Genomic DNA, 57,671 nt, shown 5'->3' on the forward strand with positions numbered 1-57,671 from the left:
CCGCATTCATATTTTTAGGGAAAAATGGGTATATGTAGATGATGATGCTATAGAGCATCACGTAAACCGTCATGATTTTTCCATAATGATCCATGGCCAAACTATCCGTTTCGATTGCGTTTTCAATGCCATTCATGGCACTCCTGGGGAAGATGGGCTCATGCAGGCCTATTTTGAACTTTTGGGCCTTCCGCAGACCTCTTGTGATTATTATCAAGCAGCATTGACTTTCAACAAAAGGGATTTACTAAGTGTCTTGAGGCCTTACGGTATTAAAGCCGCTAAATCATATTATCTGAATTTGGGAGACCCCATCGATAAGGATAAAATCATAGCCACGGTCGGTTTGCCATGTTTTGTGAAGGCCAACCGGGCGGGCAGTAGTTTCGGTATTTCAAAAGTGTACAAGAAGGAAGCATTGGAAACTGCAATCGAACTTGCTTTTAAGGAGGACAGCGAAATACTCATCGAAGCTTTTCTCGAAGGCACCGAGGTATCGGTCGGAGTAATCACCTATAAAGGCGAAACTAAAGTATTGCCGATTACCGAAATCGTCACGGAAAACGATTTTTTTGATTACGAGGCAAAGTATGAGGGCAAATCACAAGAAATTACGCCCGCACGAATTACAAAGGTTCAAGAAGAGAAGGTTTCCGAAATTGCTAAACGTGCCTACGAAATTTTGAAAATGAAAGGCTATACAAGAAGTGAGTTCATTTTTGTTGACGAAGTACCCTATATGCTCGAAATGAACACTACGCCTGGCCTTACCACAGAAAGTATTTTGCCCCAACAGGCCCAAAAAGGGGGCATAGGGCTTTCCGAACTTTTCGAAAGTGCCGTTGAAGAGGCTTTGAAATAAACTACCTCAGGGCCTTCGTTCGCCGAAATGGCTACGTGAAGGCGTGACAAGCCCACGAGACATTGAAAGGAAATTCATATTTGATTTCGACGCAAGCGTCGGAGCATTTACATCTTGATTATCGAGTAAAATGAGTACCTTAGATTTATGAAACGTGCTATTTTTCCGGGTTCTTTTGACCCATTGACATTAGGCCATTTTGATATTATTCAAAGAGGAATTACCCTTTTTGATGAATTGATCATCGCCATAGGTATCAATGCCGAAAAAAAATATATGTTCACCTTGGAACAGCGTATGAGTTTCATCGAGAAAGCATTTTCCTCGGAATCAAAAATCAAAGTAATGACCTATCAAGGGCTTACGGTCGATTTCTGTAAAAAAGTGGATGCCGGTTTCATCTTAAGGGGCCTTCGCAACCCTGGTGATTTTGAATTTGAGAAAGCCATTGCCCATACCAATCGAAAACTTTCCGAAATCGAGACCGTTTTTCTATTGACCTCTTCGGGAAAGTCTTATATAAGCTCTTCGATAGTACGTGACGTTATTCGTAACGGGGGTGATTATACCGGTCTAGTGCCAGACTCGGTCCGCTTTGACCAAAAGTAAAACCCACAAATCAATGCTCTTGACAAATGGTATTTATAACCACTGTCCGAGATTGAATCTTATATCATAGTAAGAAACATCTTTCAATAGTATTTTTCATCTCCTCTCATTGATTATAATGATCAACACAACGCATTATGCCCGGTTCACAACATTTATTGATGAATATTGTAAAAACCTTATTAATTTAGTAAGAAATTACAACATTAATTGAAGGTTCGTAACATACATACAAACAATTATCTGATCAAACAGCTGCCTAAGGCCACGGCATTTGTCAATACAAAATATGAAATTGTATATGCTTCGGACCGATGGATCGCTGATTTCGAATTGGATGGTTCAACTGTTTTCGGAACGTCTATTTTTTCAAGATTCGATATCAATTGTGAGGATTGGAAAAATAGTTTGAAGAAATGTGTTAAGGGAACTCCTGGAAAAGTCATTGTAAATTATCCTATTGAAGAAAAATGGCTCGAATGGTTAAACACGCCTTGGTACGACGAAAATGAAAATGTAATCGGTGCTATCATCCAGGTCGAAGATGTTACAAGCCGAAATTCGAATAACGTAAGACTCGAAAAGCTTGAGGAGCTCATAAACGATAAATCGGAAGGAACCAAAATAGGAACCTGGGAATTTGACCATACTACCAAAAAACTACGCTGGTGCCCAATCGTAAGGGACATTCACGAAGTTTCGGATACTTTCGTTCCTACATTAGAGAACGCTATTGAATTCTATAGTCAGGGCTACAGTAGAAATGCCATCTCCATTGCTGTCGATAACGCCATTGCAAACCGAGAGCCCTGGAATGAAAAACTTGAAATTATTACGGCCAAAGGCAACCACAGATGGGTAATAGCGGCAGGAAAACCTATTTATGATCATGACGAATTCATAGGCTTGATCGGATCTTTTCAAGATATCACACATCAGGTTCTGAGCGAGGAACGTTCCTCTGAGAACCATGGACTGCTTCAAACCCTAATAGACAGTCTTCCCCTTAATGTTTATATTAAGGATAGGGAGTCTAGAAAAATTTTAGTGAACAAATCCGAATCTGATTATGCAGGGTTGGGCGGACCTGAAAAACTGCTTGGGAAAGATGATTTTGATGTTTATGACAAGAAGACAGCGGAAATGTCAAGAAAAGAAGATTTGATGGTTATGAATTCAGGTATCCCGATGTTGGACAAAGAGGATATTTGTGTTAAAAAAGATGGAAGTTCGACCGTATTTTTGGTTTCCAAAATTCCATTTTTAGACAAAAACAATGAAATAGCCGGTATCATCGGTATGTCCATCGATGTTACCGATCAAAAACGTAAAGAAGAAGAGCTGAGGAAGCTGATCAATGTGACCTCATTGCAAAACAAAAAACTAATCGATTTTGCGCATATCGTTTCGCATAACCTAAGGTCACACACAGCAAATTTTTCAATGCTACTCGATTTCTTGGTCCATGAAACGAACGAGGATGAGCGAAGTAAAATTCTAAAAATGTTAAGCGATTCTTCCGATAGTCTTTTAGAAACATTGAACAATCTCAACGAAGTGGTCGCTATCAATACCAATGTAAACCAAGAGAAAAAGCGGGTCGACCTGAAGAAAAAAGTATCTCGAATAGAAAAAGACCTACAAGGCTTTTTAGTAAACCACAATGCCAAGATCATAAATAATATTACTGAAGACCTCAAAATCAAGGTTATTCCATCGTATTTGGACAGTATTTTAATGAATTTCATTACCAATGCAGTCAAATACAGTCTTCCTGAGAGAAGACCCATCGTTCACCTCAGTACACGTCGCAAAAATGGATACACAGTACTCAGTATCGATGACAATGGCTCGGGCATCGATTTAAAGAAATACGGTGAGAAACTCTTCGGCATGTACAAAACGTTCCACAATCACCAAGACTCACGTGGTATAGGCCTTTACATATCGAAAAATCAAATAGAAGCAATGAAAGGTAAAGTCGAGGTCGAAAGCACAGTTGGCGTAGGAACTACCTTCAAGATATATTTTAATGAAAAAGATTAATGCGATTTACGTCATTGACGACGACCCAATTTTAGTATTCGGAATAAAGAAAATGTTAGGCTTGGTAGTTCATTGCGATTCCATTACCGATTTTAAAAACGGAAAACTGGCATTGGACAATATAAGCCATCATTTCAAAGTGAGCGGCCATATACCTGAAGTCATATTTCTGGATATTAATATGCCCGTCATGGATGGATGGCAATTTTTAGAGCAATTCATTAAACTGCCAATAAAAGAAAAAAAATACGCGTCAACATCCTAACATCGTCCATTGATGCCATAGATAAGGAAAACTGGATGAAATACAAAAAACTCACCCACCATACAATAACCTATAACAAGAAACCCATTCAGAAAAATGAACTGGAGGTGATTACTAAGGTCGCCGAGTGAAATCTTGACCTAATTTGTCTAATTTTACCTTGTTTTTTAATCTACAAAGGTTTTCAAGGTGAAAAAATATTACATCAGTTTATTTCTGGTCATTCTATTTTGGGCTTGTGAGACCAAGACAGAAGACAAGGTTGCCGACTTTCAAACCTATTTTGAGATCAAGAAGGGCAATGAGACACCTACCTATTTACAGGTGATTGATTTCTATATTCAATTGGCAAAGGAATTTCCTGAGGTAAACATACAGACCATCGGGGAAACGGATAGTGGTTATCCACTTCACATTGTGACCTATAATCCCGAAGGGAATTTCAATTTTACAAAGCTAGCGGAGAAAAAGACCATCATATTGATCAACAACGGAATCCATCCGGGGGAAAGTGATGGCATCGATGCCACCATGTTATTGTACAGAGACTTGGCTACCGGTAAATTACCCCCTCCTGAAAATACGGTTTTGGCGACTATTCCAGTATACAATATAGGAGGTTCCCTAAATCGAAACAGCACGACACGCGCAAATCAAAATGGTCCGGAAGCCTATGGTTTTAGGGGGAATTCACAGAACTATGACCTAAATAGGGATTTTATCAAAGCGGATACTAAGAACGCCAAGACATTCTCCAAAATTTTTCATCTTGTCGATTCTGATATTTTTATCGACAACCATGTGAGCAATGGTGCGGATTATCAATATACCCTGACGCATCTTTTCACCCAACATAATAAACTTGGTGGTGAACTTGGAGACTATCTGCATACCGAAATGATGCCCCAACTTGAAAATTCTCTGGCTGAGGCCGAATGGGATATTACGCCGTATGTCAACGTTTTCAACCAAGTGCCGGAAACAGGTTTTTCGCAGTTCATGGATCATCCACGGTATTCTACGGGCTACACAACTCTCTGGAACACTTTGGGAATGATGGTAGAAACACATATGCTAAAACCCTATAAACAACGAGTGGAGGGCACCTATATACTTATGGTCAAGATGCTGGAAATCGCCGAAAAGGATGGGAAAAAAATCAAGCAACTACGAAATAATGCACGAACAAGACATCAAAATTGGAAATACTATCCGGTGCAATGGGCGGTTGACACCACTCGATCGTCGGTATTGAATTTCAAAGGTTTCGAGGCAGATACCTTAACGAGCGAAGTTACCGGCTTGCCCCGACTGAAATATGACCGAAATAGGCCGTTTACCAAAACGGTAGCGTATTCTAATTACATGAATCCGTCAGATTCTGTGTTGGTGCCTCAAGCCTATCTCATTAAAAAAGGATGGCATAGGGCAATCGAATTACTTGAATTGAATGGCATCGAATTCAACACGTTGGAAAAAGATTCTATCATCGAGGTCGAATCGTATAAAATCGAGGATTATAAAACTAGGCGGAACGCCTATGAAGGCCATTACCCGCATTACGATACCAGAGTAGCAGCGAACAAACAGGAAATGTCGTTTTCGAAAGGCGATGTTTTAGTCCCTACCGACCAACCCGGCATTCGATATATTCTGGAAACTTTAGAACCGACTGCCGTGGATTCTTTTTTTAATTGGAATTTCTTCGATACTATTTTACAGCAGAAAGAGGGGTTTTCTCCCTATGTTTTTGAGGATGTTGCCCTCGAAATGTTACAAAATGACCCGAAGCTTCGAGAAGAATTCAATGCCAAGAAACAAACCGATGAAGAATTCGGCCAGAACTGGTACGCCCAATTGGATTGGCTATTCTCCAAATCAAAATATTATGAGACCGCCCATCTGCAATATCCCGTATATCGTATTTTAAAACCGAATTGAGTGCTACTTGGACGCTGAAAGATTATTCGAAAAGAATTTTTATGTTGGCGTATGAGTTTTGTAACGCTTTTTGAATTTTATTGGGGCCTTTCCATTTGACCTTAACGATTCCTTCTTTTTTTTCACCCTTTAGTTTGCCCTCATATTCCGTCTTCATGGCAAACCAATGTACTTGTTTTAGGGTGGGTACGCCGTTATTATTGAAAATGTGATAAGTCGTTTTGAGAAAATTCTCAATGCGAAGTCCCTGTACGCCAGTTTCCTCCATGACCTCTCTGATGGCACAGTCTTCGATGGCCTCTCCTTTGTCCAGTTTACCTTTGGGTAAATCCCATTTATCATTTCTATAAATAAAAAGGACTTTCCCCTTATTGTTGGTCACCACGCCCCCGGCCGCAACGATCAAGGGAATTTTTTTAGTGAATTTCTTTAATATTTCCTCGTGATTGGGATGGTAGATATACGCCTCGGCAATCTTCTTTTTACGCAAAGCTTTTATAGCCTGTTGTATGGAATCTTCATTCAGCAGGAAGTATTCCCCATTAGCCGTTTCCGAGAGTTTATTTGTCAATATGAGGGGCAATTCATTAACAAAAACTTTATACATTTGCGCAATGATTTTAGACAAAAACACGGCCAAGAAAACAGCAGAGCTTTTGCTGCAAATTAATGCAATAAAATTGAAACCCGAAAATCCGTTTACATGGGCCTCGGGTTGGAAATCGCCCATCTATTGTGACAATCGAATTATTCTTTCGTATCCTGAGATCCGCAATTATGTGCGGGAAGAGATGGCGAAGCAAGTAGAACAGCTTTATGGAAAGCCGGATATTATTGCCGGAGTAGCCACTGGGGCCATCGGTATCGGTATACTGGTCGCCGATTATTTGAAGCTTCCTTTCATCTATGTTCGGCCTGAAGCCAAATCACACGGAAGACAGAACCAAATAGAAGGTCATTTAAATACCGATCAGACCGTTGTGGTCATCGAAGATCTCATCAGCACGGGCAAAAGTAGTTTAAATGCCGTTAACGCCCTAAAAACGGCGGGAGCCAATATTAAAGGAATGTTGGCCATATTCACGTATGGTTTTGACACCTCGACCGAAAATTTCAAAAAATACGATATTGACCTTCATACCCTGAGCGATTACGGACATTTGGTCGACCAAGCATCGGAAACCGGCCATATACAAGAAGATCAATTAAATACGTTGATGGAATGGCGACAGCATCCATCAACATGGAAACAGTAAAATTATGTTTATAGAATCTCCGAAGAAAATCATCGGCAAGAGCGATAAAGAGGTTTACGACTTTTTGACCGATTTGAAGAATTTTGAAATATTGATGCCTGATACGATTGATAAATTCGAGGTACTCAACGAAGATCGTTTTCTGTTCGCGCTAAAAGGTATGCCCGAAATTGTTTTACAACGTAAAGAACAAACCCCGAACAGTCAAATTGTATTGGGTGCCGCCAGTGATAAATTGCCTTTTACGCTTACCGCGGATATTCTGGCCTTAGATTCAAATGAAAGTGAGGTTGCCCTAAGTTTCAAAGGTGAGTTCAATGCCATGATGGCCATGATGATTAAAAATCCGATTACGAATTTCATGGGAACACTTTCCGAAAACCTGACCAAAATTCAATAAAGAAGTTTTACTTCTTTTAAATCGAATTCTTTCAATATGTCATCTTCAAGGGTGACCTGTAATTTTCCATTTTTAGAGACGCCTCTAATGAATCCCATGAAAATAGAACCCTCATTATCATTGAAGGTAGAAGGTTTGTCTTTTCTGAAAAGCAGGTTTTCATAAGATTTCCAAAAAGAGGATTCCGTATGCGATTCAAGATTCTGAAACTCCTTTTTCAAGTGGGTCAGAATTTGATTCAAAAGCTCGTCCAAATTAAGATTTCGTCCCAACAACAATTTTAAGGAACTTACGTTTTCAAGGGTATCGAAGGTATATTGGTTAACATTGAGACCGATGCCGATAATGGAGTGCCGTATTTTATCGCCGGAAAGGGTATTTTCAATAAGAATGCCACAGATTTTAGAAGTGCCTGACAGAATGTCGTTAGGCCATTTGATGGCTATATCGGGTACTTGCAGTTCATTCAGTGCAGCCACAAGGGCAAGGGATATACAAATATTCAATCGAAATCGATCAATAGCGTTGAAGTCGTCAAAATGCTTCAAAACACTAAAGGTTAGGTTTTTACCTGTCTCGGATTGCCAATATGTACCCATTTGACCACGGCCCATATATTGTTGGTCGGCCACTACGGTAGTGAGATCGTCAATGTGCCCTGATTGTACCAAAGACTTTAAGTACGAATTCGTAGAGTCCGTGGCATTAAGTTTGATTACATGCATGTGTCGCCCTGTTCTTGAAACGGCAATCTATTGTTAAAAACTAGGGCTAAAAGAACAAAAAAATAATAACTTTGCATAAACTAAAATTTTTGAATGCAAAAAGGAAAAGCTAGCACAGACGAGTTAATTGCATTAGTATTACAGGGCATTGAAGAAGTAAAGGGACAACATATAAGTTTACTCGACCTGAGGGCAATAGAAAATACCGTTTGTGACTACTTTATCATTTGCAATGGTACTTCCAACACGCACGTTAACGCAATAGTGGGATCCATCCAAAAAACGGTCAGCAAAGCTATTAAAGACAAACCTTGGCATGTCGAAGGTCAAGAAAATGCCGAATGGATCCTGATGGACTACGTAAATGTAGTAGTTCATGTGTTTCAAAAGCATATCAGGGATTATTACGATATAGAAGGTCTTTGGGGCGACGCCAAAGTGACCGAAGTTGAAAGTAGCATAAACCAAACCCAATAGTAATCCCGATAACTAATTTAGGGACAGGGTAAAAAAGAAATAATGGCAAAAGATAATAATACAAATACCAAGAAACCGAAATTCAGTTCATGGTGGATTTATGGACTAATCGCAATTTTACTGATCGCTTTCCAAATTTTCGGCAGTGCGAATTTGTCCAACACAAAGACAACGACCACCTCTGAACTTCAAGAGTACCTTCGAAACGGCGATATCAGCAAAATATTGATTATCACCAATACGAATCAGGCCAAAGTCTTTCTATCTGACGAGGCACTTCAAAAAGATGTTCACAAAGAGGTGGCGGAAAAGCCCTTGATTCCTTCAACGGGCTTGGTACCGCAATATGTATTGGATTATGGTGACCTACAGATTTTCCAGAACGAGATTACCGAGATCAAGAAGGAAAACAATTTGGATACCATCGTTGAGTTCGACAAAGAATCAAATCTATTTATGGAGATGCTTCTGAGTATCCTTCCATTTATACTGATTATAGGTATTTGGATCTATCTCATGCGCAGAATGTCTGGCGGTGGCGGCGGTGGTGCAGGAGGCCAAATCTTCAATATCGGAAAATCGAAGGCAAAACTCTTTGACGAAAAAACCGATACGAGAACTTCGTTCAAGGATGTCGCCGGTTTGGAAGGTGCCAAAGAAGAGGTGGAAGAGATCGTTGAATTCCTTAAATTTCCTGATAAGTATACCTCTCTAGGGGGAAAATTCCTAAGGGTGCACTTTTGGTAGGCCCTCCGGGCACAGGTAAAACATTATTGGCCAAAGCCGTTGCAGGGGAAGCCAAAGTACCTTTCTTTTCTCTTTCAGGTTCTGATTTTGTAGAAATGTTCGTAGGTGTCGGCGCATCCAGGGTTCGAGATTTATTCAAACAAGCGAAAGATAAATCTCCCGCCATTATTTTTATCGATGAAATCGATGCCATTGGTAGGGCGAGAGGAAAGAACAATTTTACGGGATCAAACGATGAACGTGAAAATACGCTCAACCAGTTACTTACCGAAATGGATGGTTTTGGAACCAATACCAACGTAATTGTCTTGGCCGCGACAAACCGTGCCGATGTGTTGGACAAAGCATTGATGCGTGCCGGTCGTTTTGACAGGCAGATTTATGTAGACCTTCCCGATATTCGTGAACGAAAGGAAATTTTCGAAGTGCATTTAAGACCTATCAAGACTTCCGAGAAGTTGGATCTTGACTTTTTGGCAAGACAGACACCCGGTTTTTCAGGAGCTGACATTGCCAATGTCTGTAACGAGGCGGCATTGATCGCGGCACGTAAGGAGAAAAAAGCCGTGAACAAACAAGATTTCCTTGATGCGGTTGACCGAATCGTAGGCGGACTCGAAAAGAAAAATAAAATTATCACGCCCGGTGAGAAAAAGACCATTGCCTATCACGAGGCAGGCCACGCCACGGTAAGTTGGATGCTGGAACATGCCGCTCCTTTGGTCAAAGTAACCATAGTACCTCGTGGACAGTCATTAGGTGCAGCTTGGTATTTGCCGGAAGAACGATTAATCGTACGCCCTGAGCAAATGAAAGATGAGATGTGCGCAACTTTGGGCGGCAGAGCAGCTGAAAAAGTAATTTTCGATAAAATTTCGACCGGGGCATTGAGCGATCTCGAAAAAGTCACGAAACAAGCCCGTGCTATGGTTACCGTTTACGGCCTTAATGATGAGATAGGCAACTTGACCTATTATGATTCTTCGGGCCAGAGCGATTATGGCTTCTCTAAACCCTATAGTGAAGATACAGCGAGAAAAATTGATTTTGAAATATCAAAATTGATTGAAGAGCAATATGTAAGAGCTATCGATGTTCTCAAAAAGAATAAGGACAAGCTCACTATTCTTGCGGAACGTCTGCTGGAAAAAGAGGTTATTTTTAAAGAAGACCTTGAAAAGATTTTCGGAAGAAGACCTTTTGATAAAGATTTCGATGAAAAGGGACAAGAAATTCCTAAAGATTCGATACAAGTGGAGGTTGTTCCGGAAGATACTGCTGTCGAACGGCCGAAAGAGCAAGAAAATAAATAGCTATATTTAGCGTTGTCCTGTAATAACAGGTCGCTACAGAAGTAATTACACAGTCGTCAATGGGGCTATTTGACAAACTTTTTGGAGGAGGTAAAAAAGTTTCGAAAGAAACCAAGGAAACCCGGGGTATGCATATGCCCGACTTGAATATTCCTGTAGACGAAAAATTTACTATCCACTTTAAAAAGAACGGGGGCAAGTTTCTATATTGTGACTCCTTTGAAGAAGTATCGACTGCCATAAAGAATATTCTTGATGAGAACGGGTGGCAAGACTATCCATTTTTTGCTATGAATCCGCGTTTAGAGGAAAAATTCGCCAAAGAGCATATTAAGTTTACCGGTAATGCCGATGAAAGTGAGGTTTTTTTTACAACATGCGAACACCTCATTGCCCAAAACGGCTCTATTTTGGTCTGTTCCAATCAATTGATGGAAAAGAAACTCAACGAACTTCCCGACAACGTAATCGTCTATGCGACCACCTCGCAATTGGTGGAATCTATAGGTGAGGGATTAAAAATTATCAAGAAAAAATACGGGCACAACATACCCGCAAATATTACTACGTTAAAACACTTTTTACCTACGACGGAGAACTCCGATGATTTTTTGACCTACGGTAGCAGCTCAAAAAATCTTTATCTTTTACTTCAGGAGGACTTATAACATGAGGGAAGTTTTAAGGAGAGCGTTAACAGGAGCTGTTTATATTATTTTATTACTCTCTGCCGTCTTCTTAAATTCCGATGCTTTTGACTTTTTATTCATGACCTTTGGGCTTGCCTGTCTCTATGAATACAAAAGATTGGTACAATTAAAAGGATACCATATTTTCATTGCCTATCTGGCCTTATGGTGGGTCTTTATCTATTTGACCAATGATAAGTGGTTGGTCAATATTCTTATGTTCATTACCATTGCGATTGACATCGTATTGTTATTTTACTTATTCAACAAAAAAGAAAAGCACTTCAATACCTTTCAAAAATTTGTCATCGGACTCTTTTACATCGGGGGAGGGTGTATTTTTCTCACCATGATTCCTTATAAAGATGATGCCTTTGCCCAACTATTAATAATGGGTATCTTTATCTTGATTTGGGTAAATGATTCTTTTGCCTACATCGTCGGAAAAAGTATAGGTCGAACAAAATTATATCCATCGATTTCTCCCAAAAAAACAGTTGAGGGTACTTTAGGAGGTTTTATATTTGCGATGGTGGCGGCTTATGTCATGGGCCTGTACGAACCTTTAATCAGTCCTGTACAATGGATGATTTTAGCTGGGGTAATCGTAATCGCAGGAAGTCTTGGAGACTTACTCGAATCTAAACTAAAAAGATCTGCCGGCGTAAAAGACAGTGGCGCTATTTTACCGGGCCATGGTGGTATGTTCGACCGATTGGACAGTCTGGTCTTTGCTGCACCGTTTGCCTACTTAACATTAATTATTTTTACTTATGTTTCATAGAGAAGGCCAAAGAATTATCCTCACGACTTTTTTTCTTGTTTGTGCGGCCGTATTGATTTCACAATTCTATGTCGATATACCTTGGGTACGATGGGCGGTTCAAATATCCGCTATAGTATTTCTGGTTCTGATCTTGCAATTTTTTAGAAATCCGAAACGGGTTCTGATAAAGAGTTTCGACGAGGTGATCGCGCCTGTCGACGGTAAAGTCGTGGTCATCGAAGAAGTCGAGGATACTGAATATTTCAATGACAAAAGAATACAGATCTCTATATTTATGTCACCTACCAACGTTCATGTAACAAGATACCCGGTCAGCGGAAGCATAAAATATTCCAAATACCATCCCGGCAAATATCTGGTTGCTTGGCATCCAAAATCAAGCCTGGAGAACGAGCGTACCACAGTGGTCGTGCATACCCCAAAATTTGGCGATATTCTGTATAGACAGATTGCAGGTGCTTTGGCAAGAAGAATCGTAAATTATGCCGAAGAAGGTCAAAGTGTTCAACAAGGCGATGACGCGGGTTTCATAAAATTTGGCTCTAGGGTCGATCTATTGCTGCCATTGAATTCCGCCATAGCGGTCAAATTAAATCAAAAAGTTGTCGGAGCAAAAACCTGTATCGCAACAATCATTGAGAAATCGGTTGATGAAGAATGAAAATTTACAATCCGAATTTCAAACAGCGGTCGATCTTGTGAACCGCTACACAAAACCATTGCCCGCAGATTTGCTTTTGAAGCTATATGCCTATTATAAAATAGCGAACAAAAATTATAGTAACCCCGGCAGTGAAACCCCTTTGATCAATGCTTTTAAGGCAAACGCTCTTATTCAAGCCCGGAATATTACTAGAGAAGAGGCTATGAAAGCGTATATAGATTTGGTCAAAAAGGAAATAAAATCTTGATTTATTGAACGGTCTATATAAAGGGTGAACCTTACATCTTGTTCTTAATTACCTCGGCAAGTAATTTTTTTGCCCTCAGTAATTTTACCTTAACATTATTTATAGGTTCGTTCAGTTCTTGGGCTATGGCGGCATAGCTCATTTCACTGAAATATCGAAGGTTAATGACTTCTTGATAGTGTGGTTTTAACTTTTTGATGTGTAAAAGTAACGCTGCCAAATTCTGTTCAATAATCAGGCGGTCTTCCGCGGAAGGGGCATCGTCCAAAACAGATTTTATGGCTTCATTATTTCCGCCGGAGTCAAGAACGTTTCGTTTTCTCTTTCGAACAAGGTCGACATGAATATTCTTCGATATGGCGATCAACCACGTCTTAAATTCATACTTTTCGTCATATGTCCCGATTTTATCAAAAGCCTTAGAAAACGTTTGAATGGTAATATCCTCGGCGTCATTCTCGTTCTGGGTGCGTTTAAGCTGAAATCCATAAACATCGTTCCAAAAGGTATCCAAAAGCGTGCTGAAGGCTATTTGATTGCCCAATTTCGCTTTTCTTATGATATCGATAACGGTATTGTCGATTTTATTTGATTAAGAAGTTATCAAAAAAGGGCGGAATCTATTGAAGCTCTGTTGCGGACTCCCTTCTACAATCCTGTTCACTGGGCAATTTTCCACACATGCCGCAGGCTTCTCCATCCGTATTTAAAAATGGGCTTTGACTGGCACAAGTTCCTGCAAATTTACCATCTTTTTTAGACCATATCTTAATCGCAATTCCAGCAACGGCTAGCGCTAAAAGACCGATGGTCAACAAAATCAATTTCATTGTGAATTCTTTTGTGTAAAGTTACAAAAATAAAGCCCCGACAAAAATGCCAGGGCTTCAATTTTAAACTCTTAAACCTAATTTAATACTGTATGTTCGCCACAATATTCTCGACCGTTGGGGTTTCGTTTCCACCATGTGGCTCTATAGTAATGTATCCTATAGCTTTTTCGGCATAAGGCAATGCCATCAACTTTTCTTGACCCTCGGCTTCCTTGATCACTCCAAGATTTATCATTTCACCGTTGACCTCGGCCCACATCTGAAAAACCTGGCTTTCTGGTAAATTAGGTAAATTGCTCACGTTGATATATGAAAGTTTTTTGACCGGATTGATATAAGCGACCGCCTTTAAATCTTTGGCTTTTTTATTTCCTTTGACATTATATTTTTTTGTCTGTGGATTATTCAGAACGATAAACTGGTTGCGAACATCTTCCAACTGTTCCCGCATGTTCTCCTTAAGATCATGGATCTCATTGGTAACAATGGTATTCTGCTCTTGAAGACTTTGGTTTTGATTCCAGAAGAAATAAGATGCTCCTGCGAACATCAACGCGGCAAAACTTGCAGCGATGGCATATTTGAAAAAGCGTTTTCTGCCCCGATTCTCTGCCTTTATTCTGGCCACTATCTTTTCCTTAAGACCTTCGGGTGCCTTTATGGCGTGTAGTTTTGCAAACTCTTCCAAATTATCTTGAAGTTCGTCAAAAGTTTCCCGGACTTCAGGGTACATAGCTATATAACGCTCTACCTGAAACGCCTCTTGTCTGGTCGTCGTACCGAGTAGGTACTTTTCCAACAAATCGGAATCCAAAAATATTTTAATTTTTTCTTTCATCACTATATTATTAAAAGCGCAAGCATCACCGCCGGACCATATATTTTCTTCAGTTCACGAAGGCCGATTTTCAATCTCGACTTAATGGTGCCCAAAGGTATATCTAGCTCTTCGCTAGCTTCCTGTTGTGTCATTCCCTGAAAAAACAAGGCTTCCAAGACAATTTGATACTTGGGCTCGATTTTTTCGAGGTTCTCTTGAACGTCCATCAACTCTGGCCTGATGCTCTCAACACCTAAGTTATATACGTCTGAAACATCCATTTGGATTTCCTTATCCGTTTTTGTATTGATACTTCGCAATTTATCGATGGCCGTATTGCGGGTAATTCGAAAAAGCCAAGTGAATAGCTTCGCTTTCGACGGGTCGTATGAATCGGACTTTTTCCAGATTTTTACAAAACTTTCCTGTAAAATATCTTGGGCAAGTTCTTCATCGCGAACTACTTTCTTTGCGACACCGTACAGTGTATCTCCATAGTGTTCGTACAAAAGGGAAATGGCTTTCTCATTTCGCTCTTGTAGCAGTTCTACGATGTGCTTTTCAAGGAGTGTGCTCATACCAGTGTAATGGGTTCCAAAAAAATTGCCTGCCAAAGCATCCAATTTCCTTTTTAAACCGTATATCCCTTAAACGCTAATTTATACAATTGATTGTTACAGCTAGCGTAATCTCAAAAATTTTAATTTTAAATGTGCACTTGGTAACTGCACATTTAGTTTTTGGTTAGTTTGGTTTGGTATAACCCCCGAAGTTCTGCTTCGGGGGTTATTTTATTTTATGATATTTACCTCGGGGGCTATCTCAATGCCAAATTTTTCATGAACGGCATGTATGATGTTATTTGCTAAATCCAAAACCTCTTGCCCTGTGCCATCTCCGTAGTTTACCAGTACTAAGGCTTGCTTGGCATGAACCCCAACACTGCCGAAACGTTTTCCTTTAAACCCGCACTGCTCTATAAGCCATCCCGCTGGCACCTTTATAGCATCTTCGGCAACCTCATAGTATGGAGCTTCGGGATACTGCTTTAGAAAGTTACTGAATTTTTTGGCCGACAAAACGGGATTTTTAAAAAAACTTCCGCTGTTTCCCAGTTCTTTTGGATCGGGTAACTTACTTTTTCGAATAGCTACGACCGCATTGGAAATATCCTTAATGCTGGGGTTTGTAATACCTTTCTCTACAAGTTCCTGCTCAATCGAGCCATACGAAGTATTAAGTCGATGATTTCGTTTTGTTAGTTTGAAATTCACCGAAACGATAATATACTTTCCACGGCCCACATTTTTAAAGTAGGAATCTCGGTACCCAAATTGACAATCTTTCTTGCTGAATTCCTGAAGGGATTGGTCCTCAATTTTCATGGCTTGGCAGCTAACAAAAGTATCTTTAAGCTCAACACCATAAGCACCAATATTCTGAATGGGCGCAGTACCTGTATTGCCGGGAATCAATGACATATTTTCGAGTCCACCATAACCTTTATCCAGCGTCCAGAGTACCATATCATGCCAGTTTTCGCCGGCCATAACTTTTAAAATGACATGGTTCTCATCTTCGGATACCAACTCAATTCCCTTTAAATTGACATGAATCACTAAAGCATCTATATCTCTGGTAATAAGCATGTTACTACCGCCACTTATGATAAAATTATTTGGATATTCCTTTAATTGAAGTGCCTGTCGTAAATCGTCAAGGGTATTGATTTCGCAGAAGTATTTAGCCTTTGCATCGATTCCGAAGGTATTATAGTGCTTAAGGGATATATCTTTCTGAACGGTCATCAGCCTATATAACTTTTTAAGGCTTCTTTTAGTATGTTGACAGCTCTTTTTAGGCTTTCCTTATCCAGCACATAGGCAATGCGTATTTGGTTCTTTCCTAGACCGGGAGTTGCATAAAAACCAGCTGCGGGAGCGACCATGACCGTTTCGTTATTAACTCTAAAATCTTCAAGTAGCCATTGTGCAAAATCGTCAGCATCGGATATTGGAAGTTCAGCGATACAATAAAAAGCGCCTTGTGGTCTGCCAATTTTCACCCCTTCGATTTTTTCCAACGCTTCGATCAAAATATCCCTTCGGGCGACATATTCTTCTTTTACGGAATCAAAATAGCTTTGGGGAGTTTCTAAAGCCGCCTCACCTGCCATCTGGGCATAGGTCGGTGGCGATAGACGTGCCTGAGCAAACTTTAGGGCCGTTTTGATAATTTCGGTGTTTTTGGATACCAAATATCCTATTCTGGCCCCGCACATACTGTAACGTTTTGAGACTGAATCTACGATTAGAGCGTGTTCTTCTAGACCAGATTCTTGAAGAATTGAATAATGTTCCCTTCCATCGTAAGTAAACTCTCGATAGACCTCATCAGCGACCAAAAACAAATCGTGCTTCTTAACGATAGCGGCCAACTTCTGAATTTCCTCCCTGCTATACAGATATCCCGTGGGATTTCCTGGGTTACATATCAATATGGCCTTTGTTCTCGGGGTTATCAATTTCTCGAAATCTTCAATCGGGGGTAGTGCAAAATTGGTATCGATATGAGAGACAACGGGTACGACATTTACACCCAGGGCCGTCGCGAATCCATTATAATTGGCATAAAAAGGCTCTGGAATAATAATTTCGTCACCGTTATCCGCTATGCTACCCATGGCAAAGGAAAGCGCTTCTGAGCCGCCGGTGGTTACGATAATATCACCGGCCGTTATGTGAATATCATTCTTAGCATAGTATTTGGCAATTTTTTCACGGTATATTTCAGAACCTTCGGTTCTACTATATTCCAAAACCTCGATCGAATTGTTTTTAACTGCGTCCAATGCAATCTGGGGGGTCTTGATATCGGGTTGCCCAATATTCAAATGAATCACCTTGGCACCATTTTTCTTAGCCTGTTCGGCAAAAGGAACCAATTTACGTATGGGAGATTGGGGCATGGATCGCCCCTTTTCTGATATCGCTGGCATGAAAACTTATTTTTAGGCAAAAGTGAGAAAACCAAGTGGACAAAGCAATAGCGGATGTAATTAATTCCCCAATCAAAAATATGTTAATTAACGGCGATGGTATTGATAAAATACATAACTTTAAGAGAGTTAACCGCTTAATATTTAGAAAGTTGAAGCGATTGGTTGCCACACTTGTACTAGTTTTCCTGTGTTCACCTTTTACGGGTATATCACAAGGCTTCGAATTGCCCGAAGGCAAACCCTTTCAAAAAGTAAAATTTCAATTGATCAACAATTTGGTCATTATTCCGATGACGGTCAATGATACCGAGCTCTCGTTCGTGCTTGATTCTGGTGTTGGCAAACCGATCCTCTTTAACCTGACAGATCAAGATTCCATAAAAATCAACAATGTTTCTGAAATTACCATTAATGGTTTGGGTGAAGGTGAACCCATTAAAGCACTGAGTTCAAAAGAGAATGACTTCAAATTGGGAGCCATTCACAATAGGGATCAGCGGCTCTATGTAGTGCTTGACAGCGATATGAATTTTTCCCCAAGCTTGGGAATACCGGTTCATGGTATCATAGGATATGAACTTTTTCGTGATTTCGTTGTCGATATAAACTACGCCTCGAAAACCATTAAATTTTATAATCCTGCACATTATACATATAAATTGGGTCGAAAAGATGAGACCTTGCCTCTTCATGTAATACGTAAGAAAGCCTATGTCGATGGAGAGATCTATATGAACAGTGGTAAGAACATACCTGTAAAAATGCTTCTCGATACGGGTAGTAGCGATGCCATTTGGCTTTTTGAGAACGATGAAATTGGAATACCCGATAAGAACTATGATGATTTTTTAGGAAAAGGTCTAAGCGGAAACATCTTCGGAAAACGCACTATGGTCAGCGGTATTAAAATTGGCAGTTTTGTTTTACAGGATGCCAAAGCAGCTTTTCCCGACATGGAATCATTCAATGACATCAAAAACTTGGGTGATCGAAATGGAAGTATGGGCGGCGAAGTACTGAAACGATTCAATATCGTTTTTGACTACCCAAACGGGAAGATTACGTTACGAAAAAACCATAATTTCAATAATCCCTTTCAATATAACATGAGCGGTATCGATCTTCAGCATGATGGGCTTCGCTATATTTCAGAACGTATTACCGACGCCAGTGGTGTAGTTGATAGTGAAAAAAAATCATTTGGCGATGTTCAAATTTTATTTGAAAATAGAACGCGTCTTAGCCTAGTGCCTGAAATCATTGTATCGGGAATTCGCGCAGGGAGTCCGGCCGAATCAGCTGGACTGCAAGAAGGTGATGTGATTTTGGCCGTGAACGGAAAAAGCGTACACCGCTACAAACTTCAGGAAATCATGCATATGCTTAATGCAAAAGAAGGAAAAAAGGTCAGGGTACTCATCGAAAGATATAACTCGGACCTGCTTTTCACTTTTGTGCTCAAGAATATGTTCAAAGAAAAACCCTGATGTTTCCATCAGGGTTTTTGATTATTTTTAAAAGGCTTACCTTACTTTTTTCCTTCAGCGGGCTTCGCCTTGATCTCTCCTTTAATCTTCAAGACTTTCGTAGGGGTATCGGCGTTTGAAATTACCGTAATGGCCTTACGAATCGGGCCAACCCTGTTAGTGTCATATTTTACCTGAATCTCACCTGTCTTACCGGGCAAGATAGGATCTTCTGGTTTTTTGGGGATAGTACATCCGCAGCTTGAACTTACCTTACTGATTATCAAGGGCGCATCACCGGTATTGGTGAATTCAAAAACCCGGATACCGTCGGCACCTTTTTCAATTTCTCCATAATCTACGGTCTCTGTTTTGAACTCGATCTTAGCCGCTTTTTCTTGGGCGGTAAGATTAAATGCCAACAGACCCATAAATAATACAAGTACTATTTTTTTCATCGTTTTTAATTTAGGGTGAATTTCAAAAGTAAATCTTTTCAGATGAACCTCAAAATCCTTTTGTTATGTAATAACGTTACTTATTTTTGTTTCGTATTCCGTTTTCGGCCAAAAGCACCCTTTATCGATATTTTAACATATCGTTCTAGGTTGCTTTTTTGTACCACCTACGGATAACCAAAAATCGTTCCAAAACATGGAGATTCCATCAAAATATGAGCCTAAATCCGTAGAAAATCGTTGGTATGACTATTGGATGCAAAACAAGTACTTTCATTCAACACCTGATGATCGCGAATCCTATACCATAGTCATTCCACCGCCGAATGTTACTGGGGTGCTTCACATGGGACACATGCTCAATAATACTTTACAGGATGTTCTAACCCGACGTGCCCGCTTAATGGGTAAAAATGCCTGTTGGGTCCCCGGTACGGATCATGCTTCCATTGCGACCGAAGCCAAAGTTGTGGCTAAATTAAAAGAGGAGGGAATCAATAAATCCGATATTTCTCGCGAAGAGTTTATGAAGCACGCTTGGGAGTGGAAAGCGGAGTATGGCGGTGTTATTCTAGAACAACTCAAAAAACTGGGATGTTCGTGTGATTGGGATAGAACGGCATTCACCATGGATGACAATATGTCTGCTTCTGTCATCAAGGTTTTTATCGATTTGTTCAATAAAGGATTGATATACAGAGGGTACCGCATGGTCAATTGGGATCCCGAGGCGCAAACGACCCTGTCGGACGAGGAAGTCATATACGAAGAAAAACAAGGGTTATTGTATTATTTGGCCTATCAAATCGAGGGGTCCAATGAAAAAGTTACCATCGCCACTACAAGACCTGAAACAATACTGGGCGATACTGCAATTTGTATCAACCCGAACGATGAGCGTTTTAAGCATTTAAGAGGCAAAAAAGCGATTGTTCCGATTTGTAATCGTGTAATACCGATCATCGAAGATGACTATGTCGATATCGAATTCGGTACTGGATGTCTGAAAGTCACTCCCGCACATGACATCAACGATAAGGCATTAGGCGAAAAACACCAATTGGAGACCATAGATATTTTTAATGCAGATGCCACTTTGAATTCCTTCGGAATGCATTATGAAGGTCAGGATCGTTTCGTCGTTCGAAAGGCCATTTCCAAAGAGCTGGAAGAAAAAGGACATTTAGTCAAAACGGAGAATTATCTGAACAAAGTCGGGACTTCCGAGCGTACAAAAGCGATTATCGAACCGCGTTTAAGCGACCAATGGTTCTTGAAAATGGAAGATTTGGTAAAACCTGCGATCAAAGCCGTTTTGGATACGGAAGAAATAAAGTTCTTTCCCAAAAAATTCGAGAATACCTACCGTCATTGGATGGAGAACATCCGTGATTGGAATATTTCACGTCAATTATGGTGGGGCCAACGCATTCCCGCGTATTACTATGGAGACGGACAAGGCGATTTCGTAGTCGCCGAAAACATCGAAGAAGCACTTGAAAAGGCAAATAAAAAACGAACTGTCACTTCGAGCGTAGTCGAGAAGCCATTAAAGATCGAAAATCTAAAACAAGACGAAGACGTCGTCGACACTTGGTTCTCGTCATGGCTATGGCCTATGACCGTTTTTAACGGAATCTTGGAACCCGATAACGAAGACATCAATTACTACTACCCTACCAGCGATTTGGTAACGGGTCCAGATATCATATTTTTCTGGGTCGCGCGAATGATTATCTCCGGATATGAATATCGCAATGAAAAACCCTTTGAGAGTGTTTATTTTACAGGAATTGTCCGCGATAAGCAGCGTCGAAAAATGTCAAAATCATTGGGAAATTCTCCCGATGCCCTAAAACTGATCGATACGTATGGTGCCGATGGAGTCCGGGTTGGGTTACTCTTGAGTTCGGCCGCAGGCAACGATTTAATGTTCGACGAAGACCTATGTCAACAGGGTAAGAATTTCGCCAACAAAATATGGAACGGATTCCGGTTGGTCCAAGGTTGGGAAGTAGCAGACCTACCACAACCCGAAGCCTCAAAACTGGGTATAGAATGGTTTCATTCCAAGTTCAATCAGACTTTGGCCGAAATCGAAGACCATTTCAGCAAATACCGAATCTCCGATGCCTTGATGTCCACCTACAAATTGGTTTGGGACGATTATAGTTCTTGGCTATTGGAAATCATAAAACCGGCCTATCAACAACCTATCGACAATACCTCATACGATGCGGTAATCGATATCTTGGAACAGAACCTAAAGCTCCTCCATCCATTTATGCCATTTCTGACCGAAGAGATTTGGCAACACATCGCCGAAAGAAGACCTGAAGAGGCATTGATAATCGCCAAATGGCCCGAAACCAATACGGTAAACACGAAGTTGATTAAAGGATTCGAATTTGCCTCTGAAGTGATTGCCGGTGTCCGAACGATTCGTAAGGATAAAAACATTGCGATGAAGGAAGCTTTAGAACTCTCAGTTCTAAATTCAGAAAACACTTCGAAAGATTGGGATGTTATCATTGAAAAATTGACCAACCTTTCCGATATTTCATATATCGATTCGCCCATCGATGGTGCCTTGACCTTTCGCGTAAAGAGTAACGAATATTTTATTCCCATGAGCGGAGCCATCGATTTAGATGCTGAGATGACAAAAATTCGCGAAGAGCTTGAATATACCCGTGGCTTTTTACAGTCCGTGCAAAAGAAACTTTCCAACGAACGCTTTGTCAGCAATGCCCCTGAACAAGTAATCGCTTTGGAACGCAAAAAACAGGCCGATGCCGAGGCCAAGATCGAGACGTTGGAGAAGAGTTTGGCCAGCTTGAGGTGATTTGATATAGTCTCAGTACTCAAAAACATGCTAAATAGTATTTCAAGTTACAAAAGACCCTTCATTCTCTTGGTTGCTAATATTGGTCGTTTCCATTCATTCCCTATCTTTAGAGAAAGCTAAACCAAAATGAAAAATATTCTGTCCATTATAATTATACTTTCCACAATGCAAATGTCCGCCCAACAAGAACCATTAAAAGTAGGGGTTGCAGGTCTAACACATGGTCATGTAAACTGGGTTTTTAGTGCAGAAAAAAAAGGGGATATTGAAATTGTGGGTATTGCAGAGCCAAATCGTGAATTGGCCGAACGCTACATAAAAGAACATGGCCTTTCCATGGATTTAGTCTACGATACTTTGGATGAAATGTTGGAAGCCAAAAAACCCGAAGCCGTGACCGCTTTTGGTTCGATTTACGAGCATTTAGCCGTGGTCGAAGCTTCCGCTCCAAGAGGAATACACGTTATGGTAGAAAAACCTTTGGCGGTCAGCGTCGAACATGCACAAAAAATGGAGGCCCTGGCTAAAGAACACAACATCCATTTGCTAACGAATTATGAAACGACCTGGTACCCTACCAATCACAAAGCCTATGAACTTTTGCAAGAAGGCACAATTGGAGAGGTTCGAAAAGTAATCGTGCGCGACGGACATAAAGGCCCAAAAAAAATCGGAGTAAGTAATGAGTTTTTTGAATGGTTGACCGACCCGGTCCAAAACGGCGGAGGGGCAATCATCGATTTTGGTTGCTATGGCGCCAATCTGCTCACTTGGCTCCACGAAGGAAAAAGGCCCAATTCCGTTACTGCAGTTACCCAAAAATTACAACCGGAAAACAATCCCGATGTAGATGATGACTGCACGATACTTTTATCCTACGATACGAGCACGGCCATTTTGGAACCTAGCTGGAACTGGCCTATTGGCAGAAAAGATATGGAAATCTACGGAGAGACCGGAGTCGTATACGCCGACAACCGTCACGATTTACGAGTTCGTATTTCCGAAGGATATGATGGGTTCAATGAAGAATCCTCAAAATTAGAGGAGCGTACAGCACCTTTTAACGACCCTTTTCTGCTTTTGACTGCCGTTATTCGCAATGAGATAGAACTTCCTGCAAACGACCTATCCTCATTGGAAAATAATATGATCGTAGTCGAAATTCTTGAAGCTGCTAGGGAAAGTGCCAAAACGGGAAAAACGGTAGTTTTGAAAAAATGATGTAAAGAAAAAGTTATGGGCAAAACCAATTCTCTTTGGTCGAAAAGACTTGAAATATATGACCAGCTAGTAGCCAAATGTCCACGATTAGATAGAAAAGGAAAAACCATGCCCTACACCTCGGCAAATGGCTATATGTTTTCGCTTTTGAACAAAGATGCCGAACTGGGTATTCGTTTTTCCAAAGAAATACAGAAAAAGTATATCGAAGAATGGCCAACCACTCTATATAAATCGTACGGCGCGGTCATGAAGGGCTATGTGCTTATTCCTGAAAAAATGCTGGAAGATTTAGATACTTTGGCTTCCTATCTCAATGAGAGTTATGACTATGTCATGTCACTTGAACCAAAATAGAACCATTTATTCCTTTTTTATAAATTAACGGAAGTAGCAATTTTCTATAGAAGATTTCTCTCAGGATGATTATATTTATAGGAAATACTTAATTATGAAAAATATACTGTTATTCGGTACGTTCATTTGTTTGTTTTCCTGTACCGCACAAGAGAAAAAACCGGAAATACTCCCGGCAGAAATACAGATCAAAACAGCCACCTTACCAGCGCCCGAAGAAGATAAAGAAGGTGCCATGGTCTATGGTTATGATCGGCAAGGTGAATTAGTGGTCCTTCGCGAAGGCAACAATAATTTGGTTTGTGTCGGTGACGATCCGAACAAAGAGGGCATTAGCGTTGCTTGCTATTCCAAAGAACTGGAACCTTTTATGAAACGTGGCCGTGAACTCACCGCCGAAGGAAAAGACACCAAAGAAAAACGTGAAATACAAGGTGCGGAAGTCGCAGCAGGCAAATGGCAAATGCCCATAGTGCCCAGCATGATGTATGTTTACTATGGAAACGATGCGGCCTATAATAAGGCAACCGGTGAACTTGGCGGCGGCCAATACCGTTATGTAATATACACTCCTTTCGCGACCGCAAAAACTACGGGATTGCCCACCAAACCCCACGAAAAAGGTATGCCATGGTTGATGGATCCCGGTACATTTCGGGCGCATATCATGGTCGGACCTTTCAATTAAGACCGACTAAAAAACTTGTTGATTCCCTATCTTTGGGAAAAGTCGATTAGCAATGGAATCGTACGCACAGGCACTTTTATATGCCATTCCTTTTTTTATGGTGCTTTTGGCCATAGAACTATCTTACGGATTTTTCGTAAAAGACCAAAAACATAAGGTCATGGATTCGGTTTCCAGTATAAGTTCCGGATTTACCAATATCGTCAAGGATACATTGGGATTGGGTATCATATTGATTTCCTATCCGTTTCTACTGGAACACTTAGCGCTGACCGAAATCGAATCCACTTGGTTGGTCTGGGTCATTGCCTTTATCGCAATAGATTTCGCCTCTTACTGGAACCATCGATTGAACCACAAAGTGAATGTCTTTTGGAACCAACATGTCATTCATCATAGTAGTGAAGAGTTTAATCTGGCCTGTGCGCTACGGCAACCCATCTCCAATATTTTCGGATATTTCGCTTTATTGCTAATTCCCGCAGCCGTCTTGGGAGTATCTAACGAGATAATCGCCGTACTTGCACCCGTTCATTTATTTGCCCAGTTTTGGTACCACACCCAACATATCGGAAAGTTGGGCTGGTTGGAATATATTATCGTAACACCCTCACAACATCGAGTTCATCATGCCATAAATCCGGAATACATCGATAAGAATCTGGCCGCCATATTCTGCGTGTGGGACCGCTGGTTCGGTACCTTTCAAGAAGAACTTGATGATGTACCTCCGCAGTACGGGGTATTGAAACCTGCCGCAACGTGGAATCCCATCCATATTAATTTCCAGCATCTTTGGCGATTGGTGCAAGATGCATGGCGCACGAAAAGTTTAAAGGACAAATTACGAATCTGGTTTATGCCTACAGGTTGGCGACCGGCCGATGTCAAAGAAAAATATCCGGTATCCATTATCGAAGATGTGTATGGTTTTGAACGTTATAAAACACCATCGTCAAAAGTGTTCGACCTTTACGTTATTTTTCAACTTTTGGCCTCGGTTGGTTTATTGTGGTTTATGTTCTTCAATTATTCGAATATTGGGATTGATGGGCTCCTACTATTCGGAGCTTTCGTTTTTGTCGGAATTTATGGTTATACAAGTCTCATGGATAGAAAAAAATATGCCGTCTGGATCGAATTGTTGCGCGGAATACTTGGCATCGGCCTTATAGTAGCCAGTGGAGACTGGTTCGGAATCAATAGCTACCTATCTTGGGGAAGTTGGTTGATACTAGGTTACTTCCTGATTACCGGCATTGCGGCTTTATATTTTACCTTCCTCGAAAAATCTTCCGAGCGCACCAAAATTGCACTTTAGGATTCATTCCTTTGTACAGATTTATGCACTTCATCGAATAACACGCTTCGCAACACGCAGTTGGTCGAATAATTATATACTAATCCATTTGATTTCGTTCTGTAGAGGTTAACCCCCACAACCTCATCTATGACACGGCAAGAGCATCTAAAGTTCTGTACGGTCTGTACCCATCAGAAAAAGATCTTGACCTCGGGATCGTTTGTAGCTATAGCGGTGACGTCGCAAGTTTTGTGGATTTGTGCGAGTCTTTTGAAGAAGATGCGATGCTGCGCATGAAATTGGATGAACAAAATGCCATGATTGCCTTACAGGTAAAACTAGCGGGTCAAGGTAAGCGATTGGCCAATTTTCTCATCGACCAGCTCTTTCTAATCGGATTGGCAATGATCATCGGTTCTATTATCGGAGGGGTTTTGATTTACTTTTTTCCCTCACATCTTTACTTGCTCGACGAAGAAAACCGCTTTAGAGATTACATGCTTGGTTTTATTATAGGTCTTATTTACTACAGTTTTTTTGAAGGATTTACGGGCCGTTCACTCGGCAAATTTTTCACAAAGACCAAAGTGATTACCGAAGATGGCAAAAAACCCAATTTTGGTACTATTTTCGTACGATCACTCTGCAGACATATCCCTTTTAACCATTTTTCCTTTTTAGGGCATGATGCTATCGGTTGGCACGATAAATTCTCAAAAACCAGAGTAGTAGAAATTGATTGAAAATACGTATGACGACCTTAAAAATTACCTTCATAGTGCTATTCGGACTCCTGATTGCCATGCATTCCGATACCGATGTTAAAAATGCAGAATCTCTTATCGGAACACATAAGTTCGGGATACAGTTTATTTATGATGGCTATGGTACTGCCGAAATCTCCGAAGTGGACGGAGAACTTTACATCAAGGGTTCACAATATTCCGAGGATAAGGAGGAATATGTCTTACTAGAAGGGAAGATCACGGTTATCGATGAGCGCAACTTCACCGTTGATGGTGACTTGAAACTTTTTACGGAGGGCTGTTGCGGACTCTTGGACCGAAAAGTTACCTATACCTTTCGCAAAACGGGAAACCGAAAATACTATCGTCTCAAAGAACGTGATGATCTTTGCAGCCCATATACCTGCGCCTATTATCTCGATATTTTCGAGTAGCCCTTGTAGTGTCGAAAGAGGTTCTTAAGTTTGTGTTTTAAACACCGCGCCATGAGACCTTACATTCTTGCCGAGACCAATTGGAAAGCCTTAAAAGATGCTAAATTCGAACTAGCTGTGCTACCTTGGGGGGCCACCGAAGCACATAACTATCACCTACCCTACGCCACAGATAACATTCAAGCTGATCATATGACGGCCGAGTCGGCACGATTGGCTTGGGAAAAAGGTGCAAAAGTAATTGTGCTTCCGACCATTCCATTCGGCGTAAATACAGGCCAATCGGATATTTATCTGGACATCAACCTCAACCCAAGCACCCAATTACAGATACTCACCGATATCGTTGAGGTCTTGAATCGTCAGGAAGTCTATAAACTATTGATCTTCAATGGCCACGGAGGTAATGACTTTAAACCCATGGTTCGTGAATTAGGGCTGAAATTTCCAAAAATGTTCATCAGTATGATGACATTTATCCATACGGTTGACAAATATGAATACTTTGAGGAAAAAGGAGATCATGCCGACGAGATGGAAACTAGTATGATGCTCCATTTACAGCCTGAACTCGTTCTGCCAAGGGATACATGGGGAGATGGAAGTGTAAAAAAGTATAAGATAAATGCCATTAAAGACGGTTGGGCCTGGGCTGAACGCAAATGGTCACAGGTCAGTGAAGATACAGGAGTCGGAAATCCGCATAAGGCCACAAAAGAAAAAGGGGAACGCTATTTTACTGATGTCACGAGCAAAACTGCTGATTTCATGGTAGATCTTTGTAAGGCCGACCTTAAGGATCTATATGAATAAAATGATTCTGAGGGTTCAGTTAAACCTGTAAACATTGTGCATCCAGCGTCCAGCATTCAACCTCCCACATCCTTCAAATACTTCGTATATTTGTAGTTCAAAAATCAGCTATGAACGTAGAGACTGCAGAACATGTGATTCCACCAAAGGGGAAGCCCAAATGGCTCAGGGTGAAACTTCCTACAGGAAAAAAATATACACAGCTTAGAGGCCTTGTCGAAAAATACGACCTACATACCATTTGTACCTCCGGTAGTTGCCCGAATATGGGAGAATGTTGGGGAGAAGGTACTGCGACCTTTATGATTTTAGGAAATATTTGTACACGCTCTTGTGGTTTTTGTGGAGTCAAGACCGGAAGACCCGAAGACGTGGATTGGGCCGAGCCCGAAAAAGTGGCACGTTCGATAAAGATTATGAATATCAAACATGCGGTGCTCACTTCCGTGGATCGTGATGATTTAAAGGATATGGGGTCGATTATTTGGGCGGAGACGGTAAAAGCAGTTCGCAGAATGAATCCCGAAACAACTTTAGAAACCTTGATTCCTGATTTTCAAGGGATTGAACGCCATTTGGATAGAATCATAGAAGTTGCACCTGAAGTGGTCTCTCATAATATGGAGACCGTAAAACGCTTGACCCGCGAAGTGCGCATACAGGCCAAATACGAAAGAAGTCTTGAAGTGCTGAGATATTTGAGGGCCAGTGGAGTGAACCGTACCAAATCTGGAATCATGTTGGGGCTTGGCGAATTGGAAGAAGAGGTCATCCAGACCATGGAAGATCTGCGAAACGTAAATGTCGATGTGGTTACGATCGGACAATACCTTCAACCTACGAAGAAACACCTTCCGGTAAAGGAGTTCATCTTACCCGAGCAATTCAAAAAATATGAGGAAATAGGCCTCGAAATGGGATTTAGACATGTGGAAAGCGGAGCATTGGTGAGATCCTCTTACAAAGCGCACAAGCATATTAACTAACGTCATTGCGAGCGGCAGCGAAGCAATCTGTTAAACCTTTATTAACATTTTCCACGGATTGCTTCGCTTTGCTCTCCATGGTTTAGAACTCCAGTAAAACTCCCTTTTTGAATCTTAAATGAAAACAACCAACATAGGCATTAACGGATTCGGGCGAATAGGCAGAACGCTTTTCAGGCTGTTAAACGATCATCCGCATATCAAAGTGGTCGCCATAAACGATCTTGCCGATGCGAGAACCCTTTCACACCTCTTAAAATACGACAGTATCCATGGTGTTTTTCAAAAGGAAGTTGGATATAATGACAATGCAATCCTTGTAGATGACCAAGAAATCGCACTAACTAACGATACCTTTCCAAAACAAATTGATTGGTCGGCGCACCAGGTGGATATTGTTGTAGAATGCACCGGCAAATTCAAGACCGAAGAAATTCTTAAGCTACATCTCAAAAATGGGGCAAAAAAAGTGATTTTATCGGTTCCTCCCGTTGATGACTCTATCAAAATGGTCGTTTTCGGAATCAATGAGTCCATATTGACCGAAAATGACAATATTATCTCTAACGCTTCTTGTACCACGAACAATGCGGCCCCAATGATTAAGGTCATTGATGACCTTTGTGGTATTGAACAAGCCTATATCACTACGATTCATTCTTATACCTCCGACCAAAGCCTACATGATCAACCACATCACGATCTTAGAAGGGCAAGGGCAGCCGGGCAGTCCATTGTACCTACAACTACGGGAGCGGCCAAAGCTCTTACGAAGATTTTTCCCGAACTCTCTGATGTCATTGGCGGTTGCGGTATTCGTGTACCCGTACCCAATGGGTCTTTGACAGATATTACCTTTAATGTAAAGCGCCAAACCACCATTCAGGAAATCAACGATACTTTCGAGCGAATTTCCCATAATGAACTAAAAAACATACTTTTATATACGAAAGATCCTATAGTGAGCGTGGATATAAACAATAGTTGCCACTCTTGTACGTTTGATTCACAGATGACATCTGTAATTGGTAAAATGGTCAAAATTATAGGATGGTACGATAACGAAACAGGTTACAGTAGTAGAATTATAGATTTGATCGATTTATTGATAAACAAACGATACGTTTGATATTTAAGTTTACACATAACAATAATGCACTTCGCCTTTGGGTGTTGACTTCACTTTTTCTGATGCTCAACGTTCATGCCCAGCAAATTGATTCGTTTCAGAACGACATTCAGCCCTACTTTGAGCGCGCACTACGCTATCAAAACAAAAATCAAATCGATTTGGCCTTGGAAACCTTGGACAAGGCTTCTGAAATTGCCGAGAAAGAACAAAATGAAAAGGCGTTGATCGATAGCTATCACAAGTTCGCCCTACTTTATTTACAATTGGGTAAGGACGAAAATTCTACCTTCTATTCGGATAGGGCGAAGGGGATGTTGGAAGATATTGAATATCCGTACGGTGATGCCATGCAGAAATATATCGAAGCCGTTAGGCTCTATGGTGAGGGCAATAATTTTCGCGCCATTTATGCACTCGAAGAAGCAAAGCAATTAAGTAACGATCGCAACTTTTTCAATAACATTTTATTGACGGAAGGCAATATTTACCTAAATCTTGGAAAATATGAGGCTGCGTTGAAAAATTTCAACTCTTTGGTCATCAATACCGATATTCAAGAAAGAGCATATTTGGCGACCAAGGCCCATTTAGGGCTGTCGAAACTTCATTTTGCCAACGAAAACCCTGAGCAGAGCATAACGGATGGAGAAGCCGCCCTAAAATTGGCGTTGGCAAATGAGTTCCATAGAGAAATACTGGATGCCAACGATCAATTGGCTAAAACATATGAGAAAACCGGACAGTTCGACAAAGCGCTTATTAACACTCGAAACCTAATCCGGATCCGTGATTCTATTTTTACGATCGAAAAAATAAAAACCGAGGCAAAAACGGCTGATCGAATTCAAATAGAAAATATGGGCGATGAAATCAATCGACAAGACGAACGTCTGGAAGAATTGAGTGAGTCTGAAAACCGTGCTGAAATTACCGCCATCTTAACCTCTGCATTCTTGACCATAATTTCGCTATTGGCTGTTTCGCTCTATCGAAACAACCAGATAAAATTGAAGACCAACGATCTATTACAAACAAAAAACAGTGAGTTACAAACCGCTAGGGATGCTGCCGTGAGTGCCATGGAGGCAAAAACGAATTTCTTGTCCACGGTAAGCCATGAATTGCGAACTCCGCTGTATGCCGTTACCGGACTCACACATTTGCTGTTGGAAGAAAATCCGAGTGAGAACCAAAAAGAACATCTCAAAGCCTTAAAATTTTCAGGTGATTATTTATTGAATTTTATCAATGACATCCTTCAGATCAATAAAATCGATGCGAACAAGTTAGAACCATTGAACATCGAGTTCAACCTTAAGAAGGTGCTCAAAGAGGTCATCGATTCACTTCAACAAAGTGCAAAGGCCAACAAGACCAAAATCGTAATGGAATATGATGAGGAAATTCCTTCTCACCTGATGAGCGATCCGCTGAAGCTTTCCCAAATATTCATGAACCTTGTCGGAAATGCCTTAAAATTTACCAAAAACGGTGAGGTTAAGGTTATTGCGCGACTTTTGAACAAAGTAGAAGAGGATGTTACTTTGTATTTTGAAGTGGCTGATAACGGTATCGGAATTTCTAAGGAACAACAGGAAAATATTTTTGAGGGATTTGAGCAGGGATCTATTCAGATCAACAGGGAATATGGTGGTACCGGCCTAGGGTTGACCATTGTAAAAAGCCTGTTAGGCCTCTTTGACAGTAAGATACAATTGGAAAGCGAAATAGGCGAAGGAAGTTCTTTTTTCTTTGAATTGAAGCTAAAAAGCAAGGATAGCGTTATCGATGATATTCCATTCGAGATAACGGAGACCGAGTATGATTTTAAAGGTCTTCACTTGATGATCGTTGAGGATAATAAGATCAATCAGGTCATCACCAAGAAAATGTTGACCAAAAAGGATATCACAAGTGACATTGCCAGCAACGGAACAGAAGCCATAGAACTTGCCCAAAACAACAATTACGACGCTATCTTAATGGATATCCATATGCCCGGAATTAGTGGTGAAGAGGCTACCATTGAAATTAGAAAGTTCGATCAAAAAACACCTATTATCGCCCTGACCGCAATATCGTTGGATGATAGTTTGGAAAGTTTTTATGCCGCAGGTTGTAACGATGTAGTCACAAAACCCTTCAAACCTGAAGTTTTCTATCAAAAAATCGGGGAGAATATTTTTGATAAAAAAGTTACCGGCGCTGCTTCATAAAGCCGTTCAGATTTTTAATCAGGTCTTGTTCACCTTCTCCCAAAAAGGCGTGTTTCACCCCAATAAAACTTAAATTAGAAACTTTGCCTTGTAATCGAACATAGTCTTTTTCGGTGGTCAAAACGTGTTCTTTGCCCTTTAATATTTGTATTTCCTCTTCTGTGAAGAAATGATGATCGCTGAAGCGTAAATGCTCAAAATCCAATCCTTCCGCTTTTAAAAAAGAAACTAAGGGACTCGAATCTGCAATACCCGTCACCAGAGTGAATCTTTTGTTCAACATAGCGTCAAGAGGCGATTTATCGTAAACTAAATAACTGAAGATTACTTTTTGATGTGATTGTGGTTTCAGCTTTTTAAGAATCGATTGACGCTCATTTTCGGAAAGACTAGGCGGACATTTTGTGACAATAATGAAATCAGCCCGTTTGGCTTCCTGCTTACTATCCCGAAGGTTTCCCGTCGGTAAATACCAATCATCTGAATACAAATTATTAAAGGATGTCAATAATATGGAACAGATAGGTTTGACTTTGCGATGTTGAAAGGCATCATCCAAAAGAATGAGATCCGGTTTTACTTTTTCCTGTAAAATTGAGATTCCGTTTCTTCTGTTGGCATCGACTGCAACTATTACTTCCGGGGATTTTGAATGAATTTGATACGGTTCATCGCCCAATTCTTCGACCGTACTCTCTGTAGATGCGAGAGCAAAACCCTTTGACTTCCTTTTGTAACCTCTGCTTAAAACCGCCACTTTGTAATCCTCTTTTAAAAAAGAAATCAGAAATTCCACCATCGGTGTTTTTCCAGTTCCGCCCACGCTTAAATTACCAATACAGATAATGGGAGTATCAAAAGATCTTGATTTGAACAAACCAATATTGTAAAGGTAATTCCTGACTAAGACTACCAAACCATAAATCAGGGAAATGGGAAACGCTATTTTTCGAAGGAGTTGCACAGCGACGAAAATATAATATTTTATCTTTGAAGGACGCATAAACCTCCAAAATGACCATAAAAGAAGTTACCGATATACTCGAAGAGCTGGCACCATTGGCCTATGCCGAAGATTTTGACAACGTGGGTCTTTTGGTCGGCGATAAAGATGCTGAAGTATCAGGAATATTGGTAACCCTCGACACGTTAGAAAATGTGGTGGACGAGGCATTGTCTAAAAACTGTAATCTTATTGTCAGTTTTCATCCCATCATTTTTTCGGGGCTTAAGAAACTAACGGGAGTGAATTATGTGCAACGAACCGTAATTAAGGCCATTCAAAACAATATCGCGATTTACAGCATGCATACCGCCTTGGATAATTCTTTTGAGGGTGTCAATGCAAAAATCTGTGAAATGCTGAATATCCAAAATCCCAAAATATTGATTCCCCAAAAAGGAACTATCAAAAAATTGACGACTTATGTTCCTGAAAAAGATGCTGAAAAACTTAAAAAAGCCCTGTTCGCAGCAGGTGCCGGCAACATAGGGAATTACAGTAATTGCAGTTTCACTTCCGAAGGGGTAGGTAGTTACAAAGCCGGTAAAAATGCCAATCCCCTAAAGGGCGAAATCGGCAAAACGCACTATGAAAAGGAAATACAGATCAATGTCACCTATTACAAAGCAAGTGAATCAAAGATAATGAATGCCATATTCAAGGCTCACCCCTATGAAGAGGTAGCCTACGAGATTTATACCTTGGACAATACAAATCAGCATATCGGCATGGGAATGATAGGCGAACTGGCAAAACCGATGGATACCAAGAAATTTCTGCAAGATGTAAAAGAAAAAATGAACGTTGCGGTTATCCGGCACTCCGAGTTATTAGAAAAAAAAGTCAAAAAAATAGCTATCTTGGGAGGCAGTGGAGCTTTTGCCATATCAGCTGCAAAGACCTCTGGGGCGGATGTTTTTATAACCGCCGATGTCAAATACCATCAATTCTACGAAGCTGAGAAAAAAATGGTGATCGCCGATATCGGACACTATGAAACAGAGCAGTTTACAAAAAATCTTTTAGTTGATTATCTTAAGAAAAAAATTCCTAATTTTGCAATCCGTTTATCGGGGAGTAAAACCAATCCCATCAAGTATTTATAAGTATGGCAAAAAAAGCAGAAGTTACCGTTGAAGAAAAATTAAGGGCATTATATGATTTGCAATTAATAGATTCAAGGGTCGACGAGATACGCAATGTACGCGGCGAACTCCCTTTGGAAGTTGAAGACCTAGAGGATGATGTATTGGGCCTAAAAACTAGGATGGACAAGTTGAAGACGGATCTTGAAACGATAAATTTTGAAATCGGAGCCAAAAAGAACCTGATCGACGAGGCGAAAGCTTTGATAAAAAAATATACTGAGCAGCAGAAAAATGTTCGCAATAGTCGTGAATTCAACTCTATCTCCAAAGAATTGGAATTTCAAGAATTGGAAATTCAACTGGCAGAGAAGAACATCAAAGAGTTCAAAGCTCAAATAGATCAAAAGAAAGAGGTTATTGCCGAGACGAAAGAACGATTATCGGAACGGGAAGAGCATCTGAAACACAAGAAGAGCGAATTGAACGCAATCTTGGCCGAAACTGAAAAAGAGGAAAAAGCATTATTGGCAAAATCTGAAAAGTTCCAGGAGCAAATTGAGGAGCGTTTGGTCAAAGCCTACAACCGGATTAGACATAATGTGAAAAATGGCTTGGCGGTCGTGCCCATTGAAAGAGGTGCTTCAGGAGGCTCTTTCTTCACCATACCACCTCAAGTTCAGGTCGAAATCGCTTCTCGCAAAAAAATAATTACCGACGAACATAGCGGACGTATTCTAGTAGATCCGGTTCTTGCCGAAGAAGAGCAGGAAAAAATGCATAAAATGTTCGCAAAAATTTAAGCAGACAGAACTAACTCAAAACGAAGACCATCCGTAACAAGATGGTTTTTTTATTTAATTTAGGGACAATGAAACTAAGAATCCCTTTATTGTTTTTATCATTGCCCATCTTATTCGCTCTTTCTAGTATGAACGCTCAGGGATTGGAAAGCTACCAGTGGAAAAATAGAATACTATTGCTCAAAGACGTCAAGAGCGATACCGATGCCGTCAAAGAACAACTTCAATTATTACGATCAGAAGATACCGGACTCACTGAAAGGGACTTAAAAATCTTCATCATTACCGAAAAAGTGTTAACGGGTGACGGAGAAGAAGCTCCCCTATCGGCAAGTGAAATCATCAAAAACTTCGACTTGCATGATTTTCAAGGAATCGTACTCATTGGAAAAGACGGAGGCCAGAAAATGAAAAAACCATTTGTATTAGCCCCGGAAGAAATCTTTGCCCTCATCGATGGCATGCCCATGCGAAGGTCCGAAATCAGAAAAAAGGGAGAGTAGATTACAGCAGCTCCAATATTTTCCGTTCTACCTGGTCGCTGTCCCATTTCTTTTCAATATCTGGAATTTGCATCACTTTTTGCATGATTTCCTCTTGCCTATCGCCTTCGGCCAATGCCTCGGCATATGGCCTTTCGGAAAAGGTGACACGCGAATAAACAGGTATCCATTTGTCTGGATATTTTGCGGCAAAACGTTTTTCTATTTTCTTTTGCAACAAAAATTTCGGATCTGCCGTTCTGCTACTCATTTCCAAGAAATTTCGATAACTCAGTTCGGCGATGGCGTCGGCATTTGGTTTTCGCGTTTGTTGGTATTCTTGAAAAATAGCCTCCCAATTATTCCCATGTTTGGTCATTAATTCGTTGAGTACAAAAATATCTTCGAACCCAGCATTCATTCCTTGGCCATAAAAGGGCACCACCGCATGTGCGGAATCTCCAACAAGGGCAACCTTGTCCCAATACGTCCAAGGGTAGCATTTCATGGTCACCATGGCACTGGTGGGGTTCTTAAAAAAGTCTTCGATAAGATTTTCGATATCCTTCCGTACATTCGGAAAATAAGTTTTAAAGAAGTCCTTTGCCTGTTCCTTAGTCTTGATACGCTCAAAAGAAACCTCCCCTTCAAAGGGCATGAATAAGGTGCAGGTAAAACTACCGTCAATGTTCGGCATGGCGATGAACATAAATCTTCCCCGCGGCCAAATATGAAAAGAGTTCTTATCCAGTTTATGGGTGCCGTCGGCATTTGGCGGAATGGTCAATTCCTTATAGCCAACATCGATAAAATCTTGCGAATAATCAAAACGGCTACGGCGTTGCATCTTATGGCGTACCCTTGAAAAAGCACCATCACAGCCAAAAACAATATCAAATTGATATTCTTGCCACTCGCTCTTTTCAGTTTCGCCGGTGTAAACCTTCGTCTCGGGAAGATTGACATCCCAGACCTTTTCCTCAAATTTAAAGACCACTCCCGCTTTCTCGGCCAAGTCGACCATTTTTCGATTTAAAACACCTCTCGAAATGGACCAAATGGCTTCGCCCTCCTTTCCATATTTTTGAAAATACATCGGCTCTCCGATAACATGCATGGCACGCTTATCCAACGGAATGGCAATTTTCTTGATTTCGTCTTCAACTCCGATTTCCCGTAAAGTCCGCCAACCCCTATTGCTCATCGCTAAATTTATCGATCGACCTGAAAAAGTAATCGTACGGATATCGGGCCGTCGATCAAAAACGGTAATGGAATGACCTTGTCTTCTCAAATAAATGGATAACAGGGATCCCACCAATCCTGATCCGATGACGGCAATGTTTTTGGGAGTTTGGTTCATTCTTTACGTAGCGGAATAGTGTTCTTGTCAAAAATACGGTTTTGCAGTTAAATGGAATGAAGATAAATTAAAATGCGAAAAAGCTTGAAGTACATGGCGCATCGATATATCTTGTAACCATATTAAGAGACTGTTTTGAAATATGTCGCATCGCAAACCTAACTTGCCCGTTAAAATATGTTCGACATGCCAGCGGCCTTTCGCTTGGCGAAAGAAATGGTCTAAAAGCTGGGGAGAAGTAAAATATTGTAGCGAAAAATGTCGCCGCAACAAATCGATATAAAGAAAATCCATAGTAACGAATGACGAATCTTGTTTGGTTCAGGAATGATCTAAGAATCAATGACAATACCTCATTGAACAAAGCGGCTCAAGGTGAAAGGGTGATTGCCGTCTATTTTTTTGATCCTAGGCAATTCGTAATAGGGGATTTTGGTTTTAGAAAAACCGAAAAATTTCGTGCCAGGTTTTTGATTGAAACCGTAGCGGAACTGAAAGCCAATTTGGAGAAACTCAATATAACTTTATTGGTTTTTCAAAAAAGCCAGAACAGCTACTTCCAGAACTGGTCAAGGAGCATCAAATCAAATCTATTTTTTCACAAAAAGAATGGACGCGGGATGAGAATTTTGTGCGTATAAACGTTTTGGAAAAAATTCCAGATGATGTAAAATTTGAAGAAACCTACGATCAATTTTTATTCCATCCAGAGGATATTCCATATGATGGGTTTGATAAAGTTCCCGAAGTATTTACCAACTTCAGGAAAAAATGCGAGAAGTATTGTGCTATAAGATTTTCCGTTGAAAGGCCTCAACCGCTATCTGAAAATAATCTAGTCGATGTAGTCACTCAAATTCCAACGCTGAAGGATTTGGGTCTGGAAGAATTCGAAAAGGACTCCCGCACCGCCTTTCCGTTTAAAGGTGGCGAACAGCAAGCCTTGAATAGAGTACAAGAGTATTTCTGGGAAACCAAAAAATTGGCCTATTATAAAAAGACCAGAAACGGATTAGTCGGTAAAGATTACAGTTCTAAACTATCCGCTTGTCTGGCAAATGGAAGTATTTCGGCCAGAACCATCTATTGGGAAATCAAACGCTTCGAAAAGGAAATAAAGAAAAATCAGGATACGTATTGGTTAATTTTCGAATTGATATGGCGTGATTACTTTAAATATGTTTCTTTAAAACATGGCAATAAAATTTTTCTTCAAGGAGGGATTTTGGACAATGACTACGATTGGAAAACTTCCGAGGAGGCGAAAAAAAGTGGATAGAAGGCACCACAAAAGAACCCTTCGTCAACGCCAACATGAAGGAAATCGCAAAAACAGGCTGGATGAGCAACCGCGGACGCCAAAATGTAGCCAGCTTTTGGGCCAAGGAACTCGAGCAAGATTGGCGCATCGGAGCCGCCTATTTTGAAAGCCTGCTCATCGATTATGACGTTCACAGCAATTGGGGCAACTGGATGTACCAAAGCGGCGTAGGCAATGACCCACGGGATAGAAATTTCAATATTAAACGACAGGCCGAAATGTATGATGCCAATGGTAAGTTTCAAAACTTGTGGTTGCAAGAAACGTTGTTTTAAATATAAATTCAAACACGATTTTCCGTCTTAAAGGCAATCTACCAAGAACCTAAAACTTGAAACAATAGAAACTTAAAACCAAAACAATTGAGAACCTTACGATTACTTCTTGGCGACCAACTCAACCAAAAACATTCTTGGTTTGACGATGTTAACGACGATGTTACCTACCTCATGGCCGAAATGCGGCAAGAGACCGATTATGTAAAACATCATATTCAAAAGGTAGTCGCATTTTTCCTTTCCATGCGGAATTTCTCAGAAGAACTTTCCGAAAAGGGACATCGTTTTATTTATCTCAAAATCAACGATAAAGATAATCCGCAGGAGTTGGAAAAAATCATTAAAAAATATCTTGATGAAACCAAAGCCGAAAAATTCGAATACCAATTGCCGGATGAATATCGGTTGGACGAACAATTGAAATCCATCTGTAAAAACCTTTCCATAGGATCGGAAGCATTCGACAGTGAACATTTTTACACGACGCGTTACGAACTAAAGAATTTTTTCTCGGAAAAAAGCAATTGATCATGGAGAACTTCTACCGCATGATGCGCAAAAAACATGACATCATGATCGTCAACGGCCAACCCGATGGCGGTAAATGGAACTTCGACCAAAGTAATCGAAAAAAATGGACGGGAGAACCTGAAATTCCCCATGAACGGGGGTTTCGAAAAGATGTTACCCGAGCCTTGGAAGAAATCAAAGAGGCCGAGGTCAAAACTTTTGGCAATATAGAAGCCGAAAATTTCAATTGGCCAACCTCTCGAGGCGATTGTCTTTCTGTACTGAATTATTTTTGCGAAAATCTACTTATCCATTTTGGCGATTACCAAGATGCCTTGCATACGGAAGAAAAATATCTTTTTCATTCGCGCTTGTCGTTTGCGATGAACAGTAAAATACTTTCGCCCAAGGAAGTTATCGATAAGGTACTGGACCATTATTATGAAAACACAACTGAAATTGATATTTCCCAAATTGAGGGTTTTGTGCGCCAAATTTTAGGTTGGCGCGAATACATGCGCGGTATTTATTGGAAAGAAATGCCCGATTATGCAAACCTCAACGAGCTTGACAATCATAACAAACTCCCTGATTTTTTCTGGAGCGGCGATACCAAAATGAACTGCCTAGAACATGCCATCGGCCAAAGTTTGGACGATGCCTATGCACACCATATACAGCGCTTAATGGTTATTGGCAATTATGCGCTGTTGACACAAATCCACCCCGATGAAGTCGATGCTTGGTATCTGGGCGTTTATATCGATGCCATCGAATGGGTCGAAATTACCAATACCCGTGGTATGAGCCAATTTGCCGATGGAGGTGTCGTTGCTACCAAACCGTATGTGAGCAGCGCAAACTATATCAATAAAATGAGCAATTATTGTGGAGATTGCCATTATAGCCACACTAAAAAATTGGGCGAAAAAGCTTGTCCGTTCAATGCCTTATATTGGAATTTCTTGGATGAAAAACGGGAACATTTCAAAAACAACAACCGAATGGCCATGATGATGAGCCTTTTGGACAAAAAAGATAAAAAGGAACTGTCCGACCTAAAGGAACGTGCAAAAAAAGTTATCGAGCATCCGGATAAGTTTTAAACTTGAATTAATATTTATTTAACGATGTCGGATTATCCATACGATATCTTTAATCCGTAAATACAATGAACTATCCCGCGAGAGCGTCTATATATATCCAAAAAAAGTCCTTCACAATACGATTGCGAAGGACTTTTTCTTTACACCTTTTCCTCCCGCCAGCTGACGGGAGGGTTAGGAGGGACTTTTATTCTAAAATCCCGTCCACGATACCATATTCAATAGATTCTTCGGCGTTCATCCAGTAATCACGATCAAAATCCCGTAAAACTTTTTCATATTTCTGTCCACAGTTCTCCGCCAAAAGTTTGGCGCTAAGTTCTTTGGTCTTGATGATTTCCTTGGCCTGTATTTCTATATTAGATGCCTGTCCCCTAGCACCACCGCTTGGTTGATGGATCATGACCTGGGCGTGAGGCTGAATGAACCTTCTTCCCTTTTTTCCAACGGACAATAGAATACTTCCCATCGAAGCTGCCAATCCGGTACAGATCGTGGAAACCGGACTCTTCAATGATTTTATAGTGTCATACATCGCAAAACCAGAGGTAACATATCCTCCGGGGCTGTTAATGAACAACTGTATTTCCTTATTGTTTTGCATATCCAAATACAACAAGCGATCAATAACGTGCTTTGCCGTATCATCATCAACCATACCCCATAAAAACACTTTTCGCTCTTCAAGTAGTTTTTCATCAATGGCTTCCTGTACTTTTCCTTTTTTTGAACTCATTCGATATTTTTTTCAAGTCTCAAAATTAAGCAAATAATCTATATGTAAATAATCTGATTGACAAACATAAATTGACGTGTTCATCGCTATTTTCTGCGGAATATCCGATGAGTTCAAAATCTACTGAACTGTTAAAAAAAACACTTCATCCAATAAAAATTTTCTTGTCGAGAAATTGCTCCGTTTATCGTACACTTTACGCCTCAAGTCCAGTCGTTCCGTTCTTTGTATAGTATTAACCAAATCTTGAATAGCGAAACAAAAGCACTTAATTATACCCCATATAATATTAGTTGCTGCAAAATGAACTTGACCTTAATTACACAAAATTTCACTTTTCACAGGTAAAGACAGCATTGTAGCTTCTAATTATAAGGTAATTGATCAAGAGAGATCGGTAAAATTATAATTATGAAGAAACTTTTACTCCCAAAAAATATTCTAACCCAATTGCTAGTCGTAGGCATGGTGATGACCTTTGGTTCCATCAATGCGCAATTGCAACAGGGTTTTACACCAAGATATTCTGAAACATTGAACGGCGACTTCACAATGATCGCCAACAATGTACTATCTAGGCACGCCACCAATGACTATAACGGTACGGGCAGTAACCATGATTTCGATGACAACGTATTCGTTGATATCGATAGCGACCCAACGACCTTTAATTCTAGTAGTGCCAATTTGGCGAACCCTGCCCCTAGCAATTCGTGTTTGACCATTGAGCGTGTTTTTCTATACTGGTCCGCTGCTGACAAGGAATATGAGGTAGATGGCGGCGGAAACATCCAAGCGGGTAACGGTGGTGCAGAACCTTCTTGGAATTATAATGAAATTAAAATGATGCTACCCGGATCGAGCACTTATGATGCCACATTGACCGCGGACGAAGTAATTTATCGCGGTAGGGATACTCATTTCGTCAACGACCCTTATATCTGTGTAAAGGATATTACATCTTGGGTGCAAGGTCTGGCCGATCCTTTCGGCACCTATCAAGTAGCTAATGTAAAAGCAACCGAAGGTCGTCTACTCGGCCATGATGGAGGCATTGTAGGTACCTCTGGTGGATGGCAAATCGTTTTTGTCTACCAAAGTCCTACGTTGCCACAGAAGAACATTACATTATTTGATGGGTATGCCCATATCACGGCCACTGAAAATAATTTTGATGTCACATTTAACGGTTTCCAGACTGTACCGAATGGTCGTGTCAAGGCCAATATGGTCATCGGCTCTTTCGAGGGCGACCGAGGCATTAGCCAAGATCAATTATTGATTTTCAACACAAATGGTGTTTGGGAACCGCTAACTACACCCATGCGCCACGCCGACAACTTTTTCAACAGTTCGATTACTACAGAAGGAACCGACTTTTTAAATCGAACTCCGGCTAGTACGAATACTTTAGGATTTGACGCCTCTCTTTTCGACCTAAGAAACAATGGCAATCGGTTGATAACGAACAATCAAACTTCCGCAGTTGTGCGAATGACCTCGAACCAAGAAACCTACGGACTTTATCTTTTGGGAATGGCGGTAGAGGTTTGGGAACCTTCTTTGAACCAATTAGATCTTTACGCTACCTCATCGGATGAAAACCCAAGGGCGGGCGAGACCATTCAAATCTATCTGGATGTTGCCAACACCGGAAATGATAATATCAGAAACCTGAACTTTACGACGACGATCCCCCAGAAATGGAGTTTGTTTCCGTAACGCCGTTACCCAGTGAAATAACCTATAATTTCGATACGAACACACGTGAATTAACATTTATGGTAGCCGATGGCTATACCGATGTAACAAGTGCACCCTATACTATTCAGTATGCGCTTCGTGTACAGAATGATTCTTACTTCGCGGGCCTTCCAGCCTGTACCTTCGACTCGAACTCACAGACCATGGCTTCTTTTTCAGGGGAAATCAGTATGAATCCCCAAACTTCTTATAGCTCTTTTACCTTCGATAATTGTGGTGTAGGAAATGGAGATCCGACCATTATTACCATAAGTATTACCGATGTGCAGGCGCCTACGTTCGATGGCACCCTTCCTGCGGATATAACGGTCGAATGTGATAGTGTGCCCGATGCAGCTGTATTAACTGCAACGGACTACTGTGATATGAACCCCGTGGTGACTTTCAACGAAACGGCCACTAATAATAGGGATTGTGTTACTGGATATGAAATTACACGAACTTGGACCGCTACCGACAATGCCAACAATAGCTTTACACATACACAAATCATTACGGTCAATGGAAATCTTTGCTTGATGGATGAGGAAGCTCCGGTATTTGTGGAAGAACTTCCTATGGATATGACCGTAGATTGTGATAGTATTCCCGAAGCAGAAGTACTAACGGCCATAGACAATTGCGATATGGATCCCGTGGTCACCTTTGAAGAAACTGCCACGAACGACCGTGATTGTGAGATGGGCTATGAAATCATGAGAACCTGGACAGCTACGGACAATGTCGGAAACCAGATGACCCATACCCAGATTATTACGGTAGAGGCCGATATGCCTTGTAATGTAGAAGATTTGGTCGTCTCAAAGACCATTACGGCCAATGGAGATGGTATCAACGACCTCTTTGAAATTACCGGTTTGGAAGCTTGTAACTATACCTATCATGTGAAAATATTTAACAGATGGGGCAATATTGTCTATGAATCGAACGATTATAGTAATGATTGGGGCGGAATTGCTCCTGATAACTCCTTAGGGAATTCAGGAATGCTGCCTTCTGGAACCTATTACTATATAATCGGTTTCGGTAATCCAGAAATGAAACCGGTCAACGGATACATTTATATCGGGTCCAACATATAGTTAGTCCCCCATGAACGCAATTAAAAGACATATTTTTTTTCTGGCTCTTGGCTATACCTTTTTGGGAAGTGCTCAACAATTACCGCAGTTTACCCAATATGTGTATAACACCATGTCAATCAACCCTGCATATGCAGGTAGTCGAGAGACTTTGAACATTACCGCACTACACCGAAATCAATGGGCGGGTATCGATGGTAATCCGACAACGAGCACGCTTTCGGCACATTCGCCCCTACGTTTCAGTAACGTCGGTATCGGACTTTCATATATAAACGATAATCTGGGCTTTGAAAAGACCAACTATGTGTATGCCGATTTTTCATACACCGTGCCGTTGAACCAAAAAGTCAATATGGCTTTTGGACTAAAAGGTGGATTTACGAATTATCGCTTAAGCACACCTGATGTCAACGATCCCTTCTTTGCCGGAGGATTTACGGAATGGAACCCGAATTTCGGAGCCGGAATCTATATTAGTTCCAACCGATGGTATATTGGTGCTTCGTCACCGAGAATATTGAATACCGATTTGAACGAAGGAGAATTTGCGGCCATTGAACGCAACAGTTATTATGCCATCGGAGGCTATGTCTTCGATATAGGCCGGACCACGAAATTCAAGCCAACGGCCATCATGAAATATACTAATGGTGCGCCCGCCACTTATGATGTCACTGCAAACTTCCTGTTTTTCGAAAAATTCTGGATTGGGGCTTCTTACCGTTTCAACGATGCCGATAACTTTGGGGTTGTGATGGATTATGCAATTTCCGATTCTTTTCGAATAGGATATGCCTATGACCAACCAACTTCAACTTTTAGGCCCTATTCCGGTGGTACGCATGAGGTCATTTTAATCTATGAACTCTTCAAACGGAGTTTGGGTGGAATCAAATCTCCCAGATATTTCTAAAATCTCTGTGAACCTCTGTGAAATAATTCTCACAGGGTATTCCACAGAGTTACACGGAGCAAAAGAGTCTCACAGAGAAAGGCGATATAATTTTAAACTACTCTTAAATTAGTACCGAAAACCCGTTATCTTTGGTGAAAACCCAAGAAAATGAAAAAGTACTTCACCTTTATTATCCTTCTTGCCTTTGTTATTATCGGATGTAAAGAGGATAAGAAAACCGTTACCGAGGAAGCCCAAGAACCTGAAAGGGAATTGACACTTCTAGAAAAAATAGCTCACGCCAACGGTTATGAGAACTGGAAGAACGTCGAAGAACTTAAATTCACCTTCAATGTCGATCGCGATACTTCACATTTTGAGCGTACTTGGATTTGGAAACCCAAGACCCAAGATGTGACCATGATGTCCGACACCGACACCCTTTCTTACAATCGTAAACAAATGGACAGTGTTGCCGAAAAAACCAACGGCGGATTCATCAACGATAAATATTGGTTGATTGCGCCCATCAATATCTTATGGGACGAGCAAAACATCACCCAAGAGCACACAGAAAATATCGAGGCCCCGATAAGTAAACAACCCATGCAAAAATTAACGGTCGTTTATGGTAACGAAGGAGGATATACACCCGGAGATGCCTACGATTTCTATTTCGGGGATGATCACATCGTCAAAGAATGGGTCTTTAGAAAAGCTAATCAAGAAGAACCTTCAATGGTTACTAGTTGGGAAGACTACACCGAAAAAGGCGGACTCAAAATCGCACAGATGCACAAAATGCCCGAGGGCGATTTTAAGCTTTATTTTACCGATGTCGAAGTTAAAACGAATTAACGACTGTTTCGACCCAAGAAAAAGGTTGCAAAGAGTACGAGTACTGCACACCCCAAAAGCACGATAAAACTTGTTACCAAGGAAGAACTATCCGCCAAGAAACCTAAAATGGGCGGGGCAACTAAGAACCCCGCATATCCTGTTCCGGCGATAAAGGCAACGCCTTGTGATGAATCGATTCCTTTTACATTTCCACCTATTCTAAAAAGTTCGGGAATGATGACCGAAAACCCGAGTCCTACCAGACCAAAACCCAGAATCGCCAAATACATATAGGTGCTCAAGACGGCAAAATAACCACCAATAGCTATAATGGTACCCAAGGTGACTATTTTGACGGATCCTATTTTTTGACTAATGCTGTCGCCTAAGAATCGTCCAGTAGTCATGGTAATCGAAAATGCCAAAAATCCGGCTCCCCATAAAGATTCTGGAGCCAAGCTGATTTCTTTTAAAAAGAGTCCGCTCCAATCTACAATAGCTCCCTCGCCTCCCATGACTACGAAAGAAACAATACCGATGACCAAAAGTGGTTTGAATAATTTTAGGCTAAAAGGTTCTTTCTCTACGGGGGCTGCCGTAATGTGATAGTAATTTTTGTAGAGAAGATAATTGATGATCAAAACAACGATTACGACAATGAACATGTGCAAGGCCGGATTACCTAGATAGACAATCAGAAAACTACCCAGACCCGCCAGCACACCTCCCAAGCTAAAGAAACCATGGGCGGCGGACATAAAGTTTTGCTTATCCTCCTTTTCCAATTCGGTAACCAAGGTGTTCATCGAAATATCGGTAAATCCGTTTGAAGCCCCAAAGAGAAAAAGCGAACCCATCAGCACATAATAATTCGGGGCTATCAACGGTAGCAGGGCCGAAACACTACTCAATAGCACTCCGTACCAGGTCGCCTTACCCACCCCAAGCTTGTTGATGATTTTAGCGGCGATGGGAAATACCGTAAAAACCCCAAGGGATAAGAAGAAAATAGCAATCCCAAGTTGTGACTTGTCGATTCCCAAATTTTCCTTGACGGTGGGGATGTAGATCGCCCATGTACCAAACCATATGTTCAGGCTCGCAAAAACCCATGCGGGCGCAAAATATCTTGGATTGGAAAGAATAAGTCGAAGCGATTTCATAAAAACTAGTCGGTTGCGCGGCAAAACTAGTCAAAAAAGATATCCAACCGACAATTTCACTGAGACGTTATTCCCGCCTTCAAAATCTGCCCAAAACGATACATATCGTCATAAGAGCAATAAAAAGGAGCAGGTGCCAGTCTAATTACATTGGGTTCGCGCCAATCGGTGATGACTCCGTTTTTCATTAAATAGTCAAAAAGTGTGCGACCCTGTCCGTGCAAGAAAACCGAAAGTTGGCAACCTCTTTCCACTGGGGTAATGATTTCAAAGGAGCTATCCACTTCCTTATCGATTTCGTGAAGGATGAATTCCAAATACGCTACAATTTTATCACGTTTCGCGATCAAGGCTTCCATACCGACTTCTTCGAACATTTCCAACGAGGCTAAATAAGGTGCTAAAGAAAGGACAGGGGGATTGCTAATTTGCCAGGCATCGGCTGTTTCAATAGGCTCGAACTCCGGTTTCATTTTGAAGCGGGTTTCCTTTTTCGTGCCCCACCAACCTTCGAAACGGGGAATATCATTTCGATCAAGATATTTTTCGTTGACGAATATACCTGAAGCATTCCCGGGGCCGCTGTTCATATATTTATAGCTGCACCAAGCCGCAAAATCAACTTTCCAATCATGGAGTTCCAAATCAATGTTTCCGACAGCATGGGCAAGATCCCAACCGACTACTGCGCCAACGGACTTTCCTGCCTCGGTAATGGTCTCCATATCGAAGACCTGTCCGTTATAATAATTGACACCGCCAATGAGTATCAAAGCAAGCTCCTCGCCTACTTCCTTGATTTTGGCAACAACATCTTCGGTGCGCCAAAAATGTTCCCCTTCCCGTTTTTTGACCTCGATAATAGCATCTTCCGAATTAAAACCATGAAATCGTACCTGACTTTGCAACATGTACTGATCGGAGGGAAATGCCTTTTCCTCACAAAGGATCTTGAAGCGTTTTTCGGTCGGTCGATAAAAGGACACCATCAAAAGATGCAAATTGACCGATAGCGTATTCATGACAGAAACTTCTTCAGGCTTTGCGCCTACCACCTTGGCCAATGGTCTCGTCAAACGTTCGTGATAGTCCCACCACGGTTTTTCGGAATGAAAATGCCCTTCTACGGCCAGTTCCTTCCAATCGGTCATGATGTCATCGACAAACTTTTGAGAACGTTTGGGTTGAAGCCCTAGGGAATTTCCGGTAAAATAAATGACCTCTTTGCCCTTCACTTTGGGAAAATAGAATTCGTCGCGATATTTTCGAAGTACATCATCGCTGTCTAACTGTTGGGCAAAATCTAGGGTATTCTTAAACTGCATAGAAATTTTTTTATCAAAAATACGATATTGGGCAAGACCCCAAAGGTTTTCCTCCTCCGGCGGACAAGTTACAACCATTGGGGTCTATTCGGCCAGTCGCATCTCGATAATATGTTTTTTAAAACCTGTTTTTTCATAGGCCTTTATGGCCGAAATATTATCACTGTAAACGGTCAACCGCATTTCATAAAGTCCTTTTGATAACGCCCATTGCTTCAACGCTTCGATAATTTTGGCATTTACGCCCATGCCTCTGAAATCAGGATCGGTGTACATGAGTCCCAGATAAGCGTATGTTTTGTGGTTTAGATAACGTCGTCCTTCTTTCTCCATACCTAAGCCACATCCGATCAATCGATTTTCCGAGACGGCGACCAAAACGACGACTTCAGAATCCAGAATCAGGTCTTTCAAATCGTAATACGAAACCGGATCGGGTGCAATGGTGGGGTCGTAGGGCCGTTCGTAGTCCACAACCCCCTGTTGAAATTTTAGTAGTACAGGTAAGTCTGTCAACGTAGCTTCGCGAATTTGAATATCATCCATAGACCTCAGAATTTTTAAGGTTAAAAGATACTCCATAAATCTATATTTTTGCTAAAATCCCACGATGCACTTTCTATCCCCTTTGTTGGAAGATTATATTCAAAACCACTCCGAAGACGAACCTGAAATCTTGCAGGAACTGACACGTGAAACACATATCAAAGTGGTACGCCCCCGTATGTTGACAGGGCATTTTCAAGGCCGTGTGCTGAGTATGCTCTCCAAGATCATCAATCCCAAGAACATTTTGGAAATTGGAACGTATACTGGGTATTCCGCTATCTGTCTTGCGGAAGGAATGCAAAAAAACGGGCAATTGCACACCGTTGATATCAATCCCGAACTTAGCGATTTGCAACGCCGTTATTTCGACAAAAGTGGATTCGGAAGTCAAATCGTTCAACATCTTGGGGATGCCATCGAAATCATCCCTAACCTAGACTTGACGTTTGATCTGATTTTTATCGATGCGGAAAAAACCGAATATCCTGAATATCTGGAGGCGGCTTTAAAGAAAACCAAAACGGGAAGCATTATACTATCCGACAATGTGCTCTGGTCGGGCAAAGTGGTCGAACCGCTCAACCCCAAAGACAAGACTACAAAAACCGTTATTGACTATAACAGGAATTTGAAAGAAGACACAAGACTCGAAACGGTATTACTGCCCATTAGGGATGGACTAACCCTAAGTAGGGTACGATGAGTCGTTTGTAAAGCACGTAGGTCATAAAGGCGCAACCAATGCCTACGAGGGCACCCACTATGATATCAACGGGATAATGCACGCCTACGTAGATTCTACTTGCTGCAAAAAGAAAGGGCCAAATGTAAAACAGCCAAGACCAGCTGAATTTTTTGCGTAAAAACAGAAACATCAAAGTGGTTATCGAAAATGAGCTAGACGCATGCCCCGAAAAAAAGCTAAAATTTGTTGGACTCTTTACAATCCGAATCAATGTGTTAATTTCTTCGTTGTTGTTCGGTCGTAGTCTAGCTACCACCTCTTTTGTGAGATCGGTCAAGGTAGTAATCAGAAAAATTAGAAAAACAAGCATCCCAAGCATGGTAAGGGACTTTTTTAAAGGGAATTTGAAGAATAATAGATAAATGAAAAGTATGAATAAAGGAATCCAATGATTAAAGTTGGTAATGGCGGACCAGAACGCATCATACTCCTTGACACCAAGTCCATTGAGGTATATAAAGGTTTCCCTATCCCATCGCAGTATCTCTTCGAGCATCTTTAAGACGATCCTCTTTTTATAGTACCGGTAACATCGTCAATACTTTTTTTCACCTTGTCCACGCCCGATTTCAGGTCCTTGCCTATTCCCGAATCTATACTGCCCTTGACCTCATCAATGTCTTTCTTTATGTCATCGACCAGACTGGTGTCGATACCTTGTTTTTCAGCACTTTTTTTAATTTCTTGTTTAATGTCTTCGGTGGCATCTTTCAATTGACGCATGCCTTTGCCCAACCCTTTGGCGATACCAGGAATTTTATCTGCACCGAATACCATCACCACGATAAACATGATAAAGAATATCTCGCCCCCGCTAATGAACAAAAAGTGTATCGAAATCATACCACAAATATAATCAAGTTTAAAAGAGTTCAATAAAAAGTCCCGATGATAAAATCATCGGGACTCGAAATGCAATAGTTGTAAACTTAGCCTTTGATTTTTTCCTTGAAATTGTCAAAATCGGAATTCTGCTCTTTCTTGGGCCACGAGTTGTTCGTTGTATCGATATCAGCGGTTTCAGCTTTCGGGTCTACCATTACACCGGTCAACTCGGTATCTGAAGATATCACGACACTGATTTCTTTGTCATTCTTTCTCCATATTTCTGGCGGATAGGTGATATTTTCCGTAGTTCCGTCGGCATATGTATATTCAACGATCAACGGCATCGGAATTCCGCCAGGTTTGTCATAGGTTACCTCGTAGAAATATTTTGGCTCTTTTACCTTGGCCCGCTCCGCTTCGGTCATATTGTCCATCATAAATTCCTTGAGCGTTTGCGAGGTTTCGGAAGGGGATTTACCTTTCAGGTTCTCATCGAAATCTTCGCTTCCTTCTTCTGCTAAATACACCAATGGTGGTAAATCGGCTTCTGTCATATTTCTAGCGGCCATATAATCTTGCATCTTTTTTGTTGGCTTATTCGAAACATAGTATTTTTTAATGTCCTTGACACCGATGTCAACATAATCGGTGGTGTAGAACCAACCCCTCCAATACCAATCCAAATCTACCGCAGAGGCATCTTCCATGGTGCGGAAGAAATCTTCGGGAGTCGGGTGTTTGAACATCCATCGTTTCGAGTAGGTTTTGAATGCATGATCGAACAATTCCCTTCCCATAACGGTCTCTCTAAGAATGTTCAATGCCGTTGCAGGCTTTCCATACGCATTCGGACCTAACTGGAACACATTCTCAGGATTATCCATAATCGGTGAAATGGTACTTTGGTCCCCACTCATATACGGAACGATTTTCGATGGATCTCCTCTTCTTGAAGGATATGCTTTGTTAGGTGCCACAGCTTCAGGATATGCCTCTCCGAACTCTTGCTCTGCCATGTATTGCATGAACGTGTCAAGACCTTCGTCCATCCAACCCCACTGCCGCTCATCGGAATTTACGATCATCGGGAAGAAGTTGTGACCCACTTCATGGATAATGACACTGATCATCCCATATTTCACACGGTCTGAATAGGTACCGTCTTCATTGGGTCGGCCATAGTTCCAGCAAATCATCGGGTACTCCATGCCCTGGTTCTTGGCATGTACTGAAATCGCCTTAGGATAAGGATAATCAAAGGTATGCGCAGAATACGAACGTAATGTATGTGCCACGGCCTTGGTCGAGTATTCTTCCCAAAGTGGATTCCCTTCCTTCGGATATAGCGAAACGGCCATCACATCGCGATTGCCCATTTTAACGGCCTGCATATCCCAAATAAATTTTCGGGAGCTGGCAAAGGCATAATCACGAACATTTTTTGCCTTGAACTTCCACGTTTTCTTTTTTATCGGAGAATCCTTTTTCAGCTGCTTCAGCTTCTGATTGGGTCACGATAATTACGGGTTTATCGTACGATTTTTTGGCCTTATCATAACGGCTCATCATGTCTTTCGAAAAGACATCCTTTCTATTTTGAAGGGTACCGGTGGCATCGAGTACATGATCCGCGGGCACGGTAATGTTGACTTCATAATCACCAAAGGTCAAGGCAAACTCGCCATTGCCCCAAAACTGGTGGTTCTGCCATCCTTCCACATCATTATAAACGCACATTCTAGGAAAAAACTGCGCGATGACATAGGCTCTGTTGCCATCGGCAAATTCTTCGTAACCTGACCTTGCCCTATCGACTGTGTGATCTGGAATATTGTAATTCCACTTTATTGAAAAAGAAACCTGCTCCTTGCTCTTCAACGGCTGCGGCAAATCAATGCGCATCATCGTGAAATTGATGGTATACGGCAGGGCCTTCCCTGAGGCATCTTTTACATGTTCGATAATAAAACCACCGTCGAAGGGTTCGCCCATATACTTTCCGGCAAAGGCTCCCGGTTGCTCGGCCAATGGTACACCTTCCCCATTTTTAATACGGGCCTTGGAATCTTTAGTCCTGATATTTTGATCTAACTGTACCCAGAGAAACTCAAGGTCATCTGGTGAATTGTTGATATAGGTAATGGTTTCCTCACCATATAATTTATGGTTTTTGTCATCAAGCTCAACGTTCATGACATAGTTGGCCTGTTGTTGGTAATAATCAGGGCCTGGTGCACCTGATGCCGAACGATACGTATTCGGAGTGGAGAACTCTTCGTACATCTGTCTGAACTTGCTTTGCGCCGTATGACCGGGCTCTTTTTCTTTAGGTGCTTCCTCTTGCGCCCCTGCGGTAAAGGCGAACAAGAATAAAATGGAAGCAAAACAATATTTTATCTTACTCATTTTGTTGTGGTTTTATTAGCTGTGAAAAATACTGGAATTTTAAGGAATTGTTAATATACTGTTACAAATTTAACATTCCTTTAGTATCCGATTTTATGAGGACAAAGCTCTTTTTCTTGTTATTTATCTTAAAATGGACAACGTTCTGCTGTTCATCGAACAGGTCGGTAAGAATTTCGTTCTGTATCTGAACTGATCTGATTTTCTCCAACCCTACCTTAGGAATTTCCATATAACAGATCATCATATCGGTATCATACTTTTTACCCAAAAAGACATATTCCACTTGCACTCCGTCAATTTCGAACAGAAGTTTCGTTCTCATATATTTTTCGATGTATTCATCGGCCATCGGGGATTCGACCTCAGTACTCAATTGGGCCCCAAGGTCGTAACGCTCATCCAATAGTTTCTCCATATCGTCGATAAAGATTCGCGTCGTAATCTGAAAGGAATCCTCTTTTTCGGAATAGCCGATGTTGGTGACGCTCAGGTAAAATTTATGCGCTCCGGTGAAAGCCATTAACGGCACTACCAAAAGCAGAAAAATGATCTGTAAGGGTCGCATCTTATTCTTTTCCATCCTTCAAAAATAAGCAATTGCCATGCCAAAAATGAATCTAATCAGTTTCGTTTTCTTTTCGAAATGCCATGCTTTTCTTTTTTAAAAATTCCCACATAAGCAATTGATCTTCGGTATTCACTGTAGCTTCAAAAAGGGTATCGGCCTCACAGAAATACATGAATTCGTTCAACTTTTCTTCAGGAATCTTGAATTCTTGAACATAGACCGAATCCGGATAAAGCTTTCGCACTTTTTCAAGCGGGCCCATCTTTTCATCTACTGCAACCAAACTTTTCAACTTTCGGGTACGGCCAGATACCCTGTTCAGAACTTTATGCAAACTAATAACGACCCTCGGACGATAAGTAAGGGTGTCATATTCCACAATTACGAAATTTCCATGGTCCGCCTCGAACAATATACGTTCGTTCTGGGTCATCACCTTTACATAGGCATTCGGAAGCTCTAAAGTAGAAGCCGTCACCACGGGTTCGATTTTTTGGTTTCCCATATCCCTTCCCAATTTTCCAGATAGATTATAGGGTCTTACGACGACTTCGTCCAATTCGGTTAGCGCATCTTCCAAAGGCACGAACAAAAAATTGCTCTCCAAGATGTTCAGGCCGACCACAATTTCCTTACGTTTGAATTGCACCGCGGAAAAAACGATGGTATCGTTCAAACGCACGGGAATGGTAAAAAATCCATTTACATCGGTTGTGGTAGCTCGTTGAGTTGTAATATTCATCACATGGGTACCCGCCACATCATTATCAGTACTGGTCACACGGCCATTCAGATCTGTAAATTGTTGCCCGTTTACCAAGCACACGGACAAGAACAAAACGAACCGAGTTATAAAGTCGATAAAGGTTTTCACTTCTTCTGTATTATTTCCAAACCGTTGTTTTGACGATACAGCAAACTTTTATCCCGCATATAATCCCAAATCTTGAAACGGTCGTGGGTATTTACAGTAGTCTGAAAAACGGAATCTACCTCGCAGAAATACATAAAATCATCGATTTTTTCCTCGGGAATCTTAAATTCAATTCGAAATAACGAATCCGCGTACATTTCGCGAACCCGCTGTGTACGGGCATATTTTTGGTTTCTGGCCAGACGATTTTTAAGCATTTTGGTACGCCCTGAAATACCGTTCAAAATGGCGTTTAAAGGAACAAGGCCACCTCCGCTCGTGGCCTCGAACAATTGTCTTTCGGCCATCGTAGGTACTTTTACATAGGCATTGGGCAGCCCCAAGGTAGAGGCTGTTACCACAGGTTCGACATCCATTCTTTTGGTGTCCCTGAAAATATTCCCTGTAAGGTTATAGGGCATGACGACAACCTCGTCAAGTTCGGTCAATGCTTCCTCCAAAGGAATGGATAACATTTTGCTTTTTAGAATATCCGCCGTGACTACAATCTCTTTTCGTTTGAATTGAATGGCAGAAAAAACAATAGTATCATACAGTTTTGCGGGGATTGCGAAGAATCCGTTTTCATCGGTAATTGAAGCGCGCTTTGTAGTTATGTTCAATACATGGGTAGCAGCAACATCACCATCTTTGCTATAGACGCGACCCTCTATCTTATCACTTGAAAAAAGGTTCTGCGCACTCACAAAGGTGCTGAACGTAAAGAAAAAAAAAGAAAAAGTCTACTCCTTACCATCGAGGGTCTTACGGAATTCTCGACTCTGGGTCACCAAAAAATCGATAAGTTGAAATTCGTTGCTCTTTTTCAGTAACGACTGTTCCGGCAACTTATCATCGGTGTAGACCAAAAAAGCACCGATTTGGTCTTGTGGCAGTTTAAGGTCCACCACAAAAAATTCATCATCGTAGACCTGTCGTAAGACTTCGCTGACCTTCAACTTAGGTCCGGAAACTTCTTCAGATGTATTGGATTTAAAGAGTGCCCTAAAAATATTGGCGATATTGAGTCCGTCTTGTATTTGCTGCTGAGAATTGGCCCTCATGGCTGCATTCTCTACTTCGGTAGAACGGTCTACCTCATATTCAAATTCTTTAAATTCTTCATTTTTGACCTGTAAGAAGCGTTCTTTATCTTCAGGGGTAACGATTATCTCATCGAGTTCGGTCACCTTTTCGTTTACCTCGACCACAAGTCGGTTCTTCTTTAAGATTTCATCGCTTATCTTGACCACCTGCATTTCATAATTCACCGCCGTAAAAGCAAGATCATCGCCTTCCTTGACCGCAATGGCAAAGCGACCTTGATCATCGGTTATAGTGGCCCGTTCAGAGGTCACATTGATGACGTTCTCGTTTGGTACGCTTACATCTCGATATAGTACCTGACCCCGCAAAATGCGTCGTTCATCATCTTGGGCAAAAATGGTATTGATACTAATTAGTAAGGTCAGGGAAAGTAATAGTGTTTTCATATTCGATTTTCGAATTATAAAGAAAATACAAGTTCTGCCGATAAAAAAACCGACACCACTAAACTTTTGTTAATTTGTAAAACGAATGGGCCGTCTTGCCTGTTTTTAAAGGATGGGTAAAGAATAAGTAACTTGAGTTCCGTTCAACGGATATTCCGTTCGTTTTGACCCCCAACCGACGTATTTTATCGTTGAATACTAGGTAAATGCATAGATAATTTTATTTTTGTTAACAGTGGTATCGACGGATATTGGGGCTAGAAACAATTAACCTGTATCTTAAATCTCTTATCTTTAGTAGAACACTTAAAATTGCGTTATGAAATCGTCCAAACTCCTATTGCTTTTGGGTCTTCTTTTTTGCGGCAGCCTTTTTGGGCAAGTCAAGATTGGTGACAATCCCCAAGCCATAGACCCTGGATCCGTCTTGGAACTCGAAAGTTCTGAAAGGGTTTTGGTCATTACCCGGGTATCGACGGCCGAGATGAATGCCATTACCCCACTTCAGGGTGCTTTGGTGTACAACACCGATCTTCAGTGCGTGCATTACTTCAATGGTACCGCTTGGGTAAATTTATGTGGCGAAGGTGGTGCCACGGCCAATATAACGGCAGATCCTATCATTCATGATATCGCAACCATCGCTTTAACCCCTTCGCCGAATGGCACCAATATCGAAATAGCAGAAAATAGTATCAGCAGTGAAATGATCGTCAACGGGGGAGTCAATGGCGTGGACATACAAAACGGTTCTATCGGACCCGGAAAATTACAGAACCAATCGGTGACCGTGGACAAATTATCGCAAAATGCCGTTGGACCCTTTGCCATCAATCGAGATAGTCTGCCCGTAAGCTTTTTTGAAAATGATATCGGATATTTGACGGAAATCAATATTCTCAGTGATGCGCCTGAAAATGTGTTATCGCTTAATAATGGGGGTGTCTTTTATGATGATACCGACCTGCTGAACGCAGTAAATGGCGCCGAGATTAATTTGAACAATCATATCGGGGATGATAATGATATTGATGCCCAAAATGAACTTTCTAACTTGGTTCTTAATGGAAACATTCTGACCCTCTCTAACCCTTTGACCGCCGGCAACCAAGTGACTTTGCCGACTGGCGGAGGAGAAAACCCTAACAATGAATTGATCACCGATGCTGATCTATTGGGCACAGATTTGGTAATTACCGAAGCTGGGACGGCATGGTCGGTATCGTTAGCACCATTAGCCGGAGGAGGATCAGGTTCTACCGAAGAAGTAGATGGAATTACTTTAACGGGAGTTGGAACCAACGCCGATCCCTTTAAAATAGAACCCTCTGCGGTAAATGGACAGTTTCTGAGCACAACAGCTGGTGCTGTTACTTGGGCAAACTTACCCGGAGGTACCGGCGGCACGGTTGAATCAGACGGAGTAACAATAGAAGGAAATGGTGTAAGTCCCAATCCGCTACAAATAAGAGATGGTGGAGTAACACCGCCCAAAATAGAACCTTCCGCGACAGATGGGCAGGTATTGACCACGGTAGCGGGGAACGTGGCATGGGCAACCGCAACGGCTGGGGCATCCATTACAGGTACAACCATCGATGGCGATGGAACCGTCGCCACGCCATTGGAACTGGCCGATGACGCGGTGACAACTATAAAAATACTGGATGCCAATGTAACGCCTCCCAAAATAGAGCCTTCCGCGACAGACGGGCAGGTACTGACCACGGTAGCGGGGAACGTGGCGTGGGCCACCGCGACGGCAGGCGCATCCGTTACGGGAACCACCATTGATGGTGACGGCACTCTGGCCACCCCTTTAGAATTGGCCGACGATGCCGTGACTACGGTAAAAATATTGGACGCCAACGTGACACCTCCCAAAATCGAGCCCTCCGCGACCGATGGACAGGTGCTTACTACGGTAGCAGGCAACGTGGCTTGGGCCACAGCAACCGCCGGGGCATCAGTCACAGGAACGACCATCGATGGTGATGGGACTGTAGCCACTCCTTTGGAACTGGCCGATGACGCAGTGACAACGATAAAGATAT

At 41.3% G+C, this 57,671-nt stretch carries 56 protein-coding genes and 4 pseudogenes (2 of these 60 running past the window's edge); 38 read left to right on the plus strand and 22 right to left on the minus strand.

Annotated elements, in window-relative coordinates; genetic code table 11:
* The 5 genes from N8A86_RS03110 to N8A86_RS03130 all read left to right on the plus strand — a co-directional run.
* Window positions 1-862, plus strand: partial view of a D-alanine--D-alanine ligase gene (locus N8A86_RS03110; protein ID WP_273567744.1) — the 3' portion only. It extends 113 nt beyond the left edge of the window; the window shows 862 of its 975 coding nt (coding positions 114-975); the start codon falls outside the window, past its left edge; the stop codon is at window positions 860-862.
* A gap of 147 nt (window positions 863-1,009) precedes the next feature.
* Window positions 1,010-1,471 carry a pantetheine-phosphate adenylyltransferase gene (gene coaD / locus N8A86_RS03115; protein ID WP_273567745.1) on the plus strand — a complete coding sequence of 154 codons (462 nt, stop codon included), beginning with the start codon at window positions 1,010-1,012 and terminating at the stop codon, window positions 1,469-1,471.
* A 210-nt stretch (window positions 1,472-1,681) separates the two neighbouring features.
* Window positions 1,682-3,517, plus strand: a complete 1,836-nt coding sequence (locus N8A86_RS03120; RefSeq protein ID WP_273567746.1) for a PAS domain-containing protein — start codon at window positions 1,682-1,684, stop codon at window positions 3,515-3,517.
* Window positions 3,504-3,782: a response regulator transcription factor gene (locus N8A86_RS03125; protein WP_273567747.1), complete on the plus strand. Its 279-nt coding sequence runs from the start codon at window positions 3,504-3,506 to the stop codon at window positions 3,780-3,782. The genes N8A86_RS03120 and N8A86_RS03125 overlap by 14 nt, the downstream gene beginning before the upstream one ends.
* Window positions 3,783-3,971: 189 nt before the next feature.
* The gene (locus N8A86_RS03130) at window positions 3,972-5,723 is read left to right on the plus strand and encodes a M14 family metallopeptidase (RefSeq protein ID WP_273567748.1); all 1,752 of its coding nucleotides are present in this window, start codon (window positions 3,972-3,974) and stop codon (window positions 5,721-5,723) included.
* Window positions 5,724-5,745: 22 nt separating this feature from the next.
* Here N8A86_RS03130 and N8A86_RS03135 read toward each other — a convergent pair whose 3' ends face one another.
* On the minus strand, window positions 5,746-6,330 hold the full coding sequence (locus N8A86_RS03135) for an NUDIX hydrolase (protein ID WP_273567749.1): 585 nt from the start codon (window positions 6,328-6,330) through the stop codon (window positions 5,746-5,748).
* A gap of 7 nt (window positions 6,331-6,337) precedes the next feature.
* Here N8A86_RS03135 and pyrE point away from each other — a divergent pair, with 7 nt between their 5' ends.
* Together pyrE and N8A86_RS03145 are read left to right on the plus strand one after the other, a co-directional pair.
* A complete protein-coding gene (gene pyrE / locus N8A86_RS03140) occupies window positions 6,338-6,979 on the plus strand; it encodes an orotate phosphoribosyltransferase (RefSeq protein WP_273567750.1) in 642 nt (213 codons plus the stop codon).
* A 4-nt stretch (window positions 6,980-6,983) separates the two neighbouring features.
* Window positions 6,984-7,379 carry an SRPBCC family protein gene (locus N8A86_RS03145; protein ID WP_273567751.1) on the plus strand — a complete coding sequence of 132 codons (396 nt, stop codon included), beginning with the start codon at window positions 6,984-6,986 and terminating at the stop codon, window positions 7,377-7,379.
* On the opposite strand, the gene N8A86_RS03150 is transcribed toward N8A86_RS03145, so the two are convergent.
* On the minus strand, window positions 7,373-8,104 hold the full coding sequence (locus N8A86_RS03150; protein WP_273567752.1) for a biotin--[acetyl-CoA-carboxylase] ligase: 732 nt from the start codon (window positions 8,102-8,104) through the stop codon (window positions 7,373-7,375). The two genes, N8A86_RS03145 and N8A86_RS03150, sit on opposite strands and share 7 nt — an antisense overlap.
* A gap of 93 nt (window positions 8,105-8,197) precedes the next feature.
* Here N8A86_RS03150 and rsfS point away from each other — a divergent pair, with 93 nt between their 5' ends.
* From rsfS to N8A86_RS03180, 6 genes and pseudogenes are all read left to right on the plus strand, one after another.
* On the plus strand, window positions 8,198-8,581 hold the full coding sequence (gene rsfS / locus N8A86_RS03155; protein ID WP_273567753.1) for a ribosome silencing factor: 384 nt from the start codon (window positions 8,198-8,200) through the stop codon (window positions 8,579-8,581).
* A gap of 42 nt (window positions 8,582-8,623) precedes the next feature.
* A pseudogene (gene ftsH, locus N8A86_RS03160) lies at window positions 8,624-10,641 on the plus strand (ATP-dependent zinc metalloprotease FtsH).
* Window positions 10,642-10,700: 59 nt separating this feature from the next.
* A complete protein-coding gene (locus N8A86_RS03165; protein WP_273567754.1) occupies window positions 10,701-11,309 on the plus strand; it encodes an LUD domain-containing protein in 609 nt (202 codons plus the stop codon).
* A gap of 1 nt (window position 11,310) precedes the next feature.
* Window positions 11,311-12,114 carry a phosphatidate cytidylyltransferase gene (locus tag N8A86_RS03170; protein WP_273567755.1) on the plus strand — a complete coding sequence of 268 codons (804 nt, stop codon included), beginning with the start codon at window positions 11,311-11,313 and terminating at the stop codon, window positions 12,112-12,114.
* A complete protein-coding gene (locus tag N8A86_RS03175) occupies window positions 12,104-12,778 on the plus strand; it encodes a phosphatidylserine decarboxylase family protein (protein ID WP_273567756.1) in 675 nt (224 codons plus the stop codon). Before N8A86_RS03170 ends, N8A86_RS03175 begins: the two co-directional genes overlap by 11 nt.
* Window positions 12,768-13,028, plus strand: coding sequence for an acyl-CoA-binding protein (locus N8A86_RS03180; protein ID WP_273567757.1), 261 nt, complete (start codon window positions 12,768-12,770; stop codon window positions 13,026-13,028). Before N8A86_RS03175 ends, N8A86_RS03180 begins: the two co-directional genes overlap by 11 nt.
* 31 nt (window positions 13,029-13,059) lie before the next feature.
* Here the strand turns inward: N8A86_RS03180 and N8A86_RS03185 are convergent, their stop codons facing one another.
* From N8A86_RS03185 to N8A86_RS03210, 6 genes are all read right to left on the minus strand, one after another.
* Window positions 13,060-13,611, minus strand: coding sequence for an RNA polymerase sigma factor (locus tag N8A86_RS03185; protein WP_273569011.1), 552 nt, complete (start codon window positions 13,609-13,611; stop codon window positions 13,060-13,062).
* A 37-nt stretch (window positions 13,612-13,648) separates the two neighbouring features.
* The gene (locus N8A86_RS03190; RefSeq protein ID WP_273567758.1) at window positions 13,649-13,858 is read right to left on the minus strand and encodes a membrane or secreted protein; all 210 of its coding nucleotides are present in this window, start codon (window positions 13,856-13,858) and stop codon (window positions 13,649-13,651) included.
* Window positions 13,859-13,940: 82 nt separating this feature from the next.
* Complete coding sequence (locus N8A86_RS03195; RefSeq protein ID WP_273567759.1) at window positions 13,941-14,699, minus strand: anti-sigma factor; 759 nt, start codon at window positions 14,697-14,699, stop codon at window positions 13,941-13,943.
* Between the two features lie 2 nt (window positions 14,700-14,701).
* Window positions 14,702-15,259, minus strand: a complete 558-nt coding sequence (locus N8A86_RS03200; protein WP_273567760.1) for an RNA polymerase sigma factor — start codon at window positions 15,257-15,259, stop codon at window positions 14,702-14,704.
* Window positions 15,260-15,472: 213 nt separating this feature from the next.
* Complete coding sequence (murB, locus tag N8A86_RS03205; RefSeq protein WP_273567761.1) at window positions 15,473-16,489, minus strand: UDP-N-acetylmuramate dehydrogenase; 1,017 nt, start codon at window positions 16,487-16,489, stop codon at window positions 15,473-15,475.
* The gene (locus tag N8A86_RS03210) at window positions 16,489-17,679 is read right to left on the minus strand and encodes a pyridoxal phosphate-dependent aminotransferase (protein WP_273567762.1); all 1,191 of its coding nucleotides are present in this window, start codon (window positions 17,677-17,679) and stop codon (window positions 16,489-16,491) included. Before N8A86_RS03210 ends, murB begins: the two co-directional genes overlap by 1 nt.
* 152 nt (window positions 17,680-17,831) lie before the next feature.
* On the opposite strand from N8A86_RS03210, the gene N8A86_RS03215 reads away from it, so the two are divergent.
* Complete coding sequence (locus tag N8A86_RS03215) at window positions 17,832-19,169, plus strand: PDZ domain-containing protein (protein WP_273567763.1); 1,338 nt, start codon at window positions 17,832-17,834, stop codon at window positions 19,167-19,169.
* Between the two features lie 41 nt (window positions 19,170-19,210).
* Here N8A86_RS03215 and N8A86_RS03220 read toward each other — a convergent pair whose 3' ends face one another.
* Window positions 19,211-19,606, minus strand: coding sequence for a DUF1573 domain-containing protein (locus N8A86_RS03220; RefSeq protein ID WP_273567764.1), 396 nt, complete (start codon window positions 19,604-19,606; stop codon window positions 19,211-19,213).
* A gap of 196 nt (window positions 19,607-19,802) precedes the next feature.
* On the opposite strand from N8A86_RS03220, the gene N8A86_RS03225 reads away from it, so the two are divergent.
* From N8A86_RS03225 to N8A86_RS03275, 11 genes are all read left to right on the plus strand, one after another.
* On the plus strand, window positions 19,803-22,451 hold the full coding sequence (locus tag N8A86_RS03225; RefSeq protein WP_273567765.1) for a valine--tRNA ligase: 2,649 nt from the start codon (window positions 19,803-19,805) through the stop codon (window positions 22,449-22,451).
* Between the two features lie 129 nt (window positions 22,452-22,580).
* Window positions 22,581-23,678, plus strand: a complete 1,098-nt coding sequence (locus N8A86_RS03230) for a Gfo/Idh/MocA family protein (RefSeq protein ID WP_273567766.1) — start codon at window positions 22,581-22,583, stop codon at window positions 23,676-23,678.
* A gap of 15 nt (window positions 23,679-23,693) precedes the next feature.
* A complete protein-coding gene (locus N8A86_RS03235) occupies window positions 23,694-24,035 on the plus strand; it encodes a hypothetical protein (RefSeq protein WP_273567767.1) in 342 nt (113 codons plus the stop codon).
* Between the two features lie 94 nt (window positions 24,036-24,129).
* The gene (locus N8A86_RS03240) at window positions 24,130-24,723 is read left to right on the plus strand and encodes a hypothetical protein (protein ID WP_273567768.1); all 594 of its coding nucleotides are present in this window, start codon (window positions 24,130-24,132) and stop codon (window positions 24,721-24,723) included.
* A gap of 52 nt (window positions 24,724-24,775) precedes the next feature.
* Window positions 24,776-26,044, plus strand: coding sequence for a sterol desaturase family protein (locus N8A86_RS03245; RefSeq protein WP_273567769.1), 1,269 nt, complete (start codon window positions 24,776-24,778; stop codon window positions 26,042-26,044).
* Between the two features lie 239 nt (window positions 26,045-26,283).
* On the plus strand, window positions 26,284-26,769 hold the full coding sequence (locus N8A86_RS03250) for an RDD family protein (RefSeq protein ID WP_273567770.1): 486 nt from the start codon (window positions 26,284-26,286) through the stop codon (window positions 26,767-26,769).
* 8 nt (window positions 26,770-26,777) lie between these two features.
* Window positions 26,778-27,206 carry a hypothetical protein gene (locus N8A86_RS03255; RefSeq protein WP_273567771.1) on the plus strand — a complete coding sequence of 143 codons (429 nt, stop codon included), beginning with the start codon at window positions 26,778-26,780 and terminating at the stop codon, window positions 27,204-27,206.
* 51 nt (window positions 27,207-27,257) lie between these two features.
* Entirely contained in the window at window positions 27,258-28,019 is a 762-nt protein-coding gene (locus tag N8A86_RS03260; protein ID WP_273567772.1) for a creatininase family protein, read from the plus strand.
* A 110-nt stretch (window positions 28,020-28,129) separates the two neighbouring features.
* Window positions 28,130-29,005: a lipoyl synthase gene (lipA, locus tag N8A86_RS03265; RefSeq protein WP_273567773.1), complete on the plus strand. Its 876-nt coding sequence runs from the start codon at window positions 28,130-28,132 to the stop codon at window positions 29,003-29,005.
* Window positions 29,006-29,123: 118 nt separating this feature from the next.
* Complete coding sequence (gene gap, locus N8A86_RS03270; protein ID WP_273567774.1) at window positions 29,124-30,134, plus strand: type I glyceraldehyde-3-phosphate dehydrogenase; 1,011 nt, start codon at window positions 29,124-29,126, stop codon at window positions 30,132-30,134.
* Window positions 30,131-32,353, plus strand: a complete 2,223-nt coding sequence (locus N8A86_RS03275) for a tetratricopeptide repeat-containing hybrid sensor histidine kinase/response regulator (RefSeq protein WP_337251729.1) — start codon at window positions 30,131-30,133, stop codon at window positions 32,351-32,353. Before gap ends, N8A86_RS03275 begins: the two co-directional genes overlap by 4 nt.
* Here N8A86_RS03275 and lpxK read toward each other — a convergent pair.
* A complete protein-coding gene (gene lpxK, locus N8A86_RS03280) occupies window positions 32,334-33,356 on the minus strand; it encodes a tetraacyldisaccharide 4'-kinase (protein WP_273567775.1) in 1,023 nt (340 codons plus the stop codon). The two genes, N8A86_RS03275 and lpxK, sit on opposite strands and share 20 nt — an antisense overlap.
* Before the next feature lie 11 nt (window positions 33,357-33,367).
* Here lpxK and N8A86_RS03285 point away from each other — a divergent pair, with 11 nt between their 5' ends.
* The 3 genes from N8A86_RS03285 to N8A86_RS03295 all read left to right on the plus strand — a co-directional run bounded on the left by N8A86_RS03285 (window position 33,368) and on the right by N8A86_RS03295 (window position 35,747).
* Window positions 33,368-34,462 (plus strand): Nif3-like dinuclear metal center hexameric protein, encoded by a 1,095-nt coding sequence (locus N8A86_RS03285; protein WP_273567776.1) that lies wholly within the window; start codon window positions 33,368-33,370, stop codon window positions 34,460-34,462.
* A 2-nt stretch (window positions 34,463-34,464) separates the two neighbouring features.
* Entirely contained in the window at window positions 34,465-35,244 is a 780-nt protein-coding gene (locus N8A86_RS03290; protein ID WP_273567777.1) for a zinc ribbon domain-containing protein, read from the plus strand.
* A 68-nt stretch (window positions 35,245-35,312) separates the two neighbouring features.
* Window positions 35,313-35,747: a DUF4174 domain-containing protein gene (locus N8A86_RS03295; RefSeq protein ID WP_273567778.1), complete on the plus strand. Its 435-nt coding sequence runs from the start codon at window positions 35,313-35,315 to the stop codon at window positions 35,745-35,747.
* A gap of 1 nt (window position 35,748) precedes the next feature.
* Here N8A86_RS03295 and N8A86_RS03300 read toward each other — a convergent pair whose 3' ends face one another.
* Window positions 35,749-37,089: an FAD-dependent oxidoreductase gene (locus N8A86_RS03300; RefSeq protein ID WP_273567779.1), complete on the minus strand. Its 1,341-nt coding sequence runs from the start codon at window positions 37,087-37,089 to the stop codon at window positions 35,749-35,751.
* A 142-nt stretch (window positions 37,090-37,231) separates the two neighbouring features.
* Between N8A86_RS03300 and N8A86_RS03305 the strand changes: the two genes are divergently transcribed.
* From N8A86_RS03305 to N8A86_RS03320, 4 genes and pseudogenes are all read left to right on the plus strand, one after another.
* Complete coding sequence (locus N8A86_RS03305) at window positions 37,232-37,372, plus strand: DUF2256 domain-containing protein (protein ID WP_273567780.1); 141 nt, start codon at window positions 37,232-37,234, stop codon at window positions 37,370-37,372.
* A gap of 19 nt (window positions 37,373-37,391) precedes the next feature.
* Window positions 37,392-38,368 (plus strand): annotated as a pseudogene (locus tag N8A86_RS03310) (deoxyribodipyrimidine photo-lyase).
* Complete coding sequence (locus N8A86_RS03315; protein ID WP_273567781.1) at window positions 38,332-38,685, plus strand: FAD-binding domain-containing protein; 354 nt, start codon at window positions 38,332-38,334, stop codon at window positions 38,683-38,685. Before N8A86_RS03310 ends, N8A86_RS03315 begins: the two are co-directional and overlap by 37 nt.
* Before the next feature lie 87 nt (window positions 38,686-38,772).
* A pseudogene (locus N8A86_RS03320) lies at window positions 38,773-40,304 on the plus strand (cryptochrome/photolyase family protein).
* Window positions 40,305-40,491: 187 nt separating this feature from the next.
* On the opposite strand, the gene N8A86_RS03325 reads toward N8A86_RS03320, so the two are convergent.
* A complete protein-coding gene (locus N8A86_RS03325; protein WP_273567782.1) occupies window positions 40,492-41,040 on the minus strand; it encodes a ClpP family protease in 549 nt (182 codons plus the stop codon).
* 411 nt (window positions 41,041-41,451) lie between these two features.
* On the opposite strand from N8A86_RS03325, the gene N8A86_RS03330 reads away from it, so the two are divergent.
* From N8A86_RS03330 to N8A86_RS03345, 4 genes are all read left to right on the plus strand, one after another.
* Window positions 41,452-42,762: a hypothetical protein gene (locus tag N8A86_RS03330; protein WP_273567783.1), complete on the plus strand. Its 1,311-nt coding sequence runs from the start codon at window positions 41,452-41,454 to the stop codon at window positions 42,760-42,762.
* Window positions 42,744-43,886 (plus strand): T9SS type B sorting domain-containing protein, encoded by a 1,143-nt coding sequence (locus N8A86_RS03335; protein ID WP_273567784.1) that lies wholly within the window; start codon window positions 42,744-42,746, stop codon window positions 43,884-43,886. Before N8A86_RS03330 ends, N8A86_RS03335 begins: the two co-directional genes overlap by 19 nt.
* 10 nt (window positions 43,887-43,896) lie before the next feature.
* The gene (locus N8A86_RS03340) at window positions 43,897-44,802 is read left to right on the plus strand and encodes a PorP/SprF family type IX secretion system membrane protein (protein ID WP_273567785.1); all 906 of its coding nucleotides are present in this window, start codon (window positions 43,897-43,899) and stop codon (window positions 44,800-44,802) included.
* 150 nt (window positions 44,803-44,952) lie between these two features.
* Window positions 44,953-45,642, plus strand: a complete 690-nt coding sequence (locus N8A86_RS03345; protein WP_273567786.1) for a hypothetical protein — start codon at window positions 44,953-44,955, stop codon at window positions 45,640-45,642.
* Here the strand turns inward: N8A86_RS03345 and N8A86_RS03350 are convergent.
* From N8A86_RS03350 to N8A86_RS03360, 3 genes are all read right to left on the minus strand, one after another.
* Window positions 45,639-46,787: an MFS transporter gene (locus tag N8A86_RS03350; protein WP_273567787.1), complete on the minus strand. Its 1,149-nt coding sequence runs from the start codon at window positions 46,785-46,787 to the stop codon at window positions 45,639-45,641. The two genes, N8A86_RS03345 and N8A86_RS03350, sit on opposite strands and share 4 nt — an antisense overlap.
* A 56-nt stretch (window positions 46,788-46,843) precedes the next feature.
* Window positions 46,844-48,112 (minus strand): kynureninase, encoded by a 1,269-nt coding sequence (gene kynU / locus N8A86_RS03355; RefSeq protein ID WP_273567788.1) that lies wholly within the window; start codon window positions 48,110-48,112, stop codon window positions 46,844-46,846.
* A gap of 84 nt (window positions 48,113-48,196) precedes the next feature.
* Window positions 48,197-48,694: a GNAT family N-acetyltransferase gene (locus N8A86_RS03360; RefSeq protein ID WP_273567789.1), complete on the minus strand. Its 498-nt coding sequence runs from the start codon at window positions 48,692-48,694 to the stop codon at window positions 48,197-48,199.
* A gap of 28 nt (window positions 48,695-48,722) precedes the next feature.
* Between N8A86_RS03360 and N8A86_RS03365 the strand changes: the two genes are divergently transcribed.
* The gene (locus tag N8A86_RS03365; protein ID WP_273567790.1) at window positions 48,723-49,364 is read left to right on the plus strand and encodes an O-methyltransferase; all 642 of its coding nucleotides are present in this window, start codon (window positions 48,723-48,725) and stop codon (window positions 49,362-49,364) included.
* Here the strand turns inward: N8A86_RS03365 and N8A86_RS03370 are convergent.
* The 7 genes and pseudogenes from N8A86_RS03370 to N8A86_RS03400 all read right to left on the minus strand — a co-directional run bounded on the left by N8A86_RS03370 (window position 49,330) and on the right by N8A86_RS03400 (window position 55,617).
* The gene (locus tag N8A86_RS03370; protein WP_273567791.1) at window positions 49,330-49,902 is read right to left on the minus strand and encodes a phosphatase PAP2 family protein; all 573 of its coding nucleotides are present in this window, start codon (window positions 49,900-49,902) and stop codon (window positions 49,330-49,332) included. The genes N8A86_RS03365 and N8A86_RS03370 overlap by 35 nt on opposite strands.
* A gap of 2 nt (window positions 49,903-49,904) precedes the next feature.
* Window positions 49,905-50,249, minus strand: coding sequence for a Sec-independent protein translocase subunit TatA/TatB (locus tag N8A86_RS03375; RefSeq protein ID WP_273567792.1), 345 nt, complete (start codon window positions 50,247-50,249; stop codon window positions 49,905-49,907).
* Window positions 50,250-50,335: 86 nt separating this feature from the next.
* Window positions 50,336-52,640, minus strand: a pseudogene (locus N8A86_RS03380) (M1 family metallopeptidase).
* A 61-nt stretch (window positions 52,641-52,701) separates the two neighbouring features.
* Window positions 52,702-53,223, minus strand: coding sequence for a DUF6702 family protein (locus N8A86_RS03385; protein ID WP_273567793.1), 522 nt, complete (start codon window positions 53,221-53,223; stop codon window positions 52,702-52,704).
* Between the two features lie 37 nt (window positions 53,224-53,260).
* Window positions 53,261-54,085, minus strand: coding sequence for a carboxypeptidase-like regulatory domain-containing protein (locus N8A86_RS03390; protein WP_273567794.1), 825 nt, complete (start codon window positions 54,083-54,085; stop codon window positions 53,261-53,263).
* A complete protein-coding gene (locus N8A86_RS03395) occupies window positions 54,082-54,831 on the minus strand; it encodes a carboxypeptidase-like regulatory domain-containing protein (RefSeq protein WP_273567795.1) in 750 nt (249 codons plus the stop codon). The genes N8A86_RS03390 and N8A86_RS03395 overlap by 4 nt, the downstream gene beginning before the upstream one ends.
* A 36-nt stretch (window positions 54,832-54,867) precedes the next feature.
* Window positions 54,868-55,617, minus strand: coding sequence for a peptidase associated/transthyretin-like domain-containing protein (locus tag N8A86_RS03400; RefSeq protein WP_273567796.1), 750 nt, complete (start codon window positions 55,615-55,617; stop codon window positions 54,868-54,870).
* A 319-nt stretch (window positions 55,618-55,936) separates the two neighbouring features.
* Between N8A86_RS03400 and N8A86_RS03405 the strand changes: the two genes are divergently transcribed.
* Window positions 55,937-57,671, plus strand: partial view of a bZIP transcription factor gene (locus N8A86_RS03405; RefSeq protein ID WP_273567797.1) — the 5' portion only. 1,028 nt of this gene lie beyond the right edge of the window; only the first 1,735 of its 2,763 coding nucleotides appear in the window; it begins with the start codon at window positions 55,937-55,939; the stop codon falls past the right edge of the window.

It is taken from the genome of Maribacter halichondriae, from assembly GCF_027474825.1.
Classification (GTDB): Bacteria; Bacteroidota; Bacteroidia; order Flavobacteriales; family Flavobacteriaceae; genus Meishania; species Meishania halichondriae.

Coding starts and splice junctions, on each gene's coding strand:
- coaD (WP_273567745.1), top strand. CDS start 1,010: ATGAAACGTGCTATTTTTCCGGGTTCTTTTGACCCATTGACATTAGGC.
- N8A86_RS03125 (WP_273567747.1), top strand. CDS start 3,504: ATGAAAAAGATTAATGCGATTTACGTCATTGACGACGACCCAATTTTA.
- N8A86_RS03135 (WP_273567749.1), bottom strand. CDS start 6,330: ATGTATAAAGTTTTTGTTAATGAATTGCCCCTCATATTGACAAATAAA.
- pyrE (WP_273567750.1), top strand. CDS start 6,338: ATGATTTTAGACAAAAACACGGCCAAGAAAACAGCAGAGCTTTTGCTG.
- N8A86_RS03145 (WP_273567751.1), top strand. CDS start 6,984: ATGTTTATAGAATCTCCGAAGAAAATCATCGGCAAGAGCGATAAAGAG.
- N8A86_RS03150 (WP_273567752.1), bottom strand. CDS start 8,104: ATGCATGTAATCAAACTTAATGCCACGGACTCTACGAATTCGTACTTA.
- rsfS (WP_273567753.1), top strand. CDS start 8,198: ATGCAAAAAGGAAAAGCTAGCACAGACGAGTTAATTGCATTAGTATTA.
- N8A86_RS03165 (WP_273567754.1), top strand. CDS start 10,701: ATGGGGCTATTTGACAAACTTTTTGGAGGAGGTAAAAAAGTTTCGAAA.
- N8A86_RS03170 (WP_273567755.1), top strand. CDS start 11,311: ATGAGGGAAGTTTTAAGGAGAGCGTTAACAGGAGCTGTTTATATTATT.
- N8A86_RS03175 (WP_273567756.1), top strand. CDS start 12,104: ATGTTTCATAGAGAAGGCCAAAGAATTATCCTCACGACTTTTTTTCTT.
- N8A86_RS03180 (WP_273567757.1), top strand. CDS start 12,768: ATGAAGAATGAAAATTTACAATCCGAATTTCAAACAGCGGTCGATCTT.
- N8A86_RS03190 (WP_273567758.1), bottom strand. CDS start 13,858: ATGAAATTGATTTTGTTGACCATCGGTCTTTTAGCGCTAGCCGTTGCT.
- N8A86_RS03195 (WP_273567759.1), bottom strand. CDS start 14,699: ATGAAAGAAAAAATTAAAATATTTTTGGATTCCGATTTGTTGGAAAAG.
- N8A86_RS03200 (WP_273567760.1), bottom strand. CDS start 15,259: ATGAGCACACTCCTTGAAAAGCACATCGTAGAACTGCTACAAGAGCGA.
- murB (WP_273567761.1), bottom strand. CDS start 16,489: ATGACCGTTCAGAAAGATATATCCCTTAAGCACTATAATACCTTCGGA.
- N8A86_RS03210 (WP_273567762.1), bottom strand. CDS start 17,679: ATGCCAGCGATATCAGAAAAGGGGCGATCCATGCCCCAATCTCCCATA.
- N8A86_RS03220 (WP_273567764.1), bottom strand. CDS start 19,606: ATGAAAAAAATAGTACTTGTATTATTTATGGGTCTGTTGGCATTTAAT.
- N8A86_RS03225 (WP_273567765.1), top strand. CDS start 19,803: ATGGAGATTCCATCAAAATATGAGCCTAAATCCGTAGAAAATCGTTGG.
- N8A86_RS03230 (WP_273567766.1), top strand. CDS start 22,581: ATGAAAAATATTCTGTCCATTATAATTATACTTTCCACAATGCAAATG.
- N8A86_RS03235 (WP_273567767.1), top strand. CDS start 23,694: ATGGGCAAAACCAATTCTCTTTGGTCGAAAAGACTTGAAATATATGAC.
- N8A86_RS03240 (WP_273567768.1), top strand. CDS start 24,130: ATGAAAAATATACTGTTATTCGGTACGTTCATTTGTTTGTTTTCCTGT.
- N8A86_RS03245 (WP_273567769.1), top strand. CDS start 24,776: ATGGAATCGTACGCACAGGCACTTTTATATGCCATTCCTTTTTTTATG.
- N8A86_RS03255 (WP_273567771.1), top strand. CDS start 26,778: ATGACGACCTTAAAAATTACCTTCATAGTGCTATTCGGACTCCTGATT.
- N8A86_RS03260 (WP_273567772.1), top strand. CDS start 27,258: ATGAGACCTTACATTCTTGCCGAGACCAATTGGAAAGCCTTAAAAGAT.
- lipA (WP_273567773.1), top strand. CDS start 28,130: ATGAACGTAGAGACTGCAGAACATGTGATTCCACCAAAGGGGAAGCCC.
- gap (WP_273567774.1), top strand. CDS start 29,124: ATGAAAACAACCAACATAGGCATTAACGGATTCGGGCGAATAGGCAGA.
- lpxK (WP_273567775.1), bottom strand. CDS start 33,356: ATGCGTCCTTCAAAGATAAAATATTATATTTTCGTCGCTGTGCAACTC.
- N8A86_RS03285 (WP_273567776.1), top strand. CDS start 33,368: ATGACCATAAAAGAAGTTACCGATATACTCGAAGAGCTGGCACCATTG.
- N8A86_RS03290 (WP_273567777.1), top strand. CDS start 34,465: ATGGCAAAAAAAGCAGAAGTTACCGTTGAAGAAAAATTAAGGGCATTA.
- N8A86_RS03295 (WP_273567778.1), top strand. CDS start 35,313: ATGAAACTAAGAATCCCTTTATTGTTTTTATCATTGCCCATCTTATTC.
- N8A86_RS03300 (WP_273567779.1), bottom strand. CDS start 37,089: ATGAACCAAACTCCCAAAAACATTGCCGTCATCGGATCAGGATTGGTG.
- N8A86_RS03305 (WP_273567780.1), top strand. CDS start 37,232: ATGTCGCATCGCAAACCTAACTTGCCCGTTAAAATATGTTCGACATGC.
- N8A86_RS03325 (WP_273567782.1), bottom strand. CDS start 41,040: ATGAGTTCAAAAAAAGGAAAAGTACAGGAAGCCATTGATGAAAAACTA.
- N8A86_RS03330 (WP_273567783.1), top strand. CDS start 41,452: ATGAAGAAACTTTTACTCCCAAAAAATATTCTAACCCAATTGCTAGTC.
- N8A86_RS03335 (WP_273567784.1), top strand. CDS start 42,744: ATGGAGTTTGTTTCCGTAACGCCGTTACCCAGTGAAATAACCTATAAT.
- N8A86_RS03340 (WP_273567785.1), top strand. CDS start 43,897: ATGAACGCAATTAAAAGACATATTTTTTTTCTGGCTCTTGGCTATACC.
- N8A86_RS03345 (WP_273567786.1), top strand. CDS start 44,953: ATGAAAAAGTACTTCACCTTTATTATCCTTCTTGCCTTTGTTATTATC.
- N8A86_RS03350 (WP_273567787.1), bottom strand. CDS start 46,787: ATGAAATCGCTTCGACTTATTCTTTCCAATCCAAGATATTTTGCGCCC.
- kynU (WP_273567788.1), bottom strand. CDS start 48,112: ATGCAGTTTAAGAATACCCTAGATTTTGCCCAACAGTTAGACAGCGAT.
- N8A86_RS03360 (WP_273567789.1), bottom strand. CDS start 48,694: ATGGAGTATCTTTTAACCTTAAAAATTCTGAGGTCTATGGATGATATT.
- N8A86_RS03365 (WP_273567790.1), top strand. CDS start 48,723: ATGCACTTTCTATCCCCTTTGTTGGAAGATTATATTCAAAACCACTCC.
- N8A86_RS03370 (WP_273567791.1), bottom strand. CDS start 49,902: ATGCTCGAAGAGATACTGCGATGGGATAGGGAAACCTTTATATACCTC.
- N8A86_RS03375 (WP_273567792.1), bottom strand. CDS start 50,249: ATGATTTCGATACACTTTTTGTTCATTAGCGGGGGCGAGATATTCTTT.
- N8A86_RS03385 (WP_273567793.1), bottom strand. CDS start 53,223: ATGGAAAAGAATAAGATGCGACCCTTACAGATCATTTTTCTGCTTTTG.
- N8A86_RS03400 (WP_273567796.1), bottom strand. CDS start 55,617: ATGAAAACACTATTACTTTCCCTGACCTTACTAATTAGTATCAATACC.